The sequence below is a fragment of the Vibrio ezurae NBRC 102218 genome (assembly GCF_000467185.1).
Classification (GTDB): domain Bacteria; phylum Pseudomonadota; class Gammaproteobacteria; order Enterobacterales; family Vibrionaceae; genus Vibrio; species Vibrio ezurae.
The window spans coordinates 57,672-115,077 of the sequence record NZ_BATM01000007.1; the positions used below are offsets into that span (position 1 = coordinate 57,672).

59 protein-coding genes and 1 pseudogene are annotated in these 57,406 nt (G+C 43.6%); 52 read left to right on the forward strand and 8 right to left on the reverse strand.

Annotated features, from left to right (window positions below):
• Window positions 1–306: 306 nt before the first annotated feature.
• From VEZ01S_RS03305 to VEZ01S_RS16800, 5 genes and pseudogenes are all read left to right on the forward strand, one after another.
• Window positions 307–776, forward strand: a pseudogene (locus VEZ01S_RS03305) (transposase); the annotation flags it as partial.
• Window positions 777–985: 209 nt separating this feature from the next.
• The gene (locus VEZ01S_RS16720; RefSeq protein WP_021712584.1) at window positions 986–1,255 is read left to right on the forward strand and encodes a hypothetical protein; all 270 of its coding nucleotides are present in this window, start codon (window positions 986–988) and stop codon (window positions 1,253–1,255) included.
• 412 nt (window positions 1,256–1,667) lie between these two features.
• Window positions 1,668–2,777 carry a hypothetical protein gene (locus VEZ01S_RS03310; protein ID WP_021712585.1) on the forward strand — a complete coding sequence of 370 codons (1,110 nt, stop codon included), beginning with the start codon at window positions 1,668–1,670 and terminating at the stop codon, window positions 2,775–2,777.
• A complete protein-coding gene (locus VEZ01S_RS16935) occupies window positions 2,777–2,899 on the forward strand; it encodes a hypothetical protein (RefSeq protein WP_255209326.1) in 123 nt (40 codons plus the stop codon). Before VEZ01S_RS03310 ends, VEZ01S_RS16935 begins: the two co-directional genes overlap by 1 nt.
• Before the next feature lie 454 nt (window positions 2,900–3,353).
• On the forward strand, window positions 3,354–3,503 hold the full coding sequence (locus tag VEZ01S_RS16800; protein WP_169721102.1) for a hypothetical protein: 150 nt from the start codon (window positions 3,354–3,356) through the stop codon (window positions 3,501–3,503).
• A gap of 291 nt (window positions 3,504–3,794) precedes the next feature.
• Here the strand turns inward: VEZ01S_RS16800 and VEZ01S_RS03315 are convergent, their stop codons facing one another.
• Window positions 3,795–4,787, reverse strand: a complete 993-nt coding sequence (locus VEZ01S_RS03315; protein ID WP_021712586.1) for a polysaccharide lyase family 7 protein — start codon at window positions 4,785–4,787, stop codon at window positions 3,795–3,797.
• A 911-nt stretch (window positions 4,788–5,698) separates the two neighbouring features.
• Here VEZ01S_RS03315 and VEZ01S_RS03325 point away from each other — a divergent pair.
• The 34 genes from VEZ01S_RS03325 to VEZ01S_RS03485 all read left to right on the forward strand — a co-directional run bounded on the left by VEZ01S_RS03325 (window position 5,699) and on the right by VEZ01S_RS03485 (window position 32,818).
• Complete coding sequence (locus VEZ01S_RS03325; RefSeq protein WP_021712588.1) at window positions 5,699–6,052, forward strand: hypothetical protein; 354 nt, start codon at window positions 5,699–5,701, stop codon at window positions 6,050–6,052.
• Window positions 6,043–6,744: a hypothetical protein gene (locus tag VEZ01S_RS03330; protein ID WP_021712589.1), complete on the forward strand. Its 702-nt coding sequence runs from the start codon at window positions 6,043–6,045 to the stop codon at window positions 6,742–6,744. Before VEZ01S_RS03325 ends, VEZ01S_RS03330 begins: the two co-directional genes overlap by 10 nt.
• A gap of 63 nt (window positions 6,745–6,807) precedes the next feature.
• Window positions 6,808–7,044, forward strand: a complete 237-nt coding sequence (locus tag VEZ01S_RS16940; protein WP_021712590.1) for a hypothetical protein — start codon at window positions 6,808–6,810, stop codon at window positions 7,042–7,044.
• 11 nt (window positions 7,045–7,055) lie between these two features.
• The gene (locus tag VEZ01S_RS03335; RefSeq protein WP_235868492.1) at window positions 7,056–7,688 is read left to right on the forward strand and encodes a viperin family antiviral radical SAM protein; all 633 of its coding nucleotides are present in this window, start codon (window positions 7,056–7,058) and stop codon (window positions 7,686–7,688) included.
• On the forward strand, window positions 7,685–7,969 hold the full coding sequence (locus tag VEZ01S_RS03340) for a ParE family toxin-like protein (protein ID WP_040890022.1): 285 nt from the start codon (window positions 7,685–7,687) through the stop codon (window positions 7,967–7,969). Before VEZ01S_RS03335 ends, VEZ01S_RS03340 begins: the two co-directional genes overlap by 4 nt.
• A 136-nt stretch (window positions 7,970–8,105) precedes the next feature.
• Window positions 8,106–8,855, forward strand: coding sequence for a DUF4344 domain-containing metallopeptidase (locus tag VEZ01S_RS03345; protein WP_021712592.1), 750 nt, complete (start codon window positions 8,106–8,108; stop codon window positions 8,853–8,855).
• Between the two features lie 188 nt (window positions 8,856–9,043).
• Window positions 9,044–9,226, forward strand: coding sequence for a Flp family type IVb pilin (locus VEZ01S_RS03350; RefSeq protein ID WP_021712593.1), 183 nt, complete (start codon window positions 9,044–9,046; stop codon window positions 9,224–9,226).
• A gap of 323 nt (window positions 9,227–9,549) precedes the next feature.
• On the forward strand, window positions 9,550–9,738 hold the full coding sequence (locus VEZ01S_RS03355; protein WP_021712594.1) for a Flp family type IVb pilin: 189 nt from the start codon (window positions 9,550–9,552) through the stop codon (window positions 9,736–9,738).
• Window positions 9,739–9,774: 36 nt separating this feature from the next.
• On the forward strand, window positions 9,775–10,185 hold the full coding sequence (locus VEZ01S_RS17035; protein ID WP_052032190.1) for a prepilin peptidase: 411 nt from the start codon (window positions 9,775–9,777) through the stop codon (window positions 10,183–10,185).
• Window positions 10,182–11,045, forward strand: a complete 864-nt coding sequence (locus VEZ01S_RS03365) for an RcpC/CpaB family pilus assembly protein (protein WP_021712595.1) — start codon at window positions 10,182–10,184, stop codon at window positions 11,043–11,045. Before VEZ01S_RS17035 ends, VEZ01S_RS03365 begins: the two co-directional genes overlap by 4 nt.
• A complete protein-coding gene (locus tag VEZ01S_RS03370) occupies window positions 11,045–12,364 on the forward strand; it encodes a type II and III secretion system protein family protein (protein ID WP_021712596.1) in 1,320 nt (439 codons plus the stop codon). The genes VEZ01S_RS03365 and VEZ01S_RS03370 overlap by 1 nt, the downstream gene beginning before the upstream one ends.
• Window positions 12,361–12,819 (forward strand): hypothetical protein, encoded by a 459-nt coding sequence (locus VEZ01S_RS03375; protein ID WP_021712597.1) that lies wholly within the window; start codon window positions 12,361–12,363, stop codon window positions 12,817–12,819. The genes VEZ01S_RS03370 and VEZ01S_RS03375 overlap by 4 nt, the downstream gene beginning before the upstream one ends.
• Window positions 12,819–14,087, forward strand: a complete 1,269-nt coding sequence (locus VEZ01S_RS03380; protein WP_021712598.1) for a CpaE/TadZ family protein — start codon at window positions 12,819–12,821, stop codon at window positions 14,085–14,087. The genes VEZ01S_RS03375 and VEZ01S_RS03380 overlap by 1 nt, the downstream gene beginning before the upstream one ends.
• Entirely contained in the window at window positions 14,084–15,367 is a 1,284-nt protein-coding gene (locus tag VEZ01S_RS03385; protein ID WP_021712599.1) for a TadA family conjugal transfer-associated ATPase, read from the forward strand. Before VEZ01S_RS03380 ends, VEZ01S_RS03385 begins: the two co-directional genes overlap by 4 nt.
• Window positions 15,364–16,275, forward strand: coding sequence for a type II secretion system F family protein (locus VEZ01S_RS03390; protein WP_021712600.1), 912 nt, complete (start codon window positions 15,364–15,366; stop codon window positions 16,273–16,275). Before VEZ01S_RS03385 ends, VEZ01S_RS03390 begins: the two co-directional genes overlap by 4 nt.
• Complete coding sequence (locus VEZ01S_RS03395) at window positions 16,275–17,117, forward strand: type II secretion system F family protein (protein WP_021712601.1); 843 nt, start codon at window positions 16,275–16,277, stop codon at window positions 17,115–17,117. Before VEZ01S_RS03390 ends, VEZ01S_RS03395 begins: the two co-directional genes overlap by 1 nt.
• Window position 17,118: 1 nt before the next feature.
• Complete coding sequence (locus VEZ01S_RS03400) at window positions 17,119–18,183, forward strand: SPOR domain-containing protein (RefSeq protein WP_021712602.1); 1,065 nt, start codon at window positions 17,119–17,121, stop codon at window positions 18,181–18,183.
• A 13-nt stretch (window positions 18,184–18,196) separates the two neighbouring features.
• Window positions 18,197–18,670, forward strand: coding sequence for a TadE/TadG family type IV pilus assembly protein (locus VEZ01S_RS03405; protein ID WP_021712603.1), 474 nt, complete (start codon window positions 18,197–18,199; stop codon window positions 18,668–18,670).
• The gene (gene tadF / locus VEZ01S_RS03410; protein ID WP_235868487.1) at window positions 18,657–19,190 is read left to right on the forward strand and encodes a tight adherence pilus pseudopilin TadF; all 534 of its coding nucleotides are present in this window, start codon (window positions 18,657–18,659) and stop codon (window positions 19,188–19,190) included. Before VEZ01S_RS03405 ends, tadF begins: the two co-directional genes overlap by 14 nt.
• 16 nt (window positions 19,191–19,206) lie before the next feature.
• Complete coding sequence (locus tag VEZ01S_RS03415; RefSeq protein ID WP_021712605.1) at window positions 19,207–20,712, forward strand: TadE/TadG family type IV pilus assembly protein; 1,506 nt, start codon at window positions 19,207–19,209, stop codon at window positions 20,710–20,712.
• A gap of 7 nt (window positions 20,713–20,719) precedes the next feature.
• Window positions 20,720–21,361, forward strand: a complete 642-nt coding sequence (locus tag VEZ01S_RS03420; RefSeq protein ID WP_021712606.1) for an OmpA family protein — start codon at window positions 20,720–20,722, stop codon at window positions 21,359–21,361.
• Window positions 21,362–21,607: 246 nt separating this feature from the next.
• Complete coding sequence (locus VEZ01S_RS03425) at window positions 21,608–22,831, forward strand: O-antigen ligase family protein (protein ID WP_156895998.1); 1,224 nt, start codon at window positions 21,608–21,610, stop codon at window positions 22,829–22,831.
• Between the two features lie 253 nt (window positions 22,832–23,084).
• The gene (locus VEZ01S_RS03430) at window positions 23,085–23,987 is read left to right on the forward strand and encodes a LysR family transcriptional regulator (RefSeq protein WP_021712609.1); all 903 of its coding nucleotides are present in this window, start codon (window positions 23,085–23,087) and stop codon (window positions 23,985–23,987) included.
• 243 nt (window positions 23,988–24,230) lie between these two features.
• Entirely contained in the window at window positions 24,231–24,848 is a 618-nt protein-coding gene (gene ccmA, locus VEZ01S_RS03435; protein WP_040890029.1) for a cytochrome c biogenesis heme-transporting ATPase CcmA, read from the forward strand.
• Window positions 24,848–25,516: a heme exporter protein CcmB gene (ccmB, locus tag VEZ01S_RS03440; protein ID WP_021712611.1), complete on the forward strand. Its 669-nt coding sequence runs from the start codon at window positions 24,848–24,850 to the stop codon at window positions 25,514–25,516. Before ccmA ends, ccmB begins: the two co-directional genes overlap by 1 nt.
• Window positions 25,517–25,543: 27 nt before the next feature.
• Window positions 25,544–26,293 (forward strand): heme ABC transporter permease, encoded by a 750-nt coding sequence (locus VEZ01S_RS03445; protein WP_021712612.1) that lies wholly within the window; start codon window positions 25,544–25,546, stop codon window positions 26,291–26,293.
• Between the two features lie 3 nt (window positions 26,294–26,296).
• Entirely contained in the window at window positions 26,297–26,503 is a 207-nt protein-coding gene (gene ccmD / locus VEZ01S_RS03450) for a heme exporter protein CcmD (RefSeq protein ID WP_021712613.1), read from the forward strand.
• Window positions 26,500–26,985 (forward strand): cytochrome c maturation protein CcmE, encoded by a 486-nt coding sequence (gene ccmE / locus VEZ01S_RS03455; RefSeq protein WP_021712614.1) that lies wholly within the window; start codon window positions 26,500–26,502, stop codon window positions 26,983–26,985. The genes ccmD and ccmE overlap by 4 nt, the downstream gene beginning before the upstream one ends.
• Window positions 26,982–28,940, forward strand: coding sequence for a heme lyase CcmF/NrfE family subunit (locus tag VEZ01S_RS03460; protein WP_021712615.1), 1,959 nt, complete (start codon window positions 26,982–26,984; stop codon window positions 28,938–28,940). The genes ccmE and VEZ01S_RS03460 overlap by 4 nt, the downstream gene beginning before the upstream one ends.
• Window positions 28,940–29,494 carry a DsbE family thiol:disulfide interchange protein gene (locus tag VEZ01S_RS03465; RefSeq protein ID WP_021712616.1) on the forward strand — a complete coding sequence of 185 codons (555 nt, stop codon included), beginning with the start codon at window positions 28,940–28,942 and terminating at the stop codon, window positions 29,492–29,494. Before VEZ01S_RS03460 ends, VEZ01S_RS03465 begins: the two co-directional genes overlap by 1 nt.
• Window positions 29,491–29,967: a cytochrome c-type biogenesis protein gene (locus tag VEZ01S_RS03470; RefSeq protein WP_021712617.1), complete on the forward strand. Its 477-nt coding sequence runs from the start codon at window positions 29,491–29,493 to the stop codon at window positions 29,965–29,967. The genes VEZ01S_RS03465 and VEZ01S_RS03470 overlap by 4 nt, the downstream gene beginning before the upstream one ends.
• Window positions 29,967–31,187: a c-type cytochrome biogenesis protein CcmI gene (gene ccmI, locus VEZ01S_RS03475; protein WP_021712618.1), complete on the forward strand. Its 1,221-nt coding sequence runs from the start codon at window positions 29,967–29,969 to the stop codon at window positions 31,185–31,187. Before VEZ01S_RS03470 ends, ccmI begins: the two co-directional genes overlap by 1 nt.
• A gap of 72 nt (window positions 31,188–31,259) precedes the next feature.
• Window positions 31,260–32,006 carry an MlaA family lipoprotein gene (locus tag VEZ01S_RS03480; protein ID WP_021712619.1) on the forward strand — a complete coding sequence of 249 codons (747 nt, stop codon included), beginning with the start codon at window positions 31,260–31,262 and terminating at the stop codon, window positions 32,004–32,006.
• Window positions 32,007–32,131: 125 nt separating this feature from the next.
• Complete coding sequence (locus VEZ01S_RS03485; protein ID WP_021712620.1) at window positions 32,132–32,818, forward strand: DNA-3-methyladenine glycosylase I; 687 nt, start codon at window positions 32,132–32,134, stop codon at window positions 32,816–32,818.
• A 95-nt stretch (window positions 32,819–32,913) separates the two neighbouring features.
• Here VEZ01S_RS03485 and VEZ01S_RS03490 read toward each other — a convergent pair whose 3' ends face one another.
• The 3 genes from VEZ01S_RS03490 to VEZ01S_RS03500 all read right to left on the reverse strand — a co-directional run bounded on the left by VEZ01S_RS03490 (window position 32,914) and on the right by VEZ01S_RS03500 (window position 35,739).
• Window positions 32,914–34,170, reverse strand: a complete 1,257-nt coding sequence (locus VEZ01S_RS03490) for an outer membrane protein transport protein (RefSeq protein ID WP_021712621.1) — start codon at window positions 34,168–34,170, stop codon at window positions 32,914–32,916.
• A 281-nt stretch (window positions 34,171–34,451) separates the two neighbouring features.
• Window positions 34,452–35,174, reverse strand: a complete 723-nt coding sequence (locus VEZ01S_RS03495; RefSeq protein WP_021712622.1) for a DUF3379 domain-containing protein — start codon at window positions 35,172–35,174, stop codon at window positions 34,452–34,454.
• On the reverse strand, window positions 35,167–35,739 hold the full coding sequence (locus tag VEZ01S_RS03500) for a sigma-70 family RNA polymerase sigma factor (protein WP_119005699.1): 573 nt from the start codon (window positions 35,737–35,739) through the stop codon (window positions 35,167–35,169). The genes VEZ01S_RS03495 and VEZ01S_RS03500 overlap by 8 nt, the downstream gene beginning before the upstream one ends.
• Before the next feature lie 220 nt (window positions 35,740–35,959).
• Between VEZ01S_RS03500 and fadI the strand changes: the two genes are divergently transcribed.
• Window positions 35,960–37,267, forward strand: a complete 1,308-nt coding sequence (fadI, locus tag VEZ01S_RS03505; RefSeq protein WP_021712624.1) for an acetyl-CoA C-acyltransferase FadI — start codon at window positions 35,960–35,962, stop codon at window positions 37,265–37,267.
• Window positions 37,267–39,378, forward strand: a complete 2,112-nt coding sequence (gene fadJ / locus VEZ01S_RS03510) for a fatty acid oxidation complex subunit alpha FadJ (protein WP_021712625.1) — start codon at window positions 37,267–37,269, stop codon at window positions 39,376–39,378. Before fadI ends, fadJ begins: the two co-directional genes overlap by 1 nt.
• A gap of 82 nt (window positions 39,379–39,460) precedes the next feature.
• Here the strand turns inward: fadJ and VEZ01S_RS03515 are convergent, their stop codons facing one another.
• Both VEZ01S_RS03515 and VEZ01S_RS03520 read right to left on the reverse strand, forming a co-directional pair.
• A complete protein-coding gene (locus VEZ01S_RS03515; RefSeq protein WP_021712626.1) occupies window positions 39,461–40,639 on the reverse strand; it encodes a threonine/serine exporter family protein in 1,179 nt (392 codons plus the stop codon).
• 84 nt (window positions 40,640–40,723) lie between these two features.
• Window positions 40,724–43,501, reverse strand: a complete 2,778-nt coding sequence (locus tag VEZ01S_RS03520) for an insulinase family protein (protein ID WP_021712627.1) — start codon at window positions 43,499–43,501, stop codon at window positions 40,724–40,726.
• 217 nt (window positions 43,502–43,718) lie between these two features.
• Between VEZ01S_RS03520 and sixA the strand changes: the two genes are divergently transcribed.
• Window positions 43,719–44,183, forward strand: a complete 465-nt coding sequence (sixA, locus tag VEZ01S_RS03525) for a phosphohistidine phosphatase SixA (RefSeq protein WP_021712628.1) — start codon at window positions 43,719–43,721, stop codon at window positions 44,181–44,183.
• Between the two features lie 147 nt (window positions 44,184–44,330).
• Here sixA and smrB read toward each other — a convergent pair whose 3' ends face one another.
• The gene (gene smrB / locus VEZ01S_RS03530) at window positions 44,331–44,861 is read right to left on the reverse strand and encodes an endonuclease SmrB (protein WP_021712629.1); all 531 of its coding nucleotides are present in this window, start codon (window positions 44,859–44,861) and stop codon (window positions 44,331–44,333) included.
• 61 nt (window positions 44,862–44,922) lie between these two features.
• Here smrB and prmB point away from each other — a divergent pair, with 61 nt between their 5' ends.
• The 5 genes from prmB to VEZ01S_RS03555 all read left to right on the forward strand — a co-directional run bounded on the left by prmB (window position 44,923) and on the right by VEZ01S_RS03555 (window position 48,797).
• A complete protein-coding gene (prmB, locus tag VEZ01S_RS03535; RefSeq protein WP_021712630.1) occupies window positions 44,923–45,855 on the forward strand; it encodes a 50S ribosomal protein L3 N(5)-glutamine methyltransferase in 933 nt (310 codons plus the stop codon).
• A gap of 141 nt (window positions 45,856–45,996) precedes the next feature.
• Window positions 45,997–47,085 carry a chorismate synthase gene (gene aroC, locus VEZ01S_RS03540; RefSeq protein WP_021712631.1) on the forward strand — a complete coding sequence of 363 codons (1,089 nt, stop codon included), beginning with the start codon at window positions 45,997–45,999 and terminating at the stop codon, window positions 47,083–47,085.
• Between the two features lie 91 nt (window positions 47,086–47,176).
• The gene (locus VEZ01S_RS03545) at window positions 47,177–47,704 is read left to right on the forward strand and encodes an elongation factor P hydroxylase (protein ID WP_021712632.1); all 528 of its coding nucleotides are present in this window, start codon (window positions 47,177–47,179) and stop codon (window positions 47,702–47,704) included.
• 3 nt (window positions 47,705–47,707) lie between these two features.
• A complete protein-coding gene (locus VEZ01S_RS03550) occupies window positions 47,708–47,974 on the forward strand; it encodes a YfcL family protein (protein ID WP_021712633.1) in 267 nt (88 codons plus the stop codon).
• Window positions 47,975–48,260: 286 nt separating this feature from the next.
• A complete protein-coding gene (locus VEZ01S_RS03555; RefSeq protein ID WP_021712634.1) occupies window positions 48,261–48,797 on the forward strand; it encodes an NADPH-dependent FMN reductase in 537 nt (178 codons plus the stop codon).
• Window positions 48,798–48,866: 69 nt separating this feature from the next.
• On the opposite strand, the gene mnmC is transcribed toward VEZ01S_RS03555, so the two are convergent.
• A complete protein-coding gene (gene mnmC, locus VEZ01S_RS03560; protein ID WP_040890033.1) occupies window positions 48,867–50,963 on the reverse strand; it encodes a bifunctional tRNA (5-methylaminomethyl-2-thiouridine)(34)-methyltransferase MnmC2/FAD-dependent 5-carboxymethylaminomethyl-2-thiouridine(34) oxidoreductase MnmC1 in 2,097 nt (698 codons plus the stop codon).
• Between the two features lie 119 nt (window positions 50,964–51,082).
• Here mnmC and fabB point away from each other — a divergent pair, with 119 nt between their 5' ends.
• The 5 genes from fabB (at window position 51,083) to truA (ending at window position 57,349) form a co-directional block, all read left to right on the forward strand.
• Window positions 51,083–52,294, forward strand: a complete 1,212-nt coding sequence (gene fabB, locus VEZ01S_RS03565) for a beta-ketoacyl-ACP synthase I (RefSeq protein WP_021712636.1) — start codon at window positions 51,083–51,085, stop codon at window positions 52,292–52,294.
• A gap of 121 nt (window positions 52,295–52,415) precedes the next feature.
• Window positions 52,416–53,549 carry a 4-phosphoerythronate dehydrogenase gene (locus tag VEZ01S_RS03570; protein WP_021712637.1) on the forward strand — a complete coding sequence of 378 codons (1,134 nt, stop codon included), beginning with the start codon at window positions 52,416–52,418 and terminating at the stop codon, window positions 53,547–53,549.
• Window positions 53,546–54,559, forward strand: a complete 1,014-nt coding sequence (locus tag VEZ01S_RS03575; protein WP_021712638.1) for an aspartate-semialdehyde dehydrogenase — start codon at window positions 53,546–53,548, stop codon at window positions 54,557–54,559. Before VEZ01S_RS03570 ends, VEZ01S_RS03575 begins: the two co-directional genes overlap by 4 nt.
• A gap of 226 nt (window positions 54,560–54,785) precedes the next feature.
• Window positions 54,786–56,495, forward strand: a complete 1,710-nt coding sequence (locus VEZ01S_RS03580) for a FimV/HubP family polar landmark protein (RefSeq protein WP_040890036.1) — start codon at window positions 54,786–54,788, stop codon at window positions 56,493–56,495.
• 68 nt (window positions 56,496–56,563) lie between these two features.
• Window positions 56,564–57,349, forward strand: coding sequence for a tRNA pseudouridine(38-40) synthase TruA (gene truA, locus VEZ01S_RS03585; RefSeq protein WP_021712640.1), 786 nt, complete (start codon window positions 56,564–56,566; stop codon window positions 57,347–57,349).
• The last annotated feature ends 57 nt before the right edge of the window (window positions 57,350–57,406 follow it).

Consider the following 57,406-nt stretch of genomic DNA (forward strand, 5'->3'; position numbering starts at 1 on the left):
CATTGAACGGTGAACTGCACTTCATACGACTTCACGTCGCACGTCCACCTTCAAGTTAGCTTAGTTTCACCTCATTCCGTGTTGCGAAGTCTTTGATTAAGGCCCCCACAATATGTCATAGCTGTGTTAGCCCCTCCTTTTTTAGCTATCAGCTCAACCTCATATTCACTGCGCGTACTGTATTACGCATATTGTGAAATGAGCTTCCACTATATGATAGTCACTACAATATAGTGGCGATAAGTGATTGATTTTCATCTATTATATTTTTCATTCAGTAAGTGTTAGCCATAGTATCGACATTTTGTAGCGAGAGATCGCGGGGGCAACTCAACTAAAATTCACTTAGTCATGGATAGTGGTGGCCTGCCGATTTACTTTGATTTATCTGAAGGACAACGCCACGATATAGTGCATGCCAAAAGTTTAGTTGAGCAACTCGATGAAGTTTATACCATCGTTTGTGATAAAGGATATAACAGTGAACCTTTCCGCTTTTTGTTAAGGAACGTGGCGGAAAAACAGTAATTGCTAAACGCAATTACGGACAAGATATAGACAAAGGCAGTATGGATTGGTATCTATACAAGTATCGTCACTTGGTCGGAAATACCTTTGGGAGAATTAAGCATTATCGAACTATTTCAAGTAGATATGACAAGCTAGAAAGGAATGATGCCAGCATGTTATCACTGGCATTCATGTCAATGTGGCTACCTATGCATTGTTCAACGCGAAATGTACAGCAAAGATCAACACTCCCTATCATCATATAAACTCGAGAGCTGCCTATTCTTTTATGTAGCCATAAAAGATGAACAAACTCTCTGAATAGCTCATCTTTTATCCCGTTTGAGTCTGTTAAGCTACCTGTTTGTGAACAGGTAAGAAAATGAAAAAACTACTAGCACTGCTGAACGCTTCATCATTAGCTCACGCTGATATCCAAATCGGTGACTGAACGGTAAGTTCAGATATCGATCCTATGACTGGTAGTTCATTTGTTACGGCTGGTGTTAATAGTTCGGATAGAGGTGCGTGGATCTTCTCTCGTTGTACTGATAGCACGGCTAGCTTCTTCGGTAGCCTACGATCGGTGATGGAAAAGTTGCAGAAGGCGGATAAGTTTGTGTGGCGCTCAATTAACTACAGTGACGTTTCTAAAACTTACATATTCAGCCTTAAGGGTTCTTCGAAGGCACTAGGTAAAGTTCTAACAGTGTGTAAACGCATGAAATTTACTGGTAGACCTTAAGGCTAAGTTGGGCGAGTACCGGCCATTTGTATTTCTGCGCAATGACGAACCTATCGCCGACTTAGAAGTAATGGAAGGCGCGTACATCACCGCGCCATTCGAGAAGTTCACGATTGAACTGCGATTTTCGTTTTTTCTTCGATACCGAAAGAAAGACCAGTTGCGCGTATATGCACGTTAAGGCCAATGTGAATTATGAATGAATAATTAAAGTGAATGATAAAAAAGTTCGATTCAATGCCACATGTACTGATTACTCAGACATATCGTAGGTTGAATTTAGCCCAAAAACTGGAGCTGGAATTCTGTTTCTTATTGACCAGTTCAGTACTAAACCTACCGTCAAGTGGAATAGATATGAGATTAGTGCCAACGGCTTCAATGAAGCACTTAAAGATTTTGGAGAAGCATTATGATTAAGCAAGCATTAACCCTAACTCTTGTCGCATCTTCGCTAGCTGGTTGTGGTAGTGAGAGCACGCCAACACCTAAGAAGGTAGAACTAACTAATCCAACTGGTCAGCAAGCCGTAAAAACGCTAGTACAGCAAGTGAAGAAAACCACTGAGCAAGATAAGGCTACTACTATTGATGTATCCAGTGAAAGTTTCACAGCTACAAAGATTAGGCCTTCTACCGAAGTAGTTCAGGCAACGCTTATCGGGCCTTCTACCGAATCAATGCCAGCATCTTTAATTGCTCCATCTACTGAAAGCATCCCAGCTTCAACTATCGGCCTTTCTACTGAAACAATGCAAGCATCGCTTATTAGTCCATCTACTGAATCAATCTCGGCTACTGCTATTCAGCCATCTAAGGTTGTACCAGAACAAATAGATACTTACTGTGTGGCTGTTAAAGACGGCGAATACTTCCAAGTTCATTCCTACAATGCGAATGCATTCCAGATTAATGAGCTAGTTAACGATAAAGGTTATGCGGATATCACTGGTATTGAATACCGCCGTGACAGTTACGGCAACGCACTAGATTTTTGTCAGTCTTATGGCGTGAAAACTGTAGATTATCCGAAGAACGAAACCGGGTTCAATCCACTGCAATTCCACTTCGCTAGTGGTGATACCTATGATATGGATATTGTCCAGAGCTTCTACAACAATAACGACCACACGACTTATGAAACGACCTTGAACGTTGTGGGCTATCAAGATGGAGGCGCCACGGCTAGCGGTGAAGTTAATTCAGTTAATGTGACTGATGCCAATGGAATGCCTATGAGTCCAGTTAAGAAGCGTGTTAGGCAATGGCATGTTGCTTACGAAGATTACAATGGCGAAAGGAATCTAAACTTCATCCACCACGGTAACACTACTTCGGGTAGGAATGATGCCAAAGCCGATAGTAGCTGGTGCTACCTTGCTTATTGGGAATTTTATATGCCCTACACTGGCGTACCGGGTAAGACCATGTATGAAACAATCGATACTATGTACCATACCAACCAAGTTACCTATAGCTCAATTGAGATCGCTTATGATTTCCTAAGTTCGGAAGTTAACTAATGACTGACCACACTATCCGAATGGCTTACCTGATTGTATTCGGCTTGCTTGGCCTAATAGCACTAGGTGTGATGATTCGTGTGTCATTCGTCCTCATTGAATTGGCTAAGCAATCACGCTAGCAAATACAGTTGATTGGGCGCGTAGTCTATTCGCTAAGTGTCACCAATAATTTACTGGATAAGCACATCGAGCAAGCACAGGAGCAGTACATCAACTCGCAGACTTCCATGATGAACAGCACGAAAATGGTATGAACCTAGTTAAGATTGCTGAGTACACAGAAGGCTTGTACAACCATCTAACGCCAAGCGGTATGAACGCCGTAAAAGCGCACCGTTTGTAGTTTCTAGCAGATAGAAGCAATTCACTTAGCTCATCAGATAGTGAACGGCCGGCTAGTCACTGGGCCACCTAACGACAAGGTAAACGACCATGAGAAAATTAATCCTTTTTCTAGTGTTGGTAGCTTCTACTTTAACTAGCTGTGCTAAATAAAGCGTTATTGCTCAACAAAGCCTTCAGAGCAATCTAACAATCGTTCGGGATGCTGAAGAACTTGTAGACGCTCTACGTATGCCAACTGACAAATGCACCATGTTTCACAAAGATGTTTACGTTTGGGAATTGCATCATAACGCCGGAAAGATGGAAATGGGTTTTGATGCGTTCGGTAACTTGTCACCACGTACTACTACCATTCAAGTGTCAGCACAATTTAGCTAACAACGCCAGAAGGTGAAACCAACGTTGAGCAGCGTGTATATCATGGTTCTGCTAAAGGCTGTGCTGTTTATATCCGCGAGTCAGGACGCTCGAATATCTAATAAAATGACCAATTTAATCAGATACCCAAAGCTGAGTATATGAGAGCAATTGAATATTAAAAATTATCATAATGGTCTTTTGCAATAAGAGAGGGTCCATATATGGTATAACTTATACGTGATACATAAAAAATGGCCTGCCCTATTATTGAGTAACAACAGGGCAGGCCATATATCTAATAAGAATAGATTACTGTTCTAAGTCAAGTTTATAAAAACTCACTTTGGCGTAATCGCCAGCCGCTAGGCCGTTATTTTTACAACCTACAGGGCCTACGTTACATTGGTTATATACACCTGCTTTGAAATGCAATACCGATTGAGCGTAACCTTCGTCATAAGTGTTGCCAAGGTAGTGACCTTTCGCAATATTCATGACAAATGTTTTCTTGACTGGTTTCGCTGAATCTAGATTTTTAGTAAATACTAGGTGCATTTCTTCACCCTTTACATCAATGCTATAAGCAAATTTTTCGCCTAGTTTAATACCATCAATCGGTGCTGGTTGACCGTAGCGGATTTTTGATTTGCCGAAGACATCATGTGATATATCAAGACGTTTTGATTTATTCACACCCGTCGCATTATTCTCGTAATTCCAATAAACAGAACCGTACTCTTGATCGGGTAATTTACGATAGAAGATTTTTAGTGGTTCGTTATCTTTTGAATGAATCTGACCAATTACAACACTAAATGAATCATTGTGACGGTGGTCGCCACTGGTACTTACATGGTCAACAGACACGACAGCACTTAGTTTACCGCCCACTGCACCATAGTTTTGTGGATTGTCATGACTAGAAAGAACAAAGTTGGCACTAGGTTTAAACTCGTTGATGCCCTCTGTTGGGTCTAGCATTGCATGCAACTCAGAGCGTGCATTTTTTGAATTTGGCGTGGTCATTGCTTTGTTTGGAGCAACAAAAACCATCGCGCCGGTTTTCTTGTCAGTATAAAACCAATCTGAATGTGTATAGCCTTTATTTAGCTGCTGTACAGAGACTTCCATCACCTGACCTTTACGTTCAGGCTTAGTATCTTCCATAGGAACGTTCAACATCCATTTAGATAAATCAAAATTTTCAGATGGCGGCTTTTGTGGATTTAATGCTGCTGATGCTAATGCAGAGCAAGATAAGCCAAGAATGAGAGTAAGTGCTTTTAATTTACAGTTGGACATGGTCACCCCTTTGTTTTGTATTATTTTATTACAATAAAATAATACAAAACAAAGAAGTGTGCCCGAGTTCACACTTCGAGATGTTCAGTGGTGGTAGTGGATATACTTTTGACAAGATTCTATGTGTACAATTTCTTATTGAGTGAAGTTATAAGGTGAGTAATAAGTAGGATGGGTAACGCGCTTTATATCTTGATAAAGCAGATCTATAACTAATTGAAATGTAAGTTTTATTGAGGTTTCTGCTTCATTTGTGCCTAACTGCGCAAATTTCACCTTTAGTCTTAGGATCTGTTTGGGTTACCTATCATGATGATAAATTCACCTATAAGGCATCATCGTAATGTTGCGAGCAACCAGAATGGCGAATCGCTGCCGAAGATCTCTGAATAATTAATGCTATTGAAGACAAGGATATTGGCTGAAACGATGAACACAGAAAAAAGCACAGCCCTAAGGGTGTGGCATGGAATCAAAGTCTTTTTTAAATGGTTGTGGCTAATGACCATGTTTCTGATAGGCATTTACATCTATTTACTCGTTCCACTCGAAATGTTCGAATATTCGTATTCACTGGGTGAGCTTGATTTAATCGAGACAGCATACATCGTATTTTTGGTTGTGATTAGTTATAAATATATAAGGCTCTGTTCACGGGTTAATACATCAGTGGTAAGAAAAGTCATTACTCCATTTGTTCACCAAGCTCACCTAATGTTGCTGTTATCCGCTTTATTTCTGTTTTGTATAAAAATAGATCCTCAATTGTATTGGGATGATTTAGCTAGGGTGCCACTTTTGGATTTGATCTCATATATCTTGATAGCGGCGACATTTACCTATAGCTATCACCGAATTGACTCGCAAAACGATGACCACACAGCAACAGTGCATGCGAAGGGAGCAGTAGAATGAAGCCAATACATTATCTGACGGCGTTTCTTTTCATTTTTGCTCGTCCTAGCTATGCACTTGTGCATTCGGATGCCAAACCGGGCAGCGTAAAGTTTCTTATTTCTGCTTGTCAGGAGTACACAGAACTCTATAACAAAAGAGATAACTCACGATTTGGCGCTTTTCTGACTACTTCAAAAGAAGAGAGCTTTCGCGCTGGTTACTGCCTTGGTGCGATAATGCATGCCAATAGTCAATGTGCTTACCCTCGTTCACCTTCGGTTTATCGTTCGGCAGAAATCATTGCCTCGGTCAGCGTCGAACGTGCGTTTTCCGAAGCTAGGGTGATAGAGCACGCCGTATGCCGTTAGTCACAACCAATCAAGCTGTGAAAGATCTATTTGGTATAGAAGGGAGTGAGTCACTGCGCTCCAAAGCCAATAGTTTTTTACGCAACCAAGTTATCCCATCCTCATTGATAGTCAGTGATGGGTTTAGCGACGATAGCATGGGAAAGTGGGGTAAGAAGCTATTAAAATCTAAAGCGGTAGATTGCTTGTTTAACGCGCTAGTGTTGGATGGATTTTTTAACGATACAAAGTTTGTTAAAGCCATTTTTGAACAAGCAGCCGTTAGAGCCGAGAGCGTTGTTTTGTGTGAGGAGATCTTACTCAAAGCGCAAGCCGTAGAAGCGCCCGCATTGCTATCGCAGGTAGCGCGAGAATTTATTACTCAGCTGAAAGATACGTCGTTTAATTTACGAGACATCCGTTTAACGTGCCCGTTTTCCGCACAGCGATTGCCACAAATGGATATGGCTTTGCAAAATATAGGGGTGCTGTATCAATTACTCCGAGCACAACGCTTATCACTCTCATACAAAGACAAGGTGTTACTTTGTTGGTTGGAGCAAGATTTATCGACGGCTTTTGAACTGGTAGAGCAGATAGATTCGGCATTGTTGCAAAGTGACATATTGTTAGCCAACTTGGCACAGCAAGTTCGCCAAGAGTATAAAGAGGGAGAAAGTTTTAATACGCTACTAAATTCATTGCCGGACTAAAAAACGCTTTTTTGTGCACTGCACAGATTAACACTACTTCTACAGACCTAAAGGAGTAGTGTTATGAACCAAGCAAATCAGTTAGTTATCAATTATCACATCACCGAAAAATGCAATTACGATTGCCATTATTGTTACGCAAAATGGGCTAAACCCAACGAACTGCATCGCAACTTAGATGACATGAAGGCGGTACTGAGAAAGTTAGCGCAATACTTCTTCTCATCGAACCCTATCTGGCAAGAACTGCGCTATGACAGTGTCAGGCTGAATTTTGCTGGTGGAGACCTTTACTTTTAAAACAACGCTTTATTGATGCACTTGATTACGCTGTTGAACTTGGTTTCAAGACATCCATCATCACCAATGGTCATTTAATTGACGATCAATTTATTGCCGAACACAGCCAAAAACTCCAATTATTAGGTATTAGCTATGATTCGTCTCATTTTGAGACGCAGCAGCAAATTGGTCGAGTTACCTCTAAGAGTCAAAACTTATCTTCAGAGCGTTTACAGTCCATCTTTCAAAATGTGAGGCATTACTCGCCCACTACTGAACTAAAAATCAATACGGTAGTGAATCAATTTAATCACCAAGAAGATTTCACGAGCTTAATTGGGCATCTTCAACCCGACAAGTGGAAGGTGTTGCGCGTTCTGCCTGTATTCGATTCTATCCAAACCATTAGTAATCAAGATTTTGATGCTTTTGTTGCGCGTCATCAGTTGGTGGCGGATGTCATGTCGGTCGAAAATAATGATTCAATGATCAATTCGTATCTGATGCTAAGCCCTGACGGCGCGTTTTTCCAAAATGGAAATGATGCACAAGGTTATTTTAAAAGCCGGCCCTTGCTCAGTAGCAAAGTTGAGGTGGCATTGGCAGAGACAGGGTTTAGTGCGGCGAAATTTGCCCAGCGTTATGAATTGGTGGCGGTATGAATCGTCAAAAAATAATTGCGGTCGATGGCGTGAAGATTCCAGTCATTGCGCCTAAAGGACAGCCTAGAGTCGTTGCTATGACTAAGAGGATGATTTCGAAAATAAGATCGAATGATATTCAGCGGGGTATGAGACCAAAGGTACTGAAGAAAAATAAAAATTGGTTGAGCTACCGTATTAATCGAAAGTACCGTTTATTGGTGGAGCGAACGCGCAGGAACACCGGCCCTTATTACTGCATAAGCCGCACTGAATTTGATTATTGGATCAGTTCTTTGTGAGTGACATGATGTACGAAAAGCGTGTTTAGGTTTAGGTCGAGCCAGCATTTTCGCTGGCTCGTCAGCGTACAATTTTTTAGTTTTAGTCCACTGAGTTTAGCTACACTTACTCTATTTACTTCAACGAGAGATTAATATGCTAAGGATGGCGTTGCTTGGGGGGCTGATTGTGAGTGCTTCTGTATTTGCCAGTGAGTCTGTTGAGCTTAGGTATCAGTTGCCAAAAGGGAAGGATGAAAAAGCGGCTTACACATTCATTGTGCAGAGCGGCGTTAATCAGCAGTTCATTGAGTTGCTAGAAGAGGTGCTTCCTTTTCAGCAGTCTATGACACTGATTTATGGCGGTGATGAAGAGGCGCATTATGATCCTAATCTGCATACTGTATTCATCCCTTATACTTTTGTGGTTGAAGCGCAGCATTATTTTTCTCAGCACAGACCGCAACAAGAGGTTAAGCAGGGCGTATTAGATACTTTGATGCATACGTTGTTCCATGAAGCAGGGCATGCATTTGTTGCCGATGCTGAGGTGCCCATTCTTGGACGTGAAGAAGATGCGGTAGATAACCTCGCAACGATTATTATGCTTGAGTATTTAGAGGACGGCGCCCAAGCGACGATTAATGCTGCGGATATGTTTCGTTATGAGTCTGAAGCGGGTGGCGAATATTATGACTTTGGTGAATATTCAGGAGAGCATAGCTTTGATCTGCAACGTTATTTCTCTACATTGTGTTTAGTCTATGGCAGTGATCCTAAGGCTTATGCTGATTTATTAAATGAAGTCGAAGACGATTATCTCCCTGAACAAAAACAGACCTGTGAAGAGACTTATGGGCAGTTGAGTATTAATTGGCACCGTTATTTAAATGCAGATAAAAATTAGTATTTTATGCGTATTTATTAGCAAGAGGGATCTGGTTGTCATAGAGAATTCTTATCACTATTAAATGAAACCCAATCGTATTTATAATTTTATCTCTTATAAAGAAGTACTGCTTATCTTAAGGATTTTGTTATTACTGTTTTAACTTCTTAAAATAAAGCAACCTTCATCTCTATTTTTTAAAAGCAATGCTCACAATATTAAAGCGATTCTTAGCTGACCAACAAGGCGTCACCGCCATCGAATATGGTGTAATGGGGGGTGTCCTAGCCAGTGTACTTGTTCTGATCATGGGTAATCAGGATAGCGGATTTATTGCTACTCTTTTTACGCTTTACGATAACATTCTCATCGCTATTCAATCTGCATAATAAACCATCTGAAACTGTCTATTATTTCAACATTAAAATTTACATATTGATTACACAATATGACATCAAGATTAATGTCCCAAAAATTCAATTATCAGCGCTCGGTTAAGGTTTGTTGATAAGGGGATAGATTGTGATGCCTATCAATATATCGGTGTAGATTAAACACCTGTTATGACGTGATGTTTGCTTAAATGTTAATGGATTGTTTCCGCCTCTTATTGTGCTGATTTAGTCTCTCTTGGGGGTTGTTCTTGCTCGATTTATTCTGAATAAGACTTCTGGGGTTTCCCTAACATGATGATTTAATAAGGAACATGAACATGTTTAAAACTTTTCTGACTCGTTTTATTAAAGATGAACGCGGTGTTACTGCGATTGAGTATGGCATTATTGGTGTGGCTTTGGCTGGTGTACTTGTCATTGTTATGAATACCGGGGCCAGTGCTGATGGTGGATTAGTGAATGCGATAAAAGGCGCATTTCAAGATATGGTGGATGCAATGAGTTAAGGATACTCGGTCATTAATTTGGAATGCATATTAATATTGACACTCTTAGTTATTTGTATAGAAGATATAGTAAAAAGAACTATAACAAATAAGAGTGTATTCTTTGTTTTTATTATATCATGTATAGTCTCTTTGCATGAGGTTAACATAATTATTAAAAGCTTTCTAATATTGACTGTTATTTCTTTGACTGTATATAAATTAAATTTATGGGCGGGAGGGGATAGTAAGCTTCTTATATCTCTCTCCCCTTTATTTTCTCCTGAGCAATGTATGGATGTAATAGTATCGATACTTCTATGTGGAGGTGTGTTGTCAGTTTTTTATATGGTAAAAAATAGATTTATTTATAGTAGCAACGTTACTAACTTGCCTTATGGTGTAGCAATCATTGGAGGAACTAATCTTTCTCTATATTTCTTTCAGGGATTAGCGGTATATTTATGAACTCAAAGTTTATTTTTATTTTTTCTTTTGTCTTAATTTTTTGTGCATTATTTGCCGTAGTTAAAAATGTCAATACTCGTGCAGAGATAAAAGCAAAAAAAGAAATGCAAATACAAGCTAAAGAAAAAAAAGAAATAAAATATGTGCTTTGGCGTAGCAAACGAGAGTTTACTCGAGGTGAAATTATACCTATAAATGGTTTAGAACGTGTGATATTACCAGAAGCAGAAGCGAATACTTTAGGGGTAAATAATGATGTTGAGCTGGACTTGGTTAACGATAGCAGAGCTAATCATCTTATAGCTAAAGGTGAGTATGTATTCCCTGAGATGTTCACTGTACCAGATCAACCAGGCTATCTAGATCTTTTAGCATCTGAAGGAATGATCTTATATCCACTCCCTATATCCACCATCAACCTAATCAATAATTATATTCGTCCTGGGGATATGATTGATATTGTTTCTGTGAGCTCACCACTGACTAATTTAGCCGATACCGGTGCACGTATTACTCAATTTCAAGGGGTAAAAGCTCGCACTATTAAACGCGGCGTGCGAGTACTCGCTTTTGAACAAAAACCAGTTGATCCTAAAGAGCAAGGTACGCAAAGTGGTAATTCGCTAAGCCCTAGAGTATCAGCGTCTGGAAATTCAAAAACAACAGTCGTCATTGAAATAGAGCCTGACTTTGTTTCTCGTCTTTCGTTAGCGCAGCGCACTATGCACTTGGAAATTTACCGCTCGCAATCAAAGGGTGAAATCCCTCCTGCAAATATGAGTGATGTGATTGAAAATTATCAAGGTATTCGAGAGTTGCGCGGCGCAGAAACCCAGACCACCAATGTAGAGGTTTACTAATGCTTAATAAATGGTGTAGCAAACTGATATTGGTGTTTTGTTTTATTTCAACACAAGCGTTTGCCTATTTGATTCCGCTAAATGATGCTCGCTCAGTACGCACTAAGCAGCAAATTGGCACGGTTTTTATGAGCCAGCCGACGATTGCGGATTATAAAGTGATCAATGAGCGTCAAATTGTCGTGTTTGGCAGTTCAATTGGTCAGACCCGCTTGATGATTTACGATATTGATGGACGCCTTGTCGTCTCAAGAGTGGTTGAGGTTACTCAGCCCCTTAATAAAGTTCGTGATGAAATTAAAAAGCGCTATCCAGAACTGGATATCGAAGTCGTTTCTATGGGCTCTAAAGTTGCGGTGAACGGAGTCGTATTCACCGAAAAACAACGTGACGGCATTTATGCGTTAGTCGCTAGCATGCTCGACAAACAGCCAGTGGCACGTTTTCCCACTACTGATGCGCCTTTGACAATGGCCGATCCTCAAACCGAGTTTTATCGAAATAATACCTATGATGGTTTGATTGAAGGCCTAGAAATGAGCTCTCCGTTTCAGGTCAATGTACGTACTACTATTGCCGCGGTAGGCAGTGAGTTTCGTGAAACGGTGGGCATTGATTGGACTTCGGGGGGATCTCCCGGCGTATTTACTTTCCCCGATCTGACTGCTTCAGATATTTCCGCCACTATCACGGCGTTAGCCAATGACAATTTAGGTGAAGTATTGGCGGAGCCAAACTTAACAGTCCTCTCTGGTCAAGAAGCCTCTTTTTTAGTGGGTGGTGAAATTCCTATGATCACCTCTGACACCAATGGCACAACTATTAGCTTTAAAGAGTTTGGTATTGGCTTAGATATTGCGGCAAAAGTGCATAACGAGCAGGAAATACGTTTGCGCGTACAGCCTAGTGTCAGCGTGGTAGAGCAAATCTATAAAACGACCACAGCGGAAGTGCCTCAATTAGCAACGCGTAAAGCTAATACCACGATTCAAATCGCCGATGGTCAAACCTTTATGATTGGCGGTTTGATGAATACCGAAGACATTGAATCGCTACAGAAAATCCCTTTATTGGGCGATATCCCGCTGTTTGGCGCTTTATTTAGTAAAGCGACCACCAATAGAAAAACCACCGAAGTGGTCATTATCGCCACAGTGAATTTGGTTAAGCCAACCAAAGCGAATGAATTGGTTATTCCTAGAATCCATAAAACCAACACCTTAAGCCGTTGGATGGGTATGAGTCATGAATTTGCAGAGCAAGATCAACAAAACTCTAATTTGATCGAGCTTCTTAATAGTGGAGGTTTTGCACAATGAAACCCTTATTAATGCTACTGGTACTGGCTATCGCAGGATGTGCAGATCACGCCCTGCAACACCGAGGTACAGAAACCATTGCTTATCAAGAGCAACATAAGTTTGAGCTGAGCTTTGAATCTTCGGCGCAGAAAATTGAAGTTGAACGTATTCAAGCCATTGTCAGTCAATTTGATGAAAAACAGGCTCGTTACGATCTTTATGTGCCCGCCCAATTTCAAAAGCAAGGTGAGCAAATTGTGCAGTTTTTAAAGTCAATTCATGTTCGCCCTGATTGGATAGAAAGCCACTCACAACCCCAAGGGCAATCCCTTACCTTAATGGTTTCGCAATGGCAGTCTGTGCTGGATGATTGCCGTCCTCTGACGATCGTAAAGCCTCACCCTCAAGCGGGTTGCGCGGTAGAAACCAATAGAACGATTCAACTTGTTAATCCCGGTACGAGAGTAAATTAATGGCCAATATGTTCGATCTCTCCGAAGAGCTCTCTCTTGATATAGATAAGAAAAAAGCCGTCACACCAAAAAGTGTTGCGCCAAAACAAAGTGGCGGGGCAACGCTGTTTTTCTCCGATAACGAATGTAAAGAAGCGGTCATCGAAGCGTATGTTTTCGAAGGCCTAGAAGAACCAAAATGTTTTAAAGGCACTCCTCAACCTGAAAAAGATCAAGCATTGGGCGATGTAGTACTAGTGCAACTAACCTCGTCCGTGGATATTGAAGCGGATGCGCAAGAGATCAATGCCACACTGCCTAATAACAAAACTGTGATTTTACTGGGGCAAACAGACTCAATTCATGTCTTACGCCGCCTTGAAAAACTCGGTTTTTATTATCTGCCTTGGCCGGTAGATAGAGCAGAGCTAATTGAATGTTTAAAGCAAGCCAGCCTTGATGAAAGAAAGCGTTATGAAAGTGGCTATTTTCGAAAAGCAAAGCGCGTTGCGGTCGTTGGCACCAAAGGCGGTATTGGCACTTCGGTGATTGCAACCGAACTGGGTGCGCTACTGGCTAAAAAAGGCAGTCGTACGATCTTAGTGGATCACCATTATACATTGAGTAATATTGATATCATTCTTAGCCAAAAAGATCTTGAGCAAGTCGATGTCAGCAGTATTACTGTTGAACCGAGCAAACTTGATGAAGAATCGGCCACCAGTTACCTCAATGAAGTAGAACACAATTTCTTTTATCTTGGCTTTACGGGCAAAGATAAAATTGACGAGCTAGAAAAATACACCAATACCATCAGTGATAAATTGGCTCGCCAAGCCAACTTTATGATCGGCGATTTTTCAGGCTCATTAGATTTCCCGCTAAATTCACAAAAGCTAATGTCTGATAATGATGTGGTTGTGTTGGTGACAGAGCCTTCTGTTTCTGGTGTACGAGCTACTCAACGACTGTTAGATAACATTAAAGACATTGCCATTCCACAACTGGTTCGTCCGCGAGTTATGGTGGTGGTGAATCATCATCGTCCAGAAGGCTCGTTTAACCTTAATCTTGAAGAGGTTGAACGTTTTTTGAAGGTGAAAGCCGATGTTGTGATTCCATTTTACAAAACCGCCTCGAAACAGCTTATAGACGGCAAGAAACTGCATCAATTGGAGAAAGGTAAGCAGACACCATTTACTCAATTATCAATGGCGATCAACGGACAAAACCCTAATAAAAAATCGGGCTTATTTGCCAAGTTTTCTTTAAAGCGAGGTAAGAAATGAGCCTAACCCGTGAATTGTACGAACAATTTAGAGCTAAAATATTTGAAGTGATTGATGCGGGCATACTCAATGATATGACCCGCCAAGAGTTGACGGTACAGATAGAACGCGCCATTGGAAAATTGTGCGAAAACTATCCTGTGCCTGTGCCAGCGGTCACCCGTGCTGAGCTGACAAAAAACTTAGTTGATGAGTTGATTGGTCTAGGGCCACTGCAGCAGTTAATGGAAGATGAATCCATTTCCGACATCATGGTCAATGGCGTGGATGAGGTATTCATTGAGCGTAATGGTAAGACACAAAAAGCCGATATATCGTTTATCAACCATAAACAGCTGTTAGAAATTGCTAAGCGAATTGCCAACAATGTCGGTCGCCGTGTGGATGAATCTAGCCCTTTATGTGATGCGCGCCTTGCCGATGGCAGTCGTGTAAACGTGGTGATTCCGCCTATTGCATTAGATGGAGTTGCCATCTCGATTCGTAAGTTTAAAGAGCAGAAATTAGGTTTGCGTGAGTTAGTGGGCTTTGGCGCCATGTCTCCTGCTATGGCGCGCGTATTGATGATTGCGGCAAGGTGTCGTTTAAATATTATTATTTCTGGCGGTACGGGCTCAGGTAAAACCACCATGTTAAACGCGCTTTCTCAATACATTGGGAATGATGAGCGTATTTTAACCATTGAAGATGCCGCCGAACTTCGTATTCAGCAACCGCACGTTGTGCGTCTTGAAACGCGCCCTGCGAGCACTGAAGGCTCTGGTGCGATCACACAGCGTGATTTAGTGATAAATGCCCTGCGTATGCGCCCCGAGCGTATCATCCTTGGTGAGTGCCGTGGTGCGGAAGCATTTGAAATGCTCCAAGCTATGAACACAGGCCACGATGGTTCTATGTCCACCTTGCACGCCAATACCCCTCGTGATGCGCTCTCACGTATAGAGTCTATGGTGATGATGGCCAACCTAGCACTGCCACTGGCGGCGATTCGCCGAACTATTGTCTCTGCGGTGCACTTAGTGATTCAGGTGAACCGCCTGCGTGATGGCAGTCGTAAAGTCACCAGTATTTCTGAAATCTACGGGCTAGAAGGGGATGCGCCAGTCATGGAAGAGATTTTCCGTTTTGCGCCTGACGATCAACAAGGTAAAGACAAAGTGAGTGGTCAATTTGTCACCTCTGGCTTGCCAAGCCGCTCTCAGATTCATATCAGCGCGTCTGAATATGGATTATCTCGTGAACTAGAAGCGGCCTTTGAGATGGAAGCGGAGCCAGCATGATGAGTTGGGCGTTGGTGACTATCGTAGTGTTGGGGTTAGGGCTTGCACTCTATCTTAAGCGTAAGCCTGATCCCCGCTATGTATTTTTAGAGCACGCCACGCAGAAAAAAAGTAAAGAGTTATTAGCGGTTGATATTAAAGGACTCACTAAATCTCAGTTTTTACAAAGCTTAACCAACTTATGGAATGTTATCTCAGCGGCACTGGGTAAGTTCCCGATCCCTAAAATTATCGCTTTTATTGTAGTGATCAACGGTGTGGCAGTCTTTATCAACCAGAAGTGGCTGAGCTTTCCACAAACTGAAATTTGTGTTGCCGTCACCGTGCTGGGGTTGTTCTTTGGCATTCGCTCGTTGGTTGATAAAAGACGTAAAGCGTTTGATACCGATTTTCCCGATGCATTGAACATTTTAATGAGCGCTGTTACTGCAGGAGAGAGTATTAACGCCGCTTTTGCTTATGTTTCTCAAGTGTCTGATAACGATGTTGGCCGAGAGTTTAAAGACATTTCTGATCGCATGCGTTTAGGGGAGGAGATCGCGACTATTTTTGAGCGCTCCTGTAAGCGCTTCCCTTATCCTGCCTTTTTGTTTTTTGTGATTACCATTCGCGCCAACATGGAGCGTGGGGGGCAGTTAAAAAACGTTTTAGGGAAGTTGATTCGAGTTCTAGTGGAGGCTCGCAATCTAGAAAAGAAAAAGATGGCAATGACCTCAGAAGCTCGTATATCAGCAAAAATTGTCGGTGCCATCCCTTTTTGCTTTCTTTTACTTCTCAATTGGATTAATCCAAAAGATTTAGAATTTGTGTTGTTTCACCCTGATGGACGATGGATTTTGTACTACCTGCTGATTAGTGAAGGTACTGGAATGTTCATTGTTTGGTGGTTGGTTAGGAGTGTTCGCTAATGATAATAGCAGTATTTTTTTTGATAGCTTCTGCAATGATTGCTTATGGTATTACCTATTATCTTGAGCAAAAAGCGAAGCAATACAAAATCAAAAGTTTTCTCGAAGGGAAGATGCAAATTAACTTTAGTTTTTTTCATGAAATACTCGGCGCGTTTGGTAAAGGACAACAACGTGAGATTCGAGATAAATTCGAAGATGCGGGTATTTATAATCGCGAACTTTTACGTTATTACACACCAATAAAATTAGGCTTATTGGCATTATCGGTTATTGGGATATTGTTGTTCGTTCATGAGACAAAAGAGATGATGCTGAGCTTTATGGCGGCGATTATCACGGTAATTGTTATACCTGATATGTACTTAGCATGGCGTAAGAAAAAGCTAATCGAAAAGAACTCCCGCCAACTGCCTTATATGATTGACATGATGGCGGTATGCGTACAAACAGGCATGACATTAGAAGCTGCATTCAGATATTTAGGAGATGAGCTAAAAAGCTTTGATAAAGATTTGTGTTATCAAATCCGAAAAACCTCGGATGCCGCAGAAGTTAAGGGTATGGAGGCAGCGCTCGTTGACCTCACTAAGCGAGTCCCTACTCCACAAGTTCGTAGTTTTGCGTTAACTCTCACCCAGAATATTCAATACGGTACATCGGTAGCTCCCGTATTGTCTGATTTAGCGGAAGATTTTCGTAATGAACAAATATTGGTGATGGAAGAAAAAATAGGCAAGTTAGCGGCGAAAATGAGTGCGCCATTAATTTTATTTATTATGTTCCCGATTGTTATTTTGATTTTGGCTCCAGGTATTACTCGCATGATGACAGGTAATTAGCATGAAGTATTTAATTATTGTTTTAGCTCTGCTTGTCACTGGGTGTACGACGACAAATAAGGTCTCAGAACAGCAGGCAATTAATCAATTTACTGTAAGTCAAAATTATCCAGGCTTAATTGAGTTTTATAAAAAGAAAGTGATTAATGATCAAAATGACTGGCAAGCACAGCAAGACTTAGCGCAGGCATATTTAAGCTACGGCGATCTTGAATCGGCGGACTTTTATATTCAAAGAGTGTTGTCGCTATCTACAAAACCTTCCGCGACCGCCTATTTTATCAAAGGGCAAGTTTTAGCGCGCAATTTAGATTTTAACAGTGCATTAGGCAAATATCAGCAAGCTATTAATAAGGGGTTAGACAGCGCCGAAGTGTACATGCAGCAGGGGATTGCCCTTGCCCAAACCAAGCAGTATCCAAAGGCTATCGATAGCTTTAATGAGGCGAGATTGCGCGGTTATGACGATGTAAGTGTTAAAAATAATATCGCTATGGTGCACATCTATCAGCGAGATTATCAATCGGCTATCGATATTTTACTGCCACTTTATGAAAAAGATTCAAGCAATGAAACGGTTAATGCCAATTTAGAAATTAGCATGCTGAAGCAAAAGAAAGAGAAGCAAGGTGAAAACTCTTCTTTACTCACCGATACGGGTTCTATTGATGAAAATGCAGATAGTTCTGTGGTGCCTTCAAAAAGTGATGTTGTCAGTGATGATGTGGAAGTCACAAGCATTTCAGCTGAAGAGTTTTTTACCGCTCAGTCTGTTGAACAAAAGTCTCAAACAGAATCTGTAAAAAAGAGTGCTGCAAAGTCTAAAAGAACCTATCACATTCAGCTAGGGGCTTACGACACCATGGCAGAGGCACTGGAAAAAAGAAACGGCTTATTGAGCACTCAACTGCCAATTACGATTCGTCCTGTAGAGCTGCAAAACTCTGAAACTTGGTATCGATTGCTCAGCGGTAATTTTGCCTCTTATCGACAAGCGATGAGTTTTGCTAAGCAACACCAAGAAATATTAAACCCCCATGAATATTTTATTCAAGTAACTCGATAAGTGGTTGGCATTAATGAATAAGCAAAAAGGCGTGATATCAATTGAATTTGGCTTAGGAGGGTTTGCTCTTTTCTTCGTATTGTTCGCTGTTTTTGAAATGGCGCGCTTTGGCTATACGGTGAATATGACCGATACCACGTTGTCGGAAAGTACGCGAAAAGTGCGAATCTTTGATGGTCAAACATTGGAAGTGGCGTATGAAGATCGCCGAAAAAACATATTTCAAGATGATGACTCTTTTTGGAATCAAATAGGCTTGGTCAGCGCTGATAATTTTGACTTTGCTATTGTCCGGTATGCATCCTTGTCAGATGTCGCTAAAGAGGTTGAAGAGAGAGGCTGCTATGAACGTTGCCCTATTGTTGTGTATGAGTTGACCTACCGTTATCGCCCCGTGTTGTTTGAGACTTTGCTTCCTTCAGCTGATATCACACGCCGCATTATGACAGTGCAAGAGCACGAAGGTTGGGAAGATGAAGATGCATAGTCGAGATCTGCAAAAAGGTGGTTTTACTGTCGAAGCGGTATTTGGCATGACAGTGTTGGTCATCATGATGTTTTTTATCGCCGATTTAACCCAAATGATTTCAGCCAAGACGCAAGCAAGCCGAGTGAGTTATTCATTGGCAACGGCAACAAAAGAAAGAAGCCGATTTTTTGAGGGTAGACACAGTCTCAATCAAGCTGACTTTGATGTGATTAATGAAATAGCCGCCGATTTATTGCAACGCCAAGCGCCGGAAAAACGCGATGGTTATGGGTTAATGGTTGAAGGCTATACCGATGCAGGCCCGAATATTATTCCCTTTAGTAAAAACTTAGACAGTGGAGAGGCGTGCGAACCACAAACCTCCATTGCCGATTTAGGTCACTTGCGCCCAGAGCGTGAAGACGGTGTTACTTTCCCTATTTATCAAGTCACTGTGTGCTTGAAAATGGAAGGTTTCTCTCAATATTTCCCCGGAATGAGGTATGTCAATAGCTCATCGGTGTTACCGGGAAGGTAAACAAGGAAGGTAGGGTATGAAGAATTTTAAGCGTCAAAAAGGTGTGGCGGTAATTATTGTCGCCTTAAGTATGGTGGCAATTGGTGGTATGGCGCAGTTGACTATCGAAGGCGGTCGAATGATCCAAGAGCGAGATCGATTAGCCGATGCTACAGAAGCAGCCACCCTAGCCGTTGCGATTGCCAACCGTACTGGACCACATGTGTCAGATGAGCTTGCTCGTAGCTATCTCGAAACTTACCTGCCTAATATAAAGATTGATGATGTGACAGTAACTCGTACTGAAGGTGAAGAAAAGGTCGATGGTGACCAACTCTATTATGTCCAGTATGAGGTGGGTGCAGATGTGGGCTTGGAGCGACAAATGGGCTTTATTGATAGTTCGTCAGACACTTCATCTTATCAAGTCGGTAATGATGCTATGGCGCGAACTTATATGTTGCCGTCTGATTTGGATCTGGTGTTTGTGGCCGATTTTTCTGCGTCGATGAAAGAACCATGGGGTGATGACGGAAAAACACAGCTACAACATTTAAAAGAGCAAGTGGATATTATTTCTGAAGACTTGCTTTTTAGCAGTGCGACTAATGCTGGTTATGCTCACCGAATCGGTTTTGTACCTTTTAATATGAGAACTATTGAAGATCTAAATGGTACACATCGTTGTGTAACTGAGCTTGAATATAAATCAATTGATGGCGTGGTATATAACAAAATTAATTGGGAACTCTGGGGAAAGGAAGATTCTTCAATAGTGAGCCAGTGTGCTCGTAATAACAATAACAATAACAATAACAATAACAATACATCGAATTGCCCTTCTGACTTGCCTCAAGCTCATGCAAAAGCAATTCAAAGTATTTTTAGTAAATCTTCTTCAGAAACAAAGTATAACTCGGTTCGTTGGCCAGATCCTTTGGGCTACGTAGATATTGAAAAGACGGTCGCTAATTGGAATAAAACAAAAACTACTTTGCTGTCCCTACACCCTGTAGCATCTAGTTCAGGTTTAAAGCTATTTTCTGGCAGTATGTGCGGTAGTAAAGAGGATTTCTATACGATACCTCTTTCGTTGCAGAAGCCAGATATTGAGGATATGAAAGCTGGCGGTGGCACGGCAGTTTATCAAGGATTAATTCGTGCAGCACAAATTCTTGCTGATGGACGTTCTAATCTTGATCCTGATAAACTCGAAAAATATCATGAACGGGCTCAAATGCTATTGATTCTTAGTGATGGGGGAGAGGACCCGTTTGAAGAAACCTTTACAAGCCTTGTGAATGAAGGGCTTTGTGTCAATATTCGAAAGCACTTTAACGATCATGATAGCCCTCTATATATTGGTGTCATTGGAATCAATTTCGATGCGTCAAAACAACCTGGTTTTCAAAAATGTGCAGGTGGTGAAGAAAACATTATCGATGTAAGCAAGAGCGATGAGCTACTCGAAAAAATCAAAGAACTAATCCAAAAAGGTGCCGCTACCAATGGAGTTTCTCGTTTATATGATAAAAATCTCTAGGAGCACTATGAAATTTTCTTTCGCCCCTTTTATTGTGTGCTTAGCAATGGCTTCAATGCCTGCTATTGCGGCCAATGACATGAATGACAAAATTGAACAACTTTGCGCAACAGAGCATATGCTGATTAAACATTCAGTGAGTATTGGTCAGGCAAACGCGGTTGCTGGTAATAGGGCGCAGCATTATCAAATTCAACCGGCATTGACTGAGCAACAAAAAGCGAATTTAGAAACGACCAAGGTAAGCCTAGGTGATGATTGCTTAGAGTACTTGAGTCAACAACAAGTGCTTTCTGTTGATGCAAAAGGCGTGATCGCGAGAGTTTATTTTAATTTTGATAATAGTGAGCTCACAGAAACATCAAAATTAACCCTGACAGCACTAGCTGAGCGTATGCAGTCATTAAATGAAGTGCCTATACTCAATGTGGTGGGGCATACCGATAATGTCGGCTCAGAAAGTTACAACCAAGAGTTAGGCAAACACAGAGCGATGTCGAGCAAAGTGTTTCTTGTTGAGTCAGGTATGGAGAAAGAGGTGCTAGAGCCTCGCTCTGCAGGGTTTCATCAACCACTGCAAGATAACCAGTCAGAACAGGGGCGTGCGACAAACAGACGGGTTGAAATTGTCGTGGCTGATCACTTTTAATACCGATTGATGTGAACGATAAACAAGTGTTCTTAGCTCGCCTAGGAACACTTGTTTTCTTATTTATAGGCATGATTTTCATTTATGGGATTGTTGAAAAAACGATACGCTTTAAGCTCGATAGTATTGGCTATTATTGCTTTATTCAGTTTTAACCTTTTATTGCTACCTGATAAACAGGTGCTCTTGTATGATTCTAAGCGTTTGTTTTTATGTGCTATCTCAGTATATGTAGCCATGAGAGTGATGCTTTCATACCATTTTAGACAAAGGCTGCTTAGTCGATTTATCTGTAGTAGTGGCTTAGTCAAAGCGATTGTCGTGATCTTTTTTAGCTTTGCTTTTTTTGCTGATGTACTCGGCATGTTCCCTTATAAAGCCATCCCCCTATATTTTTATTTCTTTGGTTTGTGTTTTCTCACTCTTGCTTTCTCTTTAGAGAGACCATCGGCGATCAGCTTTCGACTGTTTTCATGGATTATTGGGCTGTGTTTCTTCTCAGTATTTATCGGGCATACGGTTGCCACTTTTTATGGTGAAGGCTCGACGATTTTCATGATTCTCAGCTATGTGAATCCTAGGTTTTTAAATCAGGTGCAAGTGTGGTTAATCATCCCATCACTGTACATTGCGCTGGTGTCTAAACAGCGCATGGCGTATTTATTCCCCGTATTAAACTTTGCCATGATGTTTGCCTTAGATGCGAGAGGGCTTGCGATAGCATCTTTTGGTGGGGTGGTATTGTGGATGATGATCGAAAAGCATCAGAGGTGGCACATTGCCAAGACAACGATTATCTCGCTTGTTATAGGGTTGATGGTTGCGGTGATTTTTTTAACGCCGCTGCCGAGTTATTTAGTGCATGGAGACCTATCTCGCTCGCTACTTGATATGCGAGATACGACCAATGGTCGTTTGCTTGTATGGCGCAATGCCATTGAAATGTCTCAATTCTGGGGGCTAGGCGGGGATGGGTATATATGTACATCCATTTTAGAAATCCGCCCACACAATTCAGTGCTCAGTGTTTTATTAAACTGGGGGGCTGTTCCTGCGATCTGTTATTTGGCGTTAGTCTTCATTTTATTGAAGCAAGTTGTGTTTGAGAGAAGTCGACGATACAGGATTATTGGTTTATCACTATTGTCTGGTCTTGCGCTGAGTCTGGTGTCTGCCGTTCTCGATTCTCCTTTCAGCCTACTGCTTGCTTGTCTATTTACCGGCTGGTTTTGTGGAAGAACGCAATGTGCTACCGCGAAAGGGTATCCGTTGTGGCGGCATGGGTTACTCATCGTTACGTCTATGCTTGTCGTCACCTCCATTGCATACAAAGTCACAGACCGAGTCAAAAATGATTTTTATCTAGCACAAGTAGGAGAGGTTTTAGTGCCACAATTTTGGCTTGGCAATAATTGCCCGGATATTAGACATGTCCAAACCACTCCTGTAAATCCAGCTGAATTGCAGTGAAATTGATATCTTATTGAGCGGGATTGTTCGTAACAACTGTAACAATCTCGCTTTGCTTCAAATTATTGATTTTTATAACAATTACCTTATAGAAATATGCATCAAAACACTGTATAAACGATTAATTATTTCACCCATCAATAACACTGGTGCATATTCATACATCCAGTGAACATAATAAAAACCAACCAAAAATCAATAGATAGTCAGTTGATATATTTGAGCAGTATAAATATTTGGATATGGGAATGTCATGATTGAAGCAATTGAAGCTTTCATATTAGCAGCCGAACATAATTCGTTCAGTATTGCTGCAAAAAAGCAGGGTAAAAGTCAATCAGCGGTTAGCCAACTTATCCATAATCTAGAGATCGATCTGGGTTATGAGTTGTTTGATCGTCGAGGGCGCTTTATTTCCTTAAATGATAATGGGCAGGCTTTGTTAAAGCAGGCGCGCATGGTTAAAGCACAGTATTCACGCTTTGTGCTACATGCTGAACAACTTAAAACGAATCAAAAACAAAGGATTAATATCGGTATTGATCCATTACTTTGTCCTAAAAACACCACTCGACTGATACAACAATTTGAAGTGACTTTTTCTTCAGTTGAGGTGCACTTGGTTTATCGTGACAGTCAGTCATTAAACGAGTTACTGCTAGCAAAAGAGCTGGATATCGTGATTGGTGGCAACGACGCTTTTTTACCAGCCTCTGAGTATCATACTGAAAGCATAGGGACTGTAGAGAACGTTTGGATTGCAAAAGAAGATGCCATTCAGCGCATAAACTCGGCAGAGCAATTGTTTGAGTTGAGCACGTATCGCTATTTGATACCACCGCAATTTGAGACTGAATCGCTAAAGGCGATCACAGAGATAGCGTCAGTTTGGCGCATTGATGATATTCATACCTTGTTTAAGATGTGTGAGTCAGGTTCAAACATTGCTTGTATTCCACATAATGCACTGGCTGCATTGCCAATGCATGAAGAGTTACGTGTCGTCTCTTCTCGTTTGCTGCCTAAAGTGAAAAAGGGGCTAGTCTTGAGCTGGCATCTTGATACTCGTACCGCTCCTTTTTGTAAATGGATTAGTCAATCCTTGCAACAGAAAACGCACAATCACAAAGTGAGTAGGGTGCTGGAGACGGCATAAAGCCCCTCATTTATATCAGTAACAAGCCAAAGCCTAGTCATGACTAGGCTTTTTTGACTCTATGTTTGAGTAAATTGTCGTTGGATAAGTCTTACTGAAAAGCCAGAAGTTTGATGAGGTTCAAATCGTTGTGAGCTTGTTACTGAAATTAGGCGATTTTGATTATAAGTTAATCGCTTAAACGTTATGGGCGTTAACAGCTTGTGATAGTATATTGACTCTTTTTCATAGATGAATGTGTTGATGTTACAGGTTACCGGACTATCTGCTATTAGAGATGAAAGAATATTGTTTGAAGACCTGTCTTTTTCTATGAAGGCGGGAGATCTTGTACAGATTGAAGGACGAAATGGTACAGGCAAAACAACGCTGTTACGCATCGTTGCAGGGCTAGGTGATAAAGAAGCGGGTGAGATTGAATGGAAGCAACAGTCCATTTTTTCTGACAGAGACAGCTTTCACCAAGACTTGCTATTTCTCGGGCATCAAACTGGGGTTAAGCGAGATCTTAGCGCATTCGAAAACTTGTCTTTTTATCTGAACATCAGCGGCCAGTCGTACACTCATGATGAAGTATGGCAGGCGCTCACTAAAGTGGGATTGGCCGGACGAGAAGATGTGCCTGTAGCGCAGTTGTCTGCTGGGCAGCAGCGACGCGTGGCGCTGGCTCGATTATGGCTGAGTCAGCACCCTTTATGGATTTTAGATGAGCCGTTGACCGCGATTGATAAGCAAGGGGTTAAGGTTTTAGAACAGTTGTTTTTACAACATACGAAACAAGGGGGCATGGTACTTTTGACCACCCATCAAGATATGTTCGAAAACTGCCATACCCTGCGTAAGATAAGGTTGGGACACTAATGCTAGGTCACATGTGGGCGATCATTCGTCGTGAGTTGCTGATTGCGTTTAGGCGTAGAGCCGACATCTTTAATCCGCTGTGGTTCTTTATCATTGTCATCACTTTATTCCCTTTAGGTATTGGTCCTGAACCTAATCTTTTAGCCAGAATTGCCCCCGGTGTGGTCTGGGTAGCTGCGCTTCTAGCGGCACTATTGTCACTTGAACGCTTGTTTCGTGATGACTATCAAGACGGGGCTCTTGAGCAGTTAATGTTGATGCCACTGCCTCTACCTTTGGTTGTCATTTCAAAAGTGATTGCCCATTGGATACTGACCGGGCTGCCTCTTATTTTGATAAGCCCACTGCTGGCGATACTGCTCAGCCTGAGTTGGGATGCATGGATTGCTGTGGTCATCACCTTATTACTAGGGACACCTACATTAAGCTTTCTTGGCGCCATTGGCGTTGCCCTTACTGTAGGGCTACAAAAAGGAGGCGTGCTGCTGAGTCTTTTAATTCTGCCTTTGTATATTCCCGTACTTATCTTCGCAACGTCGGCTATTGATACCGCAGGTATGGGCGGTGCGTATAACGGGCAACTTGCAATCATGGCGGCGATTTTGGTTGGCTCAATAACATTAACACCTTTTGCAACCAGCGCGGCATTACGCGTGTCGGTCAATTAACTTAAATTTTCTCTGAGAGTAAACAACATGTGGAAGTGGCTCCATCCTTACGCTAAATCTGAGGCAACTTATAACCTTTGTGGCAAGTTGCAACCTTGGTTCACTGTTTTAGCTTGCCTTTTTCTTGCCTGTGGCAGTGTGTGGGGTTTGGCATTTGCGCCAAGCGACTATCAACAAGGGGACAGCTTTAGAATCATTTATATTCATGTGCCTTCTGCTATTTGGTCTATGGGTGCTTATATGGCAATGGCTATTGCAGCATTTATTGGCCTCGTTTGGCAGTTAAGGCTTGCCAGTCTTGCGGCATTGGCTATTGCACCTATAGGGGCGGTGTTTACGTTTATTGCTCTTGTCACCGGTGCCGTCTGGGGGAAACCTATGTGGGGAACGTGGTGGGTATGGGATGCTCGCTTAACCTCCGAACTGGTGTTGCTGTTCTTATATCTTGGTGTGATTGGCTTATATCACGCTTTTGATGACCAAAAAACGGCAGCGAAAGCGGCAGGCATTCTGGCTGTTGTGGGCGTGATTAACTTACCGATTATTCATTTTTCAGTGGAGTGGTGGAATACCCTTCATCAAGGCGCAACCATCACCAAGTTTGCTAAACCTTCTATTTCTAACGATATGTTGTGGCCTTTATTACTGAATATTTTCGGCTTTGCCTTCTTCTTAGGCTCAGTCACTATGATCCGTTTTCGAACTGCGATTTTGCAAAAAGAAGGTCACAGACCTTGGGTGCAAGAACTCGCGAAACGTACTTTTATCAAAGGGTAAAGCATGCATTTTGATTCTTTTTCAGAGCTATTGTTAATGGGAGGCTATGCTTCCTATGTTTGGGGTGCCTTTGTGATTACGTTTGGCGCTTTAGGATTAATTTTCGTATCAAGCTGTTTGAGTAATACAGCCACATTAAAAGAAGTGAAAAATAAGATGGATCGTCAAGCACGAATTGATGCTGCTAAGAATATGGAGAACACGCTATGAACCCTAGACGTAAAAAAAGAATGGGCTTGATAGTCGCTCTATTAGTGGGGCTGAGTTTGACAGTCGGTTTGATGTTGTACGCACTTAATCAAAATATGGACCTTTTTTACACGCCAACAGAGTTGGTGAACGGAAAGCCGAACGGTGAAAAACCAGAAGTTGGACAACGCCTTCGCATAGGCGGAATGGTAGTGGCCGGCACGGTATCACGTGACCCTCAATCGTTACGCGTTTCATTTGATGTGGCGGATGTTGGCCCATCGGTCACAGTCTTGTACGACGGCATTTTGCCTGATTTGTTCCGTGAAGGGCAGGGTATCGTCGCGCAAGGTGTGCTAGTGAATAGCCACACCGTAGAAGCGTTTGAAGTTCTAGCCAAGCACGATGAAGAATATATGCCACCAGAAGTTGCTGAAGCAATGAAAGTGACTCACGCACCTCTTCAATATACTGAAGAACAAAAACAAGGAAGCGGTCAATGATTGCTGAGTTAGGGCATTTTGCTCTTATCGTCTCACTGGCGCTGGCGGTACTGCTCAGCGTATTGCCTCTTTGGGGGGCATCAAAGAATAATGCGTTGTTGATGAATACCGCCAGACCTCTGTCTTGGGGGATGTTCATTTTACTGGGCATTTCGTTCTACATCTTATGTTGGTCGTTCTATCACAACGATTTCACTTTGCAGTACGTTGCAAGCAACTCAAACAGTAACCTTCCGTGGTACTACCGAATTACCGCGGTTTGGGGAGCCCATGAAGGTTCTTTATTACTTTGGGTGCTAATACAAGCGGCTTGGACTGTTGCGGTAGCAAGCCTGAGCCGAGGTATGCCACAAGAGTCGGTTGCGCGAGTGTTGGCGGTTATGGGGATGATTACAGTCGGTTTCTTGCTGTTTATCATTATGACCTCTAACCCATTTGATAGAACGTTGCCACATTTCCCTGTGGACGGGCGGGATCTCAACCCGTTATTGCAAGACCCAGGACTGATTATCCATCCGCCGATGTTATATATGGGCTATGTTGGCTTCTCTGTGGCATTTGCGTTTGCGATTGCTTCTTTGATGGCTGGACGTTTGGATACTGCATGGGCGCGTTGGTCTAGGCCGTGGACGATTGCGGCATGGTCATTCTTAACAGTAGGCATTGCACTCGGTTCTTGGTGGGCGTATTACGAACTTGGCTGGGGCGGCTGGTGGTTCTGGGACCCAGTAGAGAATGCTTCTTTCATGCCATGGCTAGCGGGCACGGCATTAATGCACTCATTGGCGGTAACAGAGAAACGCGGCACGTTTAAAGCGTGGACGGTATTACTGGCCATTTCTGCTTTCTCGTTAAGTTTACTTGGCACTTTTTTAGTTCGTTCTGGCATTTTGGTATCCGTACACGCCTTTGCCTCAGATCCTGCGCGTGGCATGTTCATTCTGGCATTCCTTGTGGTGGTGATTGGTGGCTCATTGCTGCTGTTTGCTCTAAAAGGAGCATCGGTACGAGTTCGTGGCAATTTTGACTTGGTGTCGCGAGAGAACGCCTTACTGGCAAATAACGTGTTATTAGTGGCGGCGCTGGTGGTTGTATTAGTGGGTACCTTGTTGCCGCTCGTGCATAAACAATTAGGTTTAGGCTCTGTCTCGATTGGCGCGCCTTTCTTTAATATGTTGTTTACGTGGTTAATGGTGCCATTTGCCTTCTTGCTTGGCATTGGTCCATTGATGCGCTGGAAGCGCGATAGCATTAAAAACTTTGCTAAGCCATTATTGGTCAGTGGCGCTATTTCACTCTCTTTGGCCGCGATAATGGTTTGGCTATTGAGTGAACGCTTTACCGGACTGGCATTCCTTGGCTGGGTGATGGCGCTGTGGATTGTTTGCCTGCACGTTTTTGAGTTGCATCAGCGTGTGACGCACCGCCATTCTTTCGCGCAGGGGCTCACTAAGCTTCCACGTAGCCATTGGGCAATGATGAGTGCGCATATTGGCCTTGCGGTGAGCGTTATTGGTATTGCGATGGTGCAAAACTACAGTATCGAACGTGATGTGCGGTTGGCTCCCGGCGAGAATTTCAATATTGAAGGTTACAACTTCCATTTTGAAAACCTAAGAGACAATGATGGTCCAAACTATGACGGTTACATTGCTGATTTTAAAGTGACTAAAGACGGTAAGTACATCAATACCTTGCACGCAGAGAAACGTTTTTACACCACCGCGCGCTCCATGATGACGGAAGCGGCGATTGATGCAGGCGTTACCCGCGATCTTTATATCGCAATGGGTGAAAAGCTGGATGACGGCGTATCTTGGGCGGTGCGTATCTACTACAAACCGTTTGTGCGTTGGATTTGGGCGGGTAGCTTATTGATGGCACTTGGTGGCGCGATTGCTATTAGTGACAGACGCTATCGTTTTCGCAGTAAAACCATACGTAAGGAGTCGTAATGAATAAGAAAGTATTATTTGTACCTCTGATCTTATTTATGGCGTTGGCAATTGTGTTTGCCACTCAGTTAACACGTAATGCAGGCGGTGACGATCCTACCAAGCTTGAGTCAGTATTGATTGGTAAAAGCGTGCCTGTATTTAAGTTGGAAGATCTAGAAACCGAAGGTTTGCTGCATGATCAAGCGATTTTTACCGGTCAGCCTTTACTGCTTAATGTATGGGCAACTTGGTGCCCCACTTGTTACGCCGAGCATCAATATTTAAATGAGTTGTCGGCTCAGGGCGTTAAAATCATTGGTTTGAACTATAAAGATGACCGTGGTAAGGCCATTAAATGGCTGCAAGAGTTAGGCAACCCTTACATGGTGAGTCTATTTGATGGCAAAGGCATGTTGGGGTTAGATTTAGGCGTTTATGGCGCACCAGAGACGTTCTTAATTGATGCCAATGGTGTAATTCAATATCGTCATGTGGGTGATGTGAACGTCAAAAACTGGCAAGAAAAGTTAGGGCCTATGTATCAGAAAATGCTGGATGAGGTGAAATCATGAAAAAGTGGTTTATCGCGACTATCGCCTCGATGATGTTCAGCTTTGCCGCGCATGCGGTGATTGAAGTGCATGAGTTTGATACTCCAGAGCAAGAATTACAATTTCAAGAATTGAACCACACTTTGCGTTGCCCTAAGTGTCAAAATAATACCATTGGGGATTCGAATGCTGAGTTGGCGTTAGATCTTCGTCAGAAAGTGTATGAGATGACCAAAGAGGGAAAGTCAAAACAAGAAATTGTGGATTATATGGTGGCGCGCTATGGCAACTTTGTGACCTATAAACCTCCGTTTACTGCGGCGACGGCTATTTTGTGGTTAGGCCCTGTGCTGGTGGTGCTCATTGGTTTTGGTTTCATTCTCACAAGAAGCCGACGTAAACCTGCGAAAGTGGCAACAAAAGCCGCGTTAAGTGAAGAAGAGCAGCAACGCTTAAATGCTTTGCTAAAAGACGATAATGGAGACAACAAATAATGACGTTGTTTTGGATTTCTACCTTAGTTATTGTCCTGTTTGCAGCGGCCTTAATTATTATTCCTCTGGTTAGAAAGCACGTAGTGAACGATGTTGAACGTCGTGACGAGTTAAACAAAACCATCTTTAGAGAGCGTGTAGCTGAGCTTGCGGTTGAAGACGAAGAGGGCATTGTGGTCGATAAAGAAGAGTTGATTGTCGACCTTAAGCAGGCACTGCTGGATGATATTCCTGCGGAAAAACAATTGGCTTCTACCAAGTTGAGCTCACCCATACTCGTCGCAATCGTGTCAGCAGTATTGTTGCTTGGTGTTTCTTATGGTTTTTATGCCAAATACGGCGCGATCAATGAAGTTAAACATTGGCAAGAGGTCAGTGCCAACTTACCCGCCCTGAGTAAGAAACTTATGGACGCCAATGGACAATCGATGACAGAGCAAGAGCTGAATGACCTGACGCTGGCTTTGCGAACGAATCTACATAAAAACAGTAATGATGCGACGGGCTGGTTATTGCTGGGGCGTATTGGCCTTGCCAATCGCGATCTGCAAACGGCGATGGGAGCAATGAAACGTGCTCGTCAATTAGAGCCTGATAACGTGGATATTCAATTAGGTTTAGCTCAAGCATTGACCTTGTCAAACGACGAGGTAGATCAACTTGAAGCGGAGCGCTTATTACACGGCTTACTGCGTCAAGACTATGTTGATTTGCGAGTCTTTTCTTTGTTAGCATTCAGTGCCTTTGAAAAACAAGATTATGCTGGTGCGATTCGATACTGGCGAACAATGCAACAGCTCATTGGGCCAGAAGATAGCCGCTATGAGATGTTAGAACGCAGCATTAATAGTGCTCGTAGTAAACTCGGTGATACGGCGGTAGCCGCCCCTGGAGCTTTACGTATTGGCATTTCGGTTGCTGATAATGTGTCGCTGCCAGAGCAGGGTGTATTAATTGTTTCTGTGCACCGTGAAGATGGTTCACCTATGCCTATTGCAGCTGCACGTTATGGGCTAGGTACTTTTCCCCGCATGATCATGATAGATGATGGTAATAGCATGCTTGAAGGCGTGAAATTATCGAGTTTAGATAAACTGATTGTCCGTGCACGCATTGATACTGACGGTAATGTTGCGACCAAAGATGGCGATTGGTATGGCGAAAGTGCTGTTACTGCGAAGGGAGAAGATGTAACTTTAGTCATTAATGGTCAATACTAATTATTAATGACAGGTGTAGTGGTATCATCACTACACCTAATTTTATCATTCGAAAGGGAACGGATATCCTACATGCGAAAAATCTGGATATTAATTGTACTATTAATGGCTGGCTGTGCTTCTCACCCTCAACAAGAGAGTGCCGAGGCTGACAGTAACGTTAATGACCCTTTCGAAGGTTTTAACCGTATTATGTGGGATTTTAACTACGAAATCCTCGATCCATATTTAGTGCGCCCTGTATCGCTAACCTACACAGGTTACACTCCGCGTTTTATTCGAACGGGCATCAGCAACTTCTTAGCTAACCTTGATGAACCGGCAAGTATGGTCAATAACTTGCTGATGGGAAATGGCACGCTTGCATTAACTCATTTAAATCGTTTTTGGATAAACACCACCTTTGGTGTTGCTGGCCTTTATGATGCGGCCTCTCAAGGGGGAATAGCCCGCCAAGATGAGCGCGCTTTTGGCGACGTATTGGGTCACTGGGGCGTAGGCAACGGTTGGTACTTTGTTTTCCCAGGTTACGGCCCTTGGTCGCTGCGAGAGGCTGGTGATTTTGCAGATGGAGCGTATCCGCCACTGTCTTTCTTAAACTTCTGGGCTGGCTTAGGGAAATGGGTCTTTGAAGGTATGGAAACCCGCTCAGCGCTCGTGTCTCAAGAAAGTACCTTAGAAAACTCTCCTGATCCGTATGTGCTCACTCGAGATGTCTTCTTACAACGCAGAGCCTATAAAGCTGAAGTTTCCGACCAAGAGGCTGTCGATGATGATCAAGAAGATTATCTGGATGACTATTTGGATGACGATTTGTAAATCACCGCTGTAAAATTTGCAGACAAATGCCCATAGACGTGTAATCCTTCTGTGATGTTAGCGACTAGGGAAGTGTGCTTCCTTGTACTTCCCTCGTTGCTTGTTTAACAGACTCTAGGTTTTTTATGCATCTTGAAAAATTCTCCGATATCTATCATCGAGCTTCTGTACGCAAAGGTGGGGACACTCAGCTTGAACTTCGATTGACTCATCCTTTATCTTCCGAACAAATAAAACATATTCCTGATGATCGCTGGCTTTCAGAATTTAGCATGAAGGTGTTTCAGTGCGGTATTTCATGGAAGGTAGTCAGAGACAAATGGCCGAACTTTGAAGAGTTATTTTTTGAATTTAAGCCCGAATTGTTGTTGATGCTTTCCGATGAGCATTGGGAAATCAAAGCCAAAGAGCCGAAAATCATTCGCCACTTAGCCAAAGTGATGACGATTAAAAGCAACGCCGAAATGCTAATGAACGCTCGACTAGAACACGGCTCTTTTTCACAAATGGTCGCAAGTTGGCCGGCAGAGCGTATTACCGAATTGTGGGATTACCTGAAGAAAAATGGCAGTCGCTTAGGGGGCAATACCGGTGCTTATGCGTTAAGACAAATGGGCGTAGATACTTTTATTTTATCGTCAGATGTCGAAGGTTATCTGCGTAGTTACGACATTATTGATGGTGGTCGTGACACCAAGAAATCGCGTCTAGCGGCGAATAAAGCCTTTTGTCATTGGCAGAAAGAGTCAGGCAGAAGTATGGGTGAGATCAGTCAGATCATTGCGTTTAGCTGTGGGGATAACCGAGTGTAGTGGCTTGGTGATATTGACTTGCTAGAGACAAAAAAGGTGTTAAGAGAAATCTTAACACCTTTTTTAATTCTAGCTAAATCGCTGATAAGTTGCGATTAGAAGCTTTGGCTGTACTGTAGACCCACTAGGATTGCATCAGCACGAGTGGTTGCAGAAAGTACCGTTGCTTGGCCTGTAGAGTCAAGTTCGTTAACTTGTTGATCTGCACCAATTAGGTAAGTAATACCGAAGTCCAGTGTAGAGTCTGGAGTGAAGTGGTAGCTTGCACCCGCAGATAACCAGTTACGGTCTGAATCTGGTACTGCGATAGACGTTAACTCGTCTTGAGCACTGGTATCGTGCATGTAACCCGTACGCAGTTCAACTTTCTCTGTAACATACCAAGTACCACCGATAGCGAAGTGCCATCCGTCTTGCCATTGGTATTGCTTGTTGTATTCGCCTTGCTGTATACCTGCGTTTAGGTTATGGAAGTCGATTTCATCGAATGCACTCCAACCAATCCATTGTACAGAGTAGTGTACAGCGAAGTCAGTGTCTTTGATGCGGTTGTAACCTGAGAATTCAACCATATCTGGTAGAGGAAGATCAATTTTTTGATTCTTATCGTCTTCTACTGAGATATCAGGGGAGTAACGGTAAGATAGACCCCAGCGGTTGTTTTTATCGAGCTCGTAAACAGTACCAACATTAAAGCCTACTGCCCAGCCGTCAGCATCTTCAACGTCGACAAATTGTTGACCAGCATATTGAGGTGGTAATAGTCCGGCTGCAATAAGCTCGTTCGTACCACGGCGGAATGTACCTTGACCATAAATCACATCAAGACCCGCACCGAAGCTCCACTGCTCGTTTAAGCGGTATGAACCAGATAGACCAAAGTTCATGCTCTTAATATCAGTTTCGCCGCCGTATGCTGAGTTAGTATAAGTTTGGCTACCTGAGAAATCAGTGCTCGTACCAAAGTTAGAATAAGCGTTTACACCTACCGCAAACTTATCGTTGATCGGCACGATAAGATGGATGTTAGGTGCAACTGAAGTTCCGCCCACATCATTGTAATCATCGTTACCAGCTTGAGCACCAGTATACTGTGCGTCAGTAACCGCAATATCAGTAATGATTGTCTCGAAACCAAGCGATAAAGAGGTTTTATCAAAAAGGGCCATTGTTGCTGGGTTACGAGCCATAGAAGACGCGTTATCTGCGATTACAGCGTCACCGGCAAATGCACGGCCAATACCTGTGGCTGATTGTGCGTTAAGTTGGAAGCCTGCAGCATGTGCTTGTGAAGTCGCTGCTACAACAGCAACTGCAAGTAGAGAGCGTGTAAGGGTACGCGTCTTATTCATGGATAATTTCCTTATGTTTTACGCCAAAATCCTAGCGTATCAACCGGTCTTAAATTTCTAAGTCGGGTGATACTATGGCTAAATATAGTTTTAACAACTCAGACCACTAGTAAAAATAGTTCGTTTGTTCATTTTTGCGACAAAATAGGCGCAAATTTAGAGATTTATTGTGATTCTTAGAGTGATTGCTCTAAATCAATGATTGATTAGATAAATTGCGGAAAATTGATAACCCCTTAACATATATGAACGTAAGGGGTTGAAATTATTGGTCAAATTATTTAGGAAAGTGGTTTTATGATTTCTGATAACTGTTTTGCAATATTGGTAACATTTTCTCCTTGCTCACCCACAAGTATCATGGAGGCAGAGCCAATGGGCATTACGGTTCCGGACAACTTATTTTCGTTAAAGTTCACTAGGTGATCGGAGCTCACATTGGTAATAAACAGCGTAATTCGCCCCTTTTCGCCCTGAAAAACCATATGTAAGGCATTACTTCCACCAAATCCGCAGTGATTTAGGTAATACACATGGTAGGGGAAGCTTTCACTAAACTGATAGGCAAAAGGCGTGAGTTTGGCATTAATTTGGCTCGACTTTACCTGCTCATCCAGATGATCGGTAAAAGAGCGCTCATCGATTACGTGTTTAATTGCGGTATCGGCTAAACTGGCATGAGCGTTTGAGACAAGAGCTGGTGACCAATTCAATTGACCCACTAAAATACCTACCGCAAATGCAACCGATGCAGCAACCGCTAAACTGCGCTTGGCAAAAGTAGGGCGTATAACGTTGCCTTCACTGCTTTGATTGAACAAAATCTTATCGGCTAAGTTATCAGGCACGTCAACACGCATTGCCTGTTCAATTCTGGCATCTAAGTTCAGTACATCGTCAGTAAACTTGGCATTTTGTTCACTGCTGGCAATCGCATTAAGTAGTTCTTCGTCTCTGGCTTTTGGATCCGACATAATGCGGCGGCGAAATTCTAAATCATCCATTTTGCCTCCCCTGATTTGAAGTGGTTGAGTCCAGTAATTCTTTAAGTTGATTTCTTGCTCTAAATAGGCGCGTCATGACGGTATTTTTATTGAGGTCTAAGATATCCCCAATTTCTTCACCACTGAACCCTCCCACGACCTGTAAAAATAACGGTTCACGATATTCCAGATCTAGGCGCATAATTTGAGCTTGTAACCACTCACTTTGGTGAAACCCATCATCACTAATATGGGCTTCATTTCCTGGATCATCGATATCGACAAGATCCAGCTGTTTTCTTTCAAAGCGACGTGCATTTTCGCGTCTTAATATTGTAATAAGCCACGATTTGGCCGCTTTCTCATCTAAAAGTGAGTCGAGAGCTTTCCATGCTCGTAAACAGGTTTCTTGTACCAGATCTTCGGCAATCGAACGATCTTTACACAACCAGTAAGCGTAGCGAAACAGATCTCGGTGATAAGCGCGTACCAGCGCTTCATATCTTCTTTGTTTATCCATATTAGAGTCGACCCGAGATAACGATGTTTTCTTTCGAGATTTCGCATTTCTGTCGAAAATCTTCATTAGTGCCACATAAACTCCTTAGCTATGTGTGTCTAGATGACTATGAACTTTACAAGAATATAACGTTGACGCAAATACTAAATAACAAGGAGTTGAATACTTCTACGCAACCCTAATGGTGATATTGCGCACATTTAATGGCTAATTCATTCGCAGACTTTGATTTTGTTAACAATTTTATTACAATGATGAGGTCTGACCTCTCAACTAAGGAAGTGCAATGGGATTACAGCAGTTAACGACTCGGCAGGGAGATAGAGTAGCAGTGGTGGCAGGGCTAAGAACGCCGTTTGCCAGACAAAGCACTGAGCTTAAAGAGTTGCCGGCATTAGATCTTGGTAAGATGGTCGTCAGTGAGATGCTCGCTCGTACCGATATTGATGCCTCTTTGATTGAGCAGGTTGTGTTTGGGCAAGTGATTCAGATGCCAGCTGCACCAAATATCGCGCGAGAAATTGTATTGGGTACCGGAATGAACATCAACACCGATGCCTACAGTGTTACACGTGCGTGTGCCACTAGTTTTCAAGCAACCGCTAATGTGGTGGAGTCGATAGTGGCAGGCAACATTGAAGTGGGTATTGCCGGAGGCGCAGATTCATCATCAGTGTTGCCGATTGGCGTGAGCAAATCTTTGGCAGCTAATTTACTGGCTCTGAGTAAAACGCGCACTTTGGCGCAGAAGCTAAAAGTAGTCAGCCGTCTCAAAATGAAAGATCTTATGCCTGTCCCTCCAGCGGTAGCCGAGTATTCCACTGGCCTATCTATGGGGCAAACCGCCGAGCAGATGGCAAAATCTCACGCTATTTCTCGGGCAGATCAAGATGCACTGGCGCATCGTTCGCATGCGTTTGCGGCTAATGCATGGAATGAAGGGAAAATTCGCGACGAAGTCATGACTGCGTATCCAGAACCTTATAAAAAGTGCATTGATACAGACAATAATATCCGCTTTGATTCCACCATCGAAGGCTACGCTAAATTACGACCTGCTTTTGACCGTCAATTTGGCTCTGTGACAGCAGCAAACTCAACGCCGCTGACCGACGGCGCAGCCGCTATTATGCTAATGACAGAAAGTAAAGCCAAAGCACTAGGACTTGAGGTGCTGGGATACATTCGCTCTTATGCGTTTTCCGCAACTGGAGTGGAAAAAGATATGCTGATGGGCCCTTCTTACGCTACACCGATTGCATTGGATCGTGCTGGGCTGACTTTAAATGATCTGACTTTAATCGATATGCACGAAGCTTTTGCCGCTCAAGCTTTAGCGAACGTAAAAATGTTTGCCAGCAATAAATTTGCTCAACAAAAACTCGGACGAGATAAAGCGATTGGCGAAATAGATATGGATAAATTCAATGTTTTGGGAGGCTCGATAGCCTACGGGCACCCGTTTGCGGCAACCGGGGCTCGTATGATTACCCAAACATTGCGAGAGCTGAAACGTAGGGGCGGAGGTCTTGCTCTTAATACCGCTTGTGCTGCGGGTGGACTTGGCGCGGCAATGATTTTGGAGGTGGAATAATGAGCGAGCTTAAAACCTTTAATTTGCGTATAGATGAAGATCAATTGGCTTGGTTATCGATTGATGTGCAAGGTGAGAAAATGAATACCTTGCAGGCTGCTTTCGCCGATGAAATGAGTGATATCCTAGCGCAGTTAGAACAGAAAAAGTCAGAAATAAAAGGGCTTATTATTCATTCGTTAAAGCCTGATAATTTTATTGCAGGCGCTGACGTCAGAATGTTAGATGCGTGCAAAACGGCCACTCAAGCCACTCAATTGGCGACCACGGGCCAAGAGATGTTTGCCAAGCTCGGTGATTTTCCGTTTTCTGTTGTTGCAGCTATTCATGGGCCTTGTTTAGGGGGCGGCTTGGAGCTGGCTCTTGCCTGTGATTATCGTGTTTGTAGTGAAGATGATATTACTCGTTTAGGTTTACCTGAGGTTCAATTAGGCTTGCTACCCGGATCTGGCGGTACGCAACGATTGCCTAGGCTAATCGGGCTGATGCCGTCATTGGATTTAATTCTTACGGGCAAACAAGTCCGCGCGAAGAAAGCCAAAAAACTGGGGCTGGTGGACGCGAGTGTACCAACCAGTATATTTCTCGATGTTGCTAAGTCCTATGCATTAAAATCCAAAACGAAACGCAAATCTCCTGCGAAAGAGAAGCTGATTTCCAGTATCGGCTTGAGTCGCAAAGTCATCTTTGATCAAGCGGCAAAGAAAACTCAGCAGAAAACTCGTGGTAACTATCCCGCTACGGAAAAAATTCTTGAAGTGATGCAATTTGGTTTAGAAAAGGGCTTGAAAAAAGGGCTAGAAAAGGAAGCCTTAGAGTTTGGTCATTTGGTGATGACCGCTGAATCAAAGGCGTTACGGTCTTTGTTTTTTGCCACAACAGAAATGAAAAAAGAACACTTTGGCAATGCCACACCAGCAACAGTCAATCAGGTTGGTGTATTGGGTGGCGGCTTAATGGGAGCAGGCATTGCACATGTATCACTTGCGAAAGCGAAATGTGTGGTTAACTTAAAAGACGTGGCGCAAGACGGGGTATTAAATGCGCTTAGTTACAATTACAAATTATTAGAAAAACAGCGTAAGCGTCGCATTTTATCTAAAGCGCAAGTGCAATCAAAAATGTCACAGCTTCGCGGTGGCACTGACTACCTAGGTTTTAATAAAGCAGATGTTGTGATTGAGGCGGTGTTTGAAGACCTTTCGTTGAAACAAAGTATGGTGCAAGACATTGAGCAGAAGTGTCCAGAAAGCACCATTTTTGCGTCCAATACATCCTCACTCCCTATCTATCAGATAGCGGAAGGTGCAAAAAGACCTGAAAATATTGTCGGTTTACACTATTTTAGCCCAGCTGAAAAAATGCCATTAGTGGAGGTGATTCCTCACGCAACCACTTCGGCGGAAACCGTGGCAACCGTCGTGGCTCTTGCTCGAAAACAAGGTAAAACGCCAATCGTGGTGAAGGACAGCGCCGGTTTCTATGTAAATCGAATTTTAGCCCCTTACATGAATGAAGCGGCGCAAGTATTAATGGCGGAACAAGAGATTGAGCATATTGATAATGCGTTGCTGAACTTTGGCTTCCCTGTAGGGCCGATTACTTTGCTCGATGAGGTGGGCGTGGATATTGGCGCTAAGATAATGCCTATTTTAGTGAGCGAATTAGGCAAGCGCTTCCAAGGACCGGACCTATTTGATGTGCTGCTTAATGATGGACGCATTGGACGTAAAGTCGGTAAAGGCTTTTACCAATATAAAGGCAAGGATAAGAAAGTCGACAAATCGGTATATAAGCTGCTTAAACTGACTCCGTCACGCAGTATTGCCGAAGAAGACATAGCCCTTCGCTGTGTGATTCCTTTGCTCAATGAAGCGGTGCGCTGTTTAGATGAAGGCATCATTGCCAGTGCCCGAGATGGAGATATTGGCGCTATTTTTGGTATTGGATTCCCACCGTTTAGTGGCGGACCATTTAGGTTTATGGATACTTACGGCCTAGATAAGTTAGTCGAGAAAATGCAGCAGTTTGAGCTAACCTACGGTGAGCGATTTGAGCCGTGCCAAGGGCTGATTGATCGAGTAGAGTCAGGGAAAACATTCTATAGCTAAGTATTACGGATAGTACCGCATTTCAAGCAACAGCAAGGGAAGCCGATATTATATCGTCTTCCCTTTTGCTTTTTATCTGGTTCTATCTTTCTATTTTGGGTGAATAGATAGAGTAGGCGGTAATTTGACCGGCCATGATAGCGGCAAACATAAATAGCGCTGATAAGCCGATGCTTGGGATGGGTAAAATGGGTTGCTCAAATACCGATTGGCTAGCGCTTACTAACACGCGGCTTCCCGGAACCAAGATAATGATGCCTTGCAGTATGTAAATAGAACCGGTTAGGTGCATCCTCTTCGCCATCCAAGTGCCGTATAGAGTAATGATCACGGTCGTTAGCCATGTACCAACAATCCAACCACTGCCAAATCCTAGATAATATGGACCCCACATGCCCAATATAGCCACTGGAAATCCTAATAGCATGTCCTTTGGTCTAGCATTAAAAATGATTCCGATAGCAAGGGAAATCACAGGTAGCCCCGCAATGTGCATCCAAGTTGGCACGTCATTGGTATAAGTTAAATAGTCACTGACACCCCACATCGTTTCGCCGATGTGCAGACCCATAAAAATACCGATAAAGAGCTTTATGAGGGTGAGCATACTTTGTCCGAGCAAGCTGGTTCCCGAAACCAGGTCATTAAAGGCTAAACACTCTAATGCGTTGGCAATCGACAACCCAGGAACAAAGAGCACCACTGCCGCAATGCATAAAGCATAGACAGGAATGGGGTAGCCTAAGCTACTAATACCGGCTACGCAGATTCCGGTTAGCAATGCCGCAATAAACTCGACAGCAATAGTGCGACGTCCTGTGAGCACCTGCTGACATCCCCATACCAACAAGCCGAGAATAGTGGCAAAGCCAATAGCTTCTAACGTGCTGCCTATTAACAGTAGGTAGGCGGGTGGGATGGATAGGTTGGCGAGCGCCACCGCCCACTTCGGGTAATGAAACGGCGTTTGTGATATCTCGCTATCCGAACGTTCAAGTCGCCCTATGGTTTGTGCGAGAAGACTTAGGTCAATAGAGGCGGGTTCTAAGCGCTTCATAATGACTTTATTATTGTCTTCTGGAAACTGATAGTTGATGGATGTCGGTAGTGCTTGTACCATCGAAGGCATACCTTGCTGGCGTGCATAATGCTGAGTGAATTTTTCGACCTTGTATGGCGGGCAACCACTGCGGTGCAAGGTATTTCCAAACTCAACGATGTCATCGAGTGACGGTTGATTGGACAATTTTGGGTTGGGCATAGCGAGATACTAAAGGTATAAGGGCAAAGTAGCGCGAATGTATCAGATAACCATCAATCGCGCCAAATTCTTGCCCCAGCTTTGTTACCCCAGTTCAATATCTTTCGGCATTAGCTGAAACTCTTCAATTGAGCCAATTTCTTGGCCCAGTTGCAACGGTGGTGCATCGTGGTGTTGATTACCTTGGGTGTGCATCACCAGTCTGTTTGCGGTTCTAGGTTTGAGCTGGTTTACCACAAAGCGAATCATATCGACGCGAGTTAAAGTGCGAATATGCTCAACAACCAATTCTCGGTTATTAAACTCTTTGTCTTTGTTGCCGATGGATACCCAAAGCCTTTGGCCTTTGGTTCTTAGGTTATTATCGGGCGCCATGATTTGGTTCAATAAGCCTTGTTTGCTGTTTTGCCATTGGGCTTCAGTGAGTTCAAGGAGCACCATATAAAAGGCATTGAGAAATTCATCGATAGAAGCGACCAAATCAATAGGCGCAGCGACAGGTGATTGCACATAAATGACAATCCCTGGTATACGATTAAGTGGCATGTTTCCCGTGCCTACCATATAACCGAGTTGTTGTTTGGTACGAATTTCATTGAAAAACGCGGATGACATTAAGTGGTTCGCAAGGGTAAAGGTGGCAATGGTGCCTGTTTGTGAATCTGTTCCTTGATAGTAAATGGCAACAGCAGAGTCATCTTGATCGCAGTGAATTTCATGTTGAAATGTACCATTGTTTCCGAGTTTAACTAAGGGTCTGAGTGACTCTTTGTATTTTTGATTATCAACACGCAAAGCGTCTTTTAGCTCGTCCGCAATGCCCTGCGCCGCCTCTTGAGTCCAGTCGCCAAACACAAACATCTCAACATACAACTTGCCTAATAGAGTTGATACAAATTCAGGCAGCTCTTCGATGCTCACTTCTTCTAAGGCTTTGGCTAATACACCCGCAGGAGGGTTGTTGGGTTGTAGGATTCCTGATAGATGATTGAACAGTTGTGAGAGGGGACGGTCTTTGCTGGCATTGCGAAGTTTCCGCAGCATTTGGGTTTTGATGGTATCAAAACGCTGCTGCTCGAAATGGCGAGCTGCGAACTTTTCTAGAATCATATGCAGTAGCTGAGGCTGCTTTTCACTAAAACCTGAGATAGCTAAGGTTAGACCGCCTTGGTGCGCATAGATGTTATAGCTCATGCCTGCAATTTCAGCTTGATAGGACTGCCTTGATAAGGACTCCATAAACAGCTCAACACACAGGCGCAACTTAATGATATTTTGCGGTGTATTGACCGAGCAAGGGCTATCAATAGCAATATACAGCGACCCTTTTGGCACGCGAAATTCAGGCTCTTGCAAATGCCATAAACGAAAGCCGGGTAACTCTTCAATCAAACGGGGCAGTGATTGCTCTGTTTGCAGTGGTTTTGGATCTAAGTTGTAACAGATAAACGGGTTTTTGCTTGGCAGGGCAAACTCAGCAAAATGGGTTGGGTTCTTCCAACGTTGAATTTGTGCATCGCTGAATTTTTGAGCGGAATAGGGCGTGAAATACCACTTTGCTTGTCGATCATATTCAAGCTCTTTTGCTGTCACCCATACTCGTAAGTTTTCTACGCAGAAGTAGGGGATAAAGCTTTCAATTAATGAGCGGTCAAATTCACTCATACGATAGTCACCATATAAGACTTCTTGTATGGGGAAGCGCTGCATACTCATGACAAGGTAGCTAGCGAGATCGATGGCTTTTACGGATTCTTGAAAACGGAAAGCCGACTCCATGACCGCTTGTTTTTCTACGTAGCGCCAAGATTCAATCCCTTGCTCAAAGACGAGCTTCATATACGAGAAAATCGCTTCAACAATGTCGTCGATATGTTGTAGCCCTTCTGCGGTAAGCAGGCACCCAATAGTGAATTCACGGAAGTTACTGCCACTGATGCCACCGCCAGCGGCCAGTGATGTCACCCAGTTTTTGTTTTTGAGTAATAAGGTCAGACTTCCCGGACCCTCATATCCGATAAGGTGAGCAAAATACGATAAAGGTTTCGTGGCGTAATGTTGCTCCATATTGGGAAAAGAAAACGACAGGCTTAATTTTCGTGCGTCTTTTTCCGGTTCAACCTGCACATAAAGCTGTTGCTCATTTTGTGTTAACAGCGCAGTCGTGACGGTTTTTGCGTGCAGGTGATTATTTTTCACAGCACTAAATAAGCGAGTTGCCATCGTTTCGAGTTCATCTAACGATTGCGGCCCCACTAACACCACACTCATCAGATCGGCAGAATAGTGGCTTTGATAGAATTGAATGATTTCATCGCGAATAGACCCGCTTTCTCTGTCACACAGCGTTTCTTCGTTACCTACAGAGAACTTGGCAAAGGGGTGCTGTTGATTGACGAGCTCTTTTTGAACTTGATAAAAACGACGTGAATCGTCGTGTATTTTCATTTGATATTCAGAGTTTACGGCTTGTCGCTCTTTGTCTAAGGCTTCTTGGTTAAATAGGGGAGAGACAAAGAACTGGCTAAACCGAGAGAGGGCCTGTTCAAAAAACTCAGGAATTACATCAAAAAAGAAACAGGTATGTTCGGTGCCAGTCCATGCATTATTGCTGCCACCGTGTTGGCTAATGAAGGTTTGGAACTCACCAACGCGTGGATAGTCTTTTGTGCCAAGAAACAGCATATGTTCAAGGTAGTGAGCCAGCCCTTCTCGATCGGCTGGGTCATCAAAGTGTCCCACTCTCACCGCCAGTGATGCAGCAGAACGTTGTACTGCCTGATCTTGAACCAGTATCACGTTGATTTGATTGTCTAAGGTGATGTCACGATAGTGATTTTTATCATTCGGACTTTGATGCACAGAGAGGCTCTCCTTGAATTACCTAAGCCCAGAGTTGTAAAACATGATATTTTAAAACTGGCAAAGATAAACTATTGTTTTATCTGTTAAGTATGGCGGAGCAATACTTTCTAGCAAACTTTAAAATACATTTTTATTGAAATGCTGTCTTAATCAGAGAATTGCATGGGTATTATGGTGTATTCTTTGAGCAGACAGCCACAAGTTTAGGACAAAAATGAACGTATATATTATGCGCCATGGAGAAGCAGGAAGCTTTGCATCAAGTGATGCTGAACGCACTTTGACCGTGCGCGGAGAGGAACAATCATTGCTAGTGGCTGAAGCCGTGGTAAAACAAGGTGTTTCTCATTTTGATTTGGTCTTGGTCAGCCCCTACATTAGAGCACAACAAACTTGGGATGTGATTAAAGGGCTTTTTAGCGCAGACAAAGTGGAAGAGTGTGCTGATATTACGCCTTATGGACATTCTGAAGATGTCTATCAATACGTTTGTGCTTTAGCTGACGTGCAAAAGCCTCAGTCAGTATTATTGGTTTCTCATCTGCCTTTGGTGGGCTATCTTACCGCTGAGTTTGTGAACGATATGTCAGCGCCAATGTTCCCCACTTCAGGGTTTGCTGCGATTGATTTTGATCTTGAAAGTGCCAACGGTGAGTTGATGTGGCACCTTGCTCCGTAAGGTTGAAGGCTGAATAACAAAATGAAAAACGGCGTCCTATTTAGGTCGCCGTTTTTCATTGAACTCATCCCAAAGCGCATGCGCCTTTAAAAGAAAGTAAAAGGTTGGACAAGCGCACACAAGCCTCTTTCGGGGCTTTCACTGCACTTACTTTTCAGGGATGGACAGCAGCACAAGCAATGCACCACTCCCGCCAAATTCTAATGGCGCTTGATGATAGGCCATCACATCTGGGTGTTGAGCCAGCCACAGTGGCACTTTTTGTTTTAAAATATGTTTGCCGATACCGTGCATAACACTCGCACAATGCACATTGTGTTTGATGCAATGCGCAATCATGGCGCCTAACTCACGTTTTGCTTCCATTTGGGTCATGCCGTGCATGTCTAAATAGACATCGGGTACATACACGCCGCGACGCAATCTTTTCACTTCATACTTAGAGACATCGCTGCGAGCATAACGGGTTGGCCCATCTTCATTCAGCAGCGGCTCAAATTCGTCAGAGAAGTAAAATTCGTTGTCTTTTGCTTCTCTATCAAACCTTTGTTGCTGTTTTTGTTTTGTTTCTCTTTTTGGCGCTTGGATTATGGTATCCTGTTGTAACTTTTTAACGCCTTGTACTGCTTCTTTAAACAAAGAAAAGTCATCAATTGTTGGCTTGTCTGATTTGTTCATGGGATAAAGTTTCTGATCTATCTTTGGTTGAGCAGTATTGTAGCGCTTTTTGGAGAAACTTTTGGATAAGATTTTTGTAGATGAAGCAGTGTCGGAACTTCACACACTGCAAGACATGATTCGTTGGACTGTCAGCCGATTTAATGCTGCGGGCTTATTTTACGGTCACGGCACGGATAATGCGTGGGACGAAGCGGTTCAATTAATTTTGCCTTCACTCTATTTACCTCTCGATGTTCCATCGCATGTATTGAACTCTCGCTTAACCAGCAGTGAGCGTTTGCGTGTGGTAGAGCGAGTTATTCAGCGTATTAACGAACGTACACCTACCGCTTATTTGACCAACAAAGCATGGTTTTGTGGCATGGAGTTCTTTGTTGATGAGCGCGTATTGGTGCCTCGTTCACCGATTGGTGAATTAATTGAACATCAGTTTCAACCTTGGTTAATTGAGCAACCGACTCGCATCATGGATATGTGCACGGGCAGTGGCTGTATTGCGATTGCTTGTGGACACGCTTTCCCTGAAGCGGAAGTTGATGCTATTGATATTTCAGGCGATGCCTTAGAAGTCGCAGAGCAAAATATCCAAGATCATGGGCTTGAAGCGCAAGTGACCCCAATTCGCTCTGATCTGTTCCGTGATTTGGTGCAAGAGAAATACGATCTTATCGTGACCAATCCGCCGTATGTGGATGAAGAAGACATGAACAGTCTTCCTGATGAGTTTAAGCATGAACCTGAACTTGGTTTAGCGGCGGGCACCGATGGTTTGAAATTGGTGCGTCGCATTTTAGCCAATGCACCAAACTATCTCAGCGACAACGGTATTTTGATCTGTGAAGTGGGTAACTCCATGGTACATATGATTGAGCAATACCCGCAGATCCCATTTACTTGGATTGAGTTTGAAAACGGCGGTCACGGCGTATTTATGCTCACTAAAGAGCAGTTGTTGGCCTGTGCTGACGAATTTGCACTTTATATCGATTAATCTAAACGGATAAATGACATAACGGCACCCACAAGGGTGTCGTTTTGGGTTTACACAGTACAAAGCGCTTTACAATAGAGTGTGATAAAGCCAGTATGAAAGGCATTAGACCGTTTAAAACAGACTTACAATGAGGAAGTAATGGCAGGAAACAGCATTGGCCAGCATTTTCGCGTAACCACTTTTGGTGAAAGCCACGGTATCGCACTGGGTTGTATTATTGATGGATGCCCTCCAGGCTTAGCATTGGAAGAGGCTGATCTGCAAAAAGATTTAGATCGTCGTCGTCCGGGAACCTCTCGCTACACCACAGCACGTCGCGAACCCGATGAAGTAAAAATTCTTTCAGGTGTTTTTGAAGGCAAGACTACAGGCACTTCGATAGGACTTTTGATTGAAAACACCGATCAGCGTTCTAAAGATTACTCTGAGATAAAAGATAAATTCCGTCCGGGTCATGCCGATTACACTTATCACCAAAAATACGGTGTGCGTGATTACCGAGGTGGTGGCCGCTCTTCTGCTCGTGAAACCGCAATGCGCGTTGCCGCAGGTGCAGTGGCTAAAAAATACTTAGCGCAAGAGTTTGGCGTTGAAGTGCGTGCGTATTTGACGCAAATGGGCGATGTGAAAGTCGATACTATCGATTTTGAAGAAATTGAAAATAACCCGTTTTTCTCACCAGATGCCGCCGCGGTAGATAAATTTGACCAACTGATCCGCGATTTGAAAAAAGACGGCGATTCTGTTGGGGCTAAATTACAGGTGGTGGCTAAGCGCGTACCTGTCGGTTTAGGCGAGCCTATCTTTGATCGCTTAGATGCGGATATTGCACATGCATTAATGAGCATCAATGCGGTAAAAGGCGTTGAAATTGGCGATGGCTTTGAAGTGGCCGCACAAAAGGGCAGTCAGCACCGAGATGAGCTGACTCCTGATGGCTTTGCCTCTAACCACGCGGGTGGCATTTTAGGCGGCATTTCCACAGGCCAAGACATTGTGGCAAATATTGCGCTTAAACCAACATCCAGCATTACTGTGCCGGGGAATACGATTAACCGTCAAGGTGAAGCGACACAACTTATCACTAAAGGTCGTCACGACCCTTGTGTGGGTATTCGCGCGGTGCCGATTGCTGAAGCGATGCTGGCGATTGTATTGCTCGATCATTTATTGCGCCACCGTGGTCAAAACCATGGCGTTGCAACTGAAACACCCAAAATAGTGTAAATTAGAATATAGGATCTAGATGTAACTCGGTTAATCCGGCGATATCTAGGTCCTTTTTTCTCTCTAGCTCCTTTCTTTTTAAGACTTTTCCATGCACGACTACAACGACCTTATTTCTATCTTTGATAGCACTTTTTATACCGACTTTAATACGCGCTTAGTATTGGGTGGTGATGAGCCTATTTATCTGCCAGCGGATGCCGAATTTGACTATCACCGCATTATTTTTGCCAGAGGTTTTTACGCTTCAGCGCTGCATGAAATTGCGCATTGGTGCGTTGCTGGAGCAAAACGACGACTGTTAGAAGATTTTGGTTATTGGTATGAACCTGATGGTCGTGATGCCGATACTCAGGCACAATTTGAAGTGGTCGAGATCCGCCCACAAGCATACGAGTGGATTTTGGCACAAAGTGCAGGGTTTCGTTTTCAAGTCAGTTGTGACAATCTCAGTGGAGACTTTGAGCCCGATCGTTTGGCGTTCACACAAAAAGTTTACCAAGAGGTTCTCGACATTTTAGAGAAAGGCTTGCCAACTAGGGTAGAGATGCTTTCTAATGCGCTTCGGGATTTTTATCGTATCCCTCCACTTACTCAGGAAGATTTTAAGGTACTTTGAACCATGATTTTACAACTCGAAGAACAGTTACTTGACACGATTGACCAAACCGTTGCCACTGCGTCGGATGACGAGCTGTTTGCGGGGGGCTATTTACGTGGTCATATTTCTTTAGCCGCAGCGGATTGTGAATACGAAGCCGTAACAGATATTGCGGTATTCAAACAAAAAATAGAACAAAGCCTTGCGGATGCGCAATCAGAGCTAACCCCTGCCGATCGCGTTATTGTCGCGGATATGTGGGACAACTTGTCTAAAGCTCTAGCGTAATCTTTTCGCTTTGTTACTCACTTAGCGCTCATTTATATTGATTAATGAGTCGCTTGAGCGTGAATGATAGGTAGGCTGTGAATCAAAGCGATTCACAGCCTATTTTTATGGGCTTTGCCTATGGATACCAATCGTACTCAATAACAGCGCATTCCAGCTTGTGATTACTTTTCCTTGTTCTGGAGCATTTATCCTGCGCTATTTCGGAGCACTTACTGGGTGTGATTGCTCTTCGTTTAGTGCAGAATGTCAGTGTTAAATGGACATTAACAACAGGGAATCCGTTATGAAAATTATTGCCTTTGCCGCCAGTACCAGTTCAAAGTCAATTAACAAAGTATTGGTGACTTATGTGGCTCATCAATTACCCAACGCAGATGTCGAGGTGCTGGACCTCATTGATTATCCGGCGCCCATTTTTAGTGAAGATACTGAAAAAGAGATTGGGCATTCTGAATCGGCGAAAAAGCTACTGGCTAAATTAGGTCGAGCGGATGCGATTATTGTCTCTTTTGCTGAGCACAATGGCAGTTATACCGCGGCTTATAAAAATCTGTTTGATTGGGCAACTCGCATCGAGCGCAGCGTTTTTCACAATAAACCTGTGTTGTATATGGCAACATCTCCCGGCCCTGGTGGAGGCAAATCTGTATTAGCCGCCGCTGTGAGCTCAGCGCCGTATTTTGGCGCAGAGGTGAAAGCCTCACTATCGGTACCGAGTTTTTATGATGCATTTGATGTTCAAGCCAATGAGTTTAAGAATGCGCAGTTAAAGCAGCAAGTGACGCAGGCATTGGATGCGCTTGTGGCTGAGCTAGGTTAGTCGAGAGATGAAATCAGCAATGGGCTCTTTATGAGCCCATTGTGGTAGGTATGTTGCGATAGGCCAAATCTAGTTTGTTGGTCGCGAAAGAGGTCGACCTTTAATGAGCTTTCTTACCCACATGCGACTTGGGTGCAGTGAGTTTAATGTTGAGGCGGACATTGGCATTGGATAGCCCAACATTTGTGAGGCCAATACTTCTGCACTTAACGGCGCTGAGGTGAGGCCTCTTGAGCCAAGACCGATTAAGCAAAATAGATTGTTATATTGGCTTACTGTGGCGTATGGCACGTTTTTTTGCGCTGTTTTTTGTGGGCTCAAATTGGCGTATTGTTCTACTATGTCTGCAAACTTCCCAACATTGCCGACAAAAGGCAGATGATCTCTGGATACTGAGCGTATGCCTTGTCTTGCGTCCTTCGCACTCACATCCACCTCGTTAGGCCAGCTTTGCTCGGGAAGGCACTGTTGCAATTTAGAAGCGTTTTGCTGTTGGTGCTGCTCATTGTAATCCGTGCTGTGATCGCGGCTGTCATAGCTTGCGCCAATGCAGTGTTGGCCTAGTGGGCTTGCCGGGGTTAAGTAACCGTCGTAGCACAGTACGGTATTTAACTTTTGCAGCTGAGCTGTTGTAGGGATATGGCTCACTTGTCCTTTTACTTTGCCAAGGGGAATGGACTGAGCTTGAGTAAACTCATCAAAGCTGTGTCCATTTGCAATGACTACCGCCGTGTATTGCTGTTGACTATGTCGCGTATTGTCTGGTTCGTCCGCGTGCTTGTCCATTTGCTGACTGCTGACAAGCCAACCTTGTTCGTTTTGTTCTAAATGGGTCACTTTACACGGCTGTTTTAGCGTTAACTGCTGCTGTTTCATCAGCAATTCAATAATGCCCTGCGTACATTGTGCCGGCGATAGCCAGCCACCTTGCGGGTAAAACACCGAACGATAAGTGCAATCTAGCCCGATTGCTTGGGCGGTTTGCTCTGCGTCAAGTTGAGTGATGAGTTGCTCTGGATATTGCCCTTGAACAAGGCGTGATAGCTTAGTGTGTTCTGCGTCATTCCAAAGTAGCTGGGTGACGCCACACCAGTGGTGATCAAAGGGAACTTTATCTGCTACTTGATCGTAGAATTGACGGGCGAAGACAAAACCGTTTGCAAACACTTGAGAAACTGCGTTTTGCTCACTATTTAGTAGAGGATAGAGTGCCCCTTGTCGATTACCTGATGCACCTTGCGCAAGTTGCTCATCTTGGCAATACAGTGTCACCTGTGCCCCTTTTTGTACTAACGAGTAAGCAAGGCAAGCACTGGCTACGCCACCGCCAATGATGGCAATATTGTCAGTCTCAGTTGTTTCAGATTCAGAACTGAATCGTGAAGTAAGAGGTTCTCGTGCAAAAAGAGGGGATATATTGCTATACGCTTGTTTGTCGCGCATAGTGCCAACAATCATATCGCGTTTGTGACCGAAGCCTTTGGCTTTAGTCATGTCAAAGCCTGCTTCAATCAATCCACGACGAACAAATCCCGCTGCGGTAAAGGTGGCAACCGTACACTCTTGTTTTGCCAGTTTTGCCATACCGTTAAACAAATCCTGATTCCACATTTCCGGGTTTTTACTCGGTGCAAAGCCATCTAAGAACCAAGCGTCGACAATCCCTGAATGATAAGTGGGTACATCAGGAAGATTATCTTTGATATCCCCCAGCCATAGGTCTAAAGTGATAGCGCCATCAGCAAGAATCAGGCGATGGCACCCAGCAAGCGCCATAGGGTAGTGCTGTTGTAATTCAGCGGCATAGTTTGCCAGTTCTGGCCATGCTTTATGTGCTTGTTGCAGGTCACTTAAGGTGACAGGGTATTTTTCAAAGCTGATAAAATGCAGTTGAGTGAGGGGCGCTTGTGGATATTGTGCTCTAAATAACTCAAACTCTTTCCAGACAGCGAGAAAGTTTAGCCCTGTGCCAAAGCCAGTTTCCGCAATAACAAAACGGGATTGGTTGAACGTTGGCCAGCGAACAGGCAGTTGATTTTGGGTGAGAAACACATAACGAGTCTCAGCAAGACCATCGTTGTTCGAGAAGTAGACATCATCGAATTGCTCTGATACCGGGGTTCCGGAGTCATTCCAATCGAGTTGAGCGTGTTTAATTTTTGGCATATAGATCATAGAATGAGACGTTAACTGAAGTGATTGTACAAATATCTAGGAAAGCTGACCACTTGATCCTCTCTTTCTAGGTATTATCTAGCGGAAAATTTGAATTATAGGAATGTCACATGAAACGAGTCGTGATCACTGGTATGGGTATTGTTTCCAGTATCGGTAACAACGTCGAAGAAGTACTAGAGTCTCTAAAAGCTGGCAAATCTGGTATCGAAGCCTCAGAACAATTTAAAGAAAAAGGGCTACGTTCACAGGTTTGGGGTAGCTTGAAGATCAATCCAGCGGAACACATTGACCGTAAACAAATGCGTTTCATGGGTGATGCTGCGGCGTATGCGTTCATTTCTATGGAGCAAGCAATTGCTGATTCTGGTTTGGCTCCTGAGCAGGTGTCTAACGAACGCACGGGTATCGTAGCCGGTTCTGGCGGTGCATCGTCTCTAAACCAAGTGGCAGCAGTTGATATTCTAAGAGAAAAAAGCGTTAAACGAGTGGGTCCATACATGGTCACTCGTACAATGGGTTCTACTGTATCCGCTTGTTTGGCAACGCCGTTTAAAATTAAAGGCGTGAACTACTCAATGAGTTCTGCATGTTCAACTTCAGCTCACTGTATCGGTCACGCGATGGAGCTTATCCAACTTGGCAAACAAGACGTGGTCTTTGCTGGTGGCGGTGAAGAACTGGACTACAGCATGTCTATGATGTTTGACGCTATGGGCGCACTATCGACTAAATACAACGATGAGCCAACTCGCGCATCACGCACTTATGATGCAAACCGTGACGGTTTCGTTATCTCTGGTGGCGGCGGTATGATGGTTATCGAAGAACTAGAGCATGCACTTGCTCGTGGCGCTAAGATTTACGGTGAACTTGTTGGCTACGGCGCAAACTCAGATGGTCACGACATGGTGGCTCCATCAGGTGAAGGCGCAGTACGTTGTATGAAGATGGCACTGCAAAATGTAGATTCTGTGGATTACGTGAACACTCACGGCACATCAACGCCTGTAGGTGATGTGAAAGAGCTTGGCGCTATCCAAGAAGTCTTTGGCGGTAACAGCCCTGCAATTTCAGCCACTAAAGCGATGACAGGTCACGCACTAGGTGCTGCTGGCGTACACGAAGCGATCTACACCGCATTAATGCTAGAGCACGGTTTTGTTGCACCAAGCATCAACATCGAAACGCTAGATGAAGCGGCTGCAGGTCTTGATATCGTGACTGAAAAACGCGACCAAGAACTGAAAACTGTAATGTCAAACAGCTTCGGCTTTGGCGGCACTAACGCAACATTGGTATTTAAAAAGTACGAAGGTTAATCCTTTAGGCTCAATTAAATACAAAAAAGCACATAAATAATGAGACCCGACAGGCATAGCTTGTCGGGTCTTTTGTTTATGATTATTCTGTTACTTATTCAAATCAGCTGAAGTATTACCAATGAAAATCGTAATTGATGAAAATATGCCGTATGCCAAAGAACTGTTTGGCAAGTTGGGTGAGGTTGTCGCCTTATCGGGACGCACAATCAGTGCTGACGACTTAGTGGACGTAGACGCGCTAATGATTCGCTCCGTCACTAAGGTCAATCAAGCATTGCTGGAAAAAGCCAATAAACTGAAATTTGTCGGCACCGCTACCGCAGGATATGACCACCTTGATCAGCAAGCCTTACAAAACAAAGGTGTGGCGTACACACATGCACCGGGTTGTAACAAGGTTGGCGTGGCGGAATACGTGATTTCATCGTTAATGGTACTGGCTCAGCAACAAGGCTTCTCAATTTTTGATAAAACCGTGGGTATTATCGGTGCTGGGCAGGTAGGCAGTTATCTGGCGAAATGTCTGCAAGGCATTGGCATTAAAGTGTTAATTAATGACCCGTTAAAAGAAGCAGAAGGCGACCCACGTCAATTTATACCAGTGAATGAACTGCTTGAGCGCAGTGATGTGATTTCTCTGCACACGCCAATTACGCGAGACGGTGAATACCCAACCCATCACTTAATTGATAGCAAGCGTTTACAGGCAATGCGACCTGAGCAGATTTTAATTAATGCCGCTCGCGGCCCTGTAGTGGATAACCAAGCCCTAAAACAGCGTTTACAACTAAACGATGGTTTTACCGCGGTATTAGACGTGTTTGAATTTGAGCCAGAAGTGGACTTAGAGTTATTGCCACTGCTTGCGTTTGCTACTCCGCATGTTGCAGGCTACGGTTTAGAAGGTAAAGCGCGCGGCACAACCATGATCTTTAATTCATTTTGCCAGCACATTAACAGCCCGTTAGCAGTGGGCGCCGATGAGTTATTGCCGACCGCTCCCGTGCCAAAAATGCATTTATCACGCCAGTGGGACGAAGCAACACTGCACAACCTCACACAATTGATTTATGATGTGCGCAAAGACGATGCACTGTTTCGCCGCGAAATCGGTAAAACAGGGGCATTTGATAAGATGCGTAAAGAGTATTGGGACCGCCGTGAGTATGGTGCGGTGACGCTCACAGGCGATGCGTCTTGTAATTTGCAACCCTTGCAAGAGCTAGGATTTAAGGTAGAGGTAGGTCAATGAGTCAACAATTTAATGTCGCCATTTTAGGCGCAACAGGCGCTGTCGGTGAAACACTTTTAGACGTTCTAAAAGAAAGAGAGTTTCCGATTGGCGAACTGCATCTACTGGCCAGTGAACGCAGTAAGGGTAAAACTTACCGCTTTGATGGCAAAAGTATTGAAGTACAAGACGTGGCTGAGTTCGATTGGTCTCAAGTGCACATTGCGCTATTTTCAGCAGGCAGTGAATTGTCTGAAAAATGGGCGCCTATTGCCGCAGACGAAGGCGTAGTGGTTATCGACAATACTTCACAGTTCCGTTATGACTACGATGTGCCGCTCGTGGTACCTGAAGTCAACCCTGAAGCCATTGCCGAGTTTCGTAACCGCAACATCATTGCAAACCCAAACTGTTCTACCATTCAAATGCTAGTGGCATTGAAGCCTATCCATGATGAAGTGGGTATTGAGCGCATTAACGTATCGACTTACCAGTCAGTGGCGGGTGCGGGTAAAGCAGGCATTGATGAGCTTGCAGGCCAAACGGCGAAGCTATTAAACGGTCGACCTGTAGAAGCGGAAGCGTTCTCACAGCAAATTGCGTTTAACTGTATTCCACAAATTGATACCTTTATGGACAACGGTTACACCAAAGAAGAGATGAAGATGGTTTGGGAAACCCAGAAAATCTTTAACGACCCTTCTATCATGGTGAACCCAACGTGTGTTCGTGTGCCTGTATTCTATGGTCATGCTGAAGCAGTACACCTAGAAACGCGTGCCCCGATTGATGCAGAGCAAGCGGTACAGTTACTTGAGCAAACCGATGGCATTGAAGTGTTCCACGGTCAAGATTTCCCAACTCAAGTTCGTGACGCCGGCGGTAAAGATCATGTCATGGTAGGACGTATCCGTAATGATATTAGCCATCACAGCGGCCTAAACATGTGGGTTGTCGCGGATAACGTGCGTAAAGGCGCCGCGACTAACGCAGTGCAAATTGCAGAACTATTGATTCGTGACTACTTTTAAACAATAAAGCACTTAATTGCGATTCATTGTTTGAAGAAAAAGCCATTGGTGAGTTGACTTGCCGATGGCTTTTTTATTTTTGGTAACTCAAGAACCACTACTTGACCCGTAATCCAATTTTAGGCACATTTTTGAGGTAAATAATCACTCGATAGTTGTCTTTTGCGCAAAACTTTAGCAAATTAATACTATTCACCGCTTAAGGGAAATCTAGTTGCGAACTCAAATGGAATTGTATCGTCGTACTCTTATTATCATCGCGTGTTTGTGCTTCTCTATCGTGTCGCATGCCGAAGAAATTCGTCTTGTTGGGCCCTCTGGGCAAGTGCAAGCTGTCCCCACTTATGTGGTTCCTGATTTACTCGATGGGACAGCGCTGAATCGCGATCAAAATAAATTATCCAGTCAACGTACTTATGGTCCTACCGCCATCAATGAAACCTTGTGGTCAATCGGTCAAACCGTAAGAAGCAGTGAAAAGCAATCCGTATACAAAGTGATACTGGCTATCTACAAAAATAACTTAGTGGACTTTGAAGATAGAAATATCCATTTGCTTAAGCCGGGCAGTATCATCACTCTTCCTAGCGACGCTGACATTGACAAGCAAAGTGTTGCAGAAGCCGTACGTTTATTGAAGATTCATGCACAAAAGCCAAGCTATTTGGCGAAAGTAGCGCAAGATAACGCGCCAACGCAAATTCATGTTCAGGATTTAGGTGCTCGCCAGATCCAACAAAAGCAAATCGAGTTTCTTCAGCAGCAGTTGCAATCTTCTCAACAAGAGTTCAGCTCATTGCGACAAAATAATCAGGATCTTCTGACAGCGCTAGGCTCTATTCGCACCGATGTTGTACAACTAAAAGGGCAGTTGGATTTAGAAACTCAACGACGTGCGAACGCTGAGCATATTTTAAAGACGCAAAGTGGTACTAACACTCAGCCTAGTACAACAGCAGGCTCTCATCTATTAACCAATGTATGGGTAATAGTGGCATTGTCAGCAGCTGTGACGGCGTTGATCATGTTATTAATCATCAAGATGACGTTGTCCGTCAGACCTGTTCCTCAAATTGGCAACGATCCTACTGAGCCTAAAGCGCTCAATCCCGCTCCCACCGTGAAAGGCGATAATGATCCTGAAATAGAAAATGTGGAACTGAGTGAGACACTCACTTCCACAGAGCAACCGCAGGAAGTAAGTATCGAAACGCCTTATCAAGTAGAGATACCGCAAAGTACGGTGAATCCCCTAGATAAAGAGTTTGAACAAGAGCTGGACAAAATACTGGCGGTAAAAGAGGCTGACTCTGAGGTTTCTGAGTCGTCGCGTGATGACGCATCACTATCGTCACAGGAAGAGGACACCGATGAGCCGCAACCTCATTTGCAAGAGGTTGTGAATGTGGTGGACTTGCCAGAATATGGCGAACGAGAAGCCTTAGCGGATGCTAAAAAAGAAGCATTAGCTTTATTAGCAGAAGACGATATTGATGTCAGCGATATTGCGGATAACACACAGGAAAATGAATCGACTTCCTCGCTTAATGCTGAAGCGCAAACGGTGGCTGCCAGTGACGAGCTTGCAAACCATGAGGCCGACAGTGAGGAAGAGAGTGCTGAACCAGCGTCCACGCCGTATAAGTCCATTGACGAGGTTATTGCTGAGGCGGATGCCGAGCCTATCACCAATGTGGATGATGAAGAGCTTGATCTGCGAGTGGGGCTAGAAGAGTTTCCGGACGTGATTGGTAAAGTTGAGCTTAAAGACGTCGATGTTGAAGGGGAGTTGTCCAGTCAAATTGACTTGGCATCTGTGTATATACAGATGAATGATATGACCCACGCCAGTAAGCTATTGCGTGATGTGATTAAAAAGGGCAACGATCATCAACAGCAACGTGCGCAAAAGCTGCTAGATTCAATTCATTCTTAATAAGAAATTGAGACCCTTAAAGGCTTCGTTTATACTGCCGAGCCTAATTTCTAACTGGATTATTTCTGATGAGAATCGCACTTGGCATCGAATACGATGGTGCAAAATACTATGGCTGGCAAAGACAAAACGATTTTGACTCTGTTCAGGGGCGTTTAGAGAAAGCACTATCGATAGTAGCGAATCATCCAGTAGAGGTTCAATGCGCAGGCCGCACTGATGCTGGTGTACACGGTACGGGGCAGGTGGTGCATTTTGATACCACGGCGTCTCGCAAAATGCTGGCGTGGCAAATGGGTGTGAATGCCAATATGCCCAGTGACATCGCCGTACGTTGGGCAACCGAAGTTTCTGATGAGTTTCATGCCCGCTTTAGCGCAACCGCCAGACGTTATCGCTACATTATTTACAACCATTCGTTACGCCCTGCTATCTTAGCCAAAGGCGTCAGCCATTATCACGGCGACCTTGATGTTGAGAAAATGCATCAAGCAGCGCAATCTCTGCTAGGTGAGAACGACTTTAGTTCATTTAGAGCGGCTCACTGTCAATCACTGAGCCCATTTCGTAATATGATGCACATAGAAGTCACGCGTCATAGTCAATATATAGTGGTGGATATTAAGGCAAATGCTTTTGTGCATCACATGGTTCGCAATATTGTTGGCAGCTTGCTGGTGGTGGGACGTGGTGAGCAACCTGTCGAGTGGATAGGCTGGTTATTGGCACAAAAAAATCGTTCATTAGCGGGCGCAACGGCAAAAGCGCATGGGCTGTATTTAGTCAGAGTGGATTATCCTGATGAATTCGCTATACCAGAGTTTCCTATGGGACCCTTGTTTTTACCTGAATAAATGTGATGAAAGGCTAAATTAGCCTCAATTTTGCGTCATTTTATTGTCATAATTAAG

Coding starts and splice junctions, on each gene's coding strand:
- ccmA (WP_040890029.1), top strand. CDS start 24,231: ATGTTACAGGTTACCGGACTATCTGCTATTAGAGATGAAAGAATATTG.
- VEZ01S_RS03480 (WP_021712619.1), top strand. CDS start 31,260: ATGCGAAAAATCTGGATATTAATTGTACTATTAATGGCTGGCTGTGCT.
- VEZ01S_RS03345 (WP_021712592.1), top strand. CDS start 8,106: ATGCTAAGGATGGCGTTGCTTGGGGGGCTGATTGTGAGTGCTTCTGTA.
- VEZ01S_RS03405 (WP_021712603.1), top strand. CDS start 18,197: ATGAATAAGCAAAAAGGCGTGATATCAATTGAATTTGGCTTAGGAGGG.
- smrB (WP_021712629.1), bottom strand. CDS start 44,861: ATGAACAAATCAGACAAGCCAACAATTGATGACTTTTCTTTGTTTAAA.
- VEZ01S_RS03380 (WP_021712598.1), top strand. CDS start 12,819: ATGGCCAATATGTTCGATCTCTCCGAAGAGCTCTCTCTTGATATAGAT.
- ccmB (WP_021712611.1), top strand. CDS start 24,848: ATGCTAGGTCACATGTGGGCGATCATTCGTCGTGAGTTGCTGATTGCG.
- VEZ01S_RS03325 (WP_021712588.1), top strand. CDS start 5,699: ATGAAGCCAATACATTATCTGACGGCGTTTCTTTTCATTTTTGCTCGT.
- VEZ01S_RS03555 (WP_021712634.1), top strand. CDS start 48,261: ATGAAAATTATTGCCTTTGCCGCCAGTACCAGTTCAAAGTCAATTAAC.
- tadF (WP_235868487.1), top strand. CDS start 18,657: ATGAAGATGCATAGTCGAGATCTGCAAAAAGGTGGTTTTACTGTCGAA.
- VEZ01S_RS03340 (WP_040890022.1), top strand. CDS start 7,685: ATGAATCGTCAAAAAATAATTGCGGTCGATGGCGTGAAGATTCCAGTC.
- VEZ01S_RS03355 (WP_021712594.1), top strand. CDS start 9,550: ATGTTTAAAACTTTTCTGACTCGTTTTATTAAAGATGAACGCGGTGTT.
- VEZ01S_RS03445 (WP_021712612.1), top strand. CDS start 25,544: ATGTGGAAGTGGCTCCATCCTTACGCTAAATCTGAGGCAACTTATAAC.
- VEZ01S_RS03465 (WP_021712616.1), top strand. CDS start 28,940: ATGAATAAGAAAGTATTATTTGTACCTCTGATCTTATTTATGGCGTTG.
- VEZ01S_RS03470 (WP_021712617.1), top strand. CDS start 29,491: ATGAAAAAGTGGTTTATCGCGACTATCGCCTCGATGATGTTCAGCTTT.
- aroC (WP_021712631.1), top strand. CDS start 45,997: ATGGCAGGAAACAGCATTGGCCAGCATTTTCGCGTAACCACTTTTGGT.
- VEZ01S_RS03390 (WP_021712600.1), top strand. CDS start 15,364: ATGATGAGTTGGGCGTTGGTGACTATCGTAGTGTTGGGGTTAGGGCTT.
- VEZ01S_RS03515 (WP_021712626.1), bottom strand. CDS start 40,639: ATGCCCAACCCAAAATTGTCCAATCAACCGTCACTCGATGACATCGTT.
- VEZ01S_RS03420 (WP_021712606.1), top strand. CDS start 20,720: ATGAAATTTTCTTTCGCCCCTTTTATTGTGTGCTTAGCAATGGCTTCA.
- truA (WP_021712640.1), top strand. CDS start 56,564: ATGAGAATCGCACTTGGCATCGAATACGATGGTGCAAAATACTATGGC.
- VEZ01S_RS16720 (WP_021712584.1), top strand. CDS start 986: ATGACTGGTAGTTCATTTGTTACGGCTGGTGTTAATAGTTCGGATAGA.
- ccmE (WP_021712614.1), top strand. CDS start 26,500: ATGAACCCTAGACGTAAAAAAAGAATGGGCTTGATAGTCGCTCTATTA.
- VEZ01S_RS03485 (WP_021712620.1), top strand. CDS start 32,132: ATGCATCTTGAAAAATTCTCCGATATCTATCATCGAGCTTCTGTACGC.
- ccmD (WP_021712613.1), top strand. CDS start 26,297: ATGCATTTTGATTCTTTTTCAGAGCTATTGTTAATGGGAGGCTATGCT.
- mnmC (WP_040890033.1), bottom strand. CDS start 50,963: ATGCCAAAAATTAAACACGCTCAACTCGATTGGAATGACTCCGGAACC.
- VEZ01S_RS03375 (WP_021712597.1), top strand. CDS start 12,361: ATGAAACCCTTATTAATGCTACTGGTACTGGCTATCGCAGGATGTGCA.
- VEZ01S_RS03495 (WP_021712622.1), bottom strand. CDS start 35,174: ATGGATGATTTAGAATTTCGCCGCCGCATTATGTCGGATCCAAAAGCC.
- VEZ01S_RS03580 (WP_040890036.1), top strand. CDS start 54,786: ATGGAATTGTATCGTCGTACTCTTATTATCATCGCGTGTTTGTGCTTC.
- VEZ01S_RS03460 (WP_021712615.1), top strand. CDS start 26,982: ATGATTGCTGAGTTAGGGCATTTTGCTCTTATCGTCTCACTGGCGCTG.
- VEZ01S_RS03570 (WP_021712637.1), top strand. CDS start 52,416: ATGAAAATCGTAATTGATGAAAATATGCCGTATGCCAAAGAACTGTTT.
- VEZ01S_RS03550 (WP_021712633.1), top strand. CDS start 47,708: ATGATTTTACAACTCGAAGAACAGTTACTTGACACGATTGACCAAACC.
- VEZ01S_RS03500 (WP_119005699.1), bottom strand. CDS start 35,739: ATGAAGATTTTCGACAGAAATGCGAAATCTCGAAAGAAAACATCGTTA.
- VEZ01S_RS03315 (WP_021712586.1), bottom strand. CDS start 4,787: ATGTCCAACTGTAAATTAAAAGCACTTACTCTCATTCTTGGCTTATCT.
- VEZ01S_RS03430 (WP_021712609.1), top strand. CDS start 23,085: ATGATTGAAGCAATTGAAGCTTTCATATTAGCAGCCGAACATAATTCG.
- VEZ01S_RS03350 (WP_021712593.1), top strand. CDS start 9,044: ATGCTCACAATATTAAAGCGATTCTTAGCTGACCAACAAGGCGTCACC.
- VEZ01S_RS03490 (WP_021712621.1), bottom strand. CDS start 34,170: ATGAATAAGACGCGTACCCTTACACGCTCTCTACTTGCAGTTGCTGTT.
- fadI (WP_021712624.1), top strand. CDS start 35,960: ATGGGATTACAGCAGTTAACGACTCGGCAGGGAGATAGAGTAGCAGTG.
- ccmI (WP_021712618.1), top strand. CDS start 29,967: ATGACGTTGTTTTGGATTTCTACCTTAGTTATTGTCCTGTTTGCAGCG.
- VEZ01S_RS03365 (WP_021712595.1), top strand. CDS start 10,182: ATGAACTCAAAGTTTATTTTTATTTTTTCTTTTGTCTTAATTTTTTGT.
- VEZ01S_RS03395 (WP_021712601.1), top strand. CDS start 16,275: ATGATAATAGCAGTATTTTTTTTGATAGCTTCTGCAATGATTGCTTAT.
- VEZ01S_RS16800 (WP_169721102.1), top strand. CDS start 3,354: ATGCCAACTGACAAATGCACCATGTTTCACAAAGATGTTTACGTTTGG.
- VEZ01S_RS16935 (WP_255209326.1), top strand. CDS start 2,777: ATGACTGACCACACTATCCGAATGGCTTACCTGATTGTATTCGGCTTG.
- VEZ01S_RS03545 (WP_021712632.1), top strand. CDS start 47,177: ATGCACGACTACAACGACCTTATTTCTATCTTTGATAGCACTTTTTAT.
- fabB (WP_021712636.1), top strand. CDS start 51,083: ATGAAACGAGTCGTGATCACTGGTATGGGTATTGTTTCCAGTATCGGT.
- VEZ01S_RS03400 (WP_021712602.1), top strand. CDS start 17,119: ATGAAGTATTTAATTATTGTTTTAGCTCTGCTTGTCACTGGGTGTACG.
- VEZ01S_RS03385 (WP_021712599.1), top strand. CDS start 14,084: ATGAGCCTAACCCGTGAATTGTACGAACAATTTAGAGCTAAAATATTT.
- VEZ01S_RS16940 (WP_021712590.1), top strand. CDS start 6,808: ATGAACCAAGCAAATCAGTTAGTTATCAATTATCACATCACCGAAAAA.
- sixA (WP_021712628.1), top strand. CDS start 43,719: ATGAACGTATATATTATGCGCCATGGAGAAGCAGGAAGCTTTGCATCA.
- VEZ01S_RS03370 (WP_021712596.1), top strand. CDS start 11,045: ATGCTTAATAAATGGTGTAGCAAACTGATATTGGTGTTTTGTTTTATT.
- VEZ01S_RS03425 (WP_156895998.1), top strand. CDS start 21,608: ATGCTTTCATACCATTTTAGACAAAGGCTGCTTAGTCGATTTATCTGT.
- VEZ01S_RS03575 (WP_021712638.1), top strand. CDS start 53,546: ATGAGTCAACAATTTAATGTCGCCATTTTAGGCGCAACAGGCGCTGTC.
- VEZ01S_RS03310 (WP_021712585.1), top strand. CDS start 1,668: ATGATTAAGCAAGCATTAACCCTAACTCTTGTCGCATCTTCGCTAGCT.
- fadJ (WP_021712625.1), top strand. CDS start 37,267: ATGAGCGAGCTTAAAACCTTTAATTTGCGTATAGATGAAGATCAATTG.
- VEZ01S_RS03330 (WP_021712589.1), top strand. CDS start 6,043: ATGCCGTTAGTCACAACCAATCAAGCTGTGAAAGATCTATTTGGTATA.
- VEZ01S_RS03415 (WP_021712605.1), top strand. CDS start 19,207: ATGAAGAATTTTAAGCGTCAAAAAGGTGTGGCGGTAATTATTGTCGCC.